Annotated in this window: 54 protein-coding genes (2 of these 54 running past the window's edge); 26 read left to right on the forward strand and 28 right to left on the reverse strand. The window is 67.8% G+C overall.

The features are described from left to right. From AC3WR5_RS26540 to AC3WR5_RS26550, 3 genes are all read left to right on the forward strand, one after another. Positions 1-731 carry the 3' portion of an amidohydrolase family protein gene (locus AC3WR5_RS26540; RefSeq protein ID WP_141290803.1) on the forward strand. 556 nt of this gene lie to the left of the window's left edge, so only the last 731 of its 1,287 coding nucleotides appear in the window; the start codon falls outside the window, past its left edge; it ends in the stop codon at positions 729-731. A gap of 15 nt (positions 732-746) precedes the next feature. Beyond that, positions 747-1,250, forward strand: a complete 504-nt coding sequence (gene thpR / locus AC3WR5_RS26545; protein WP_492488376.1) for an RNA 2',3'-cyclic phosphodiesterase — start codon at positions 747-749, stop codon at positions 1,248-1,250. Positions 1,251-1,326: 76 nt separating this feature from the next. After that, a complete protein-coding gene (locus AC3WR5_RS26550; protein WP_492488378.1) occupies positions 1,327-3,396 on the forward strand; it encodes a S9 family peptidase in 2,070 nt (689 codons plus the stop codon). Between the two features lie 58 nt (positions 3,397-3,454). Here the strand turns inward: AC3WR5_RS26550 and AC3WR5_RS26555 are convergent, their stop codons facing one another. Together AC3WR5_RS26555 and AC3WR5_RS26560 are read right to left on the reverse strand one after the other, a co-directional pair. Beyond that, positions 3,455-3,766: an antibiotic biosynthesis monooxygenase family protein gene (locus AC3WR5_RS26555; protein ID WP_492488379.1), complete on the reverse strand. Its 312-nt coding sequence runs from the start codon at positions 3,764-3,766 to the stop codon at positions 3,455-3,457. Next, positions 3,766-4,422, reverse strand: a complete 657-nt coding sequence (locus AC3WR5_RS26560; RefSeq protein WP_492488381.1) for a type 1 glutamine amidotransferase domain-containing protein — start codon at positions 4,420-4,422, stop codon at positions 3,766-3,768. Before AC3WR5_RS26560 ends, AC3WR5_RS26555 begins: the two co-directional genes overlap by 1 nt. Positions 4,423-4,574: 152 nt before the next feature. On the opposite strand from AC3WR5_RS26560, the gene AC3WR5_RS26565 reads away from it, so the two are divergent. After that, positions 4,575-5,480 carry a LysR family transcriptional regulator gene (locus AC3WR5_RS26565; protein WP_492488383.1) on the forward strand — a complete coding sequence of 302 codons (906 nt, stop codon included), beginning with the start codon at positions 4,575-4,577 and terminating at the stop codon, positions 5,478-5,480. Between the two features lie 177 nt (positions 5,481-5,657). Here the strand turns inward: AC3WR5_RS26565 and AC3WR5_RS26570 are convergent, their stop codons facing one another. The 11 genes from AC3WR5_RS26570 to AC3WR5_RS26620 all read right to left on the reverse strand — a co-directional run bounded on the left by AC3WR5_RS26570 (position 5,658) and on the right by AC3WR5_RS26620 (position 16,746). Next, entirely contained in the window at positions 5,658-7,421 is a 1,764-nt protein-coding gene (locus tag AC3WR5_RS26570; protein ID WP_492488384.1) for a hypothetical protein, read from the reverse strand. Positions 7,422-7,436: 15 nt separating this feature from the next. Beyond that, positions 7,437-8,051, reverse strand: coding sequence for a hypothetical protein (locus tag AC3WR5_RS26575; protein WP_492488386.1), 615 nt, complete (start codon positions 8,049-8,051; stop codon positions 7,437-7,439). Between the two features lie 153 nt (positions 8,052-8,204). Continuing rightward, positions 8,205-8,546 (reverse strand): L-rhamnose mutarotase, encoded by a 342-nt coding sequence (locus AC3WR5_RS26580; RefSeq protein WP_492488388.1) that lies wholly within the window; start codon positions 8,544-8,546, stop codon positions 8,205-8,207. Beyond that, complete coding sequence (locus AC3WR5_RS26585; protein ID WP_492488390.1) at positions 8,546-9,328, reverse strand: L-fucose dehydrogenase; 783 nt, start codon at positions 9,326-9,328, stop codon at positions 8,546-8,548. Before AC3WR5_RS26585 ends, AC3WR5_RS26580 begins: the two co-directional genes overlap by 1 nt. Positions 9,329-9,330: 2 nt before the next feature. After that, the gene (locus tag AC3WR5_RS26590) at positions 9,331-10,611 is read right to left on the reverse strand and encodes an L-fuconate dehydratase (protein ID WP_141287593.1); all 1,281 of its coding nucleotides are present in this window, start codon (positions 10,609-10,611) and stop codon (positions 9,331-9,333) included. A gap of 16 nt (positions 10,612-10,627) precedes the next feature. Continuing rightward, positions 10,628-11,488 carry an ureidoglycolate lyase gene (locus tag AC3WR5_RS26595; protein WP_492488392.1) on the reverse strand — a complete coding sequence of 287 codons (861 nt, stop codon included), beginning with the start codon at positions 11,486-11,488 and terminating at the stop codon, positions 10,628-10,630. Positions 11,489-11,547: 59 nt separating this feature from the next. Then, entirely contained in the window at positions 11,548-12,489 is a 942-nt protein-coding gene (locus AC3WR5_RS26600) for an ABC transporter substrate-binding protein (protein ID WP_492488394.1), read from the reverse strand. A gap of 59 nt (positions 12,490-12,548) precedes the next feature. Further along, a complete protein-coding gene (locus AC3WR5_RS26605) occupies positions 12,549-13,571 on the reverse strand; it encodes an ABC transporter permease (RefSeq protein ID WP_492488396.1) in 1,023 nt (340 codons plus the stop codon). Positions 13,572-13,594: 23 nt separating this feature from the next. Next, entirely contained in the window at positions 13,595-15,100 is a 1,506-nt protein-coding gene (locus tag AC3WR5_RS26610; protein WP_492488398.1) for a sugar ABC transporter ATP-binding protein, read from the reverse strand. Positions 15,101-15,110: 10 nt separating this feature from the next. Then, entirely contained in the window at positions 15,111-15,977 is an 867-nt protein-coding gene (locus tag AC3WR5_RS26615) for an amidohydrolase family protein (protein WP_492488400.1), read from the reverse strand. A 16-nt stretch (positions 15,978-15,993) separates the two neighbouring features. Continuing rightward, entirely contained in the window at positions 15,994-16,746 is a 753-nt protein-coding gene (locus tag AC3WR5_RS26620; protein WP_492488402.1) for an SDR family oxidoreductase, read from the reverse strand. A 198-nt stretch (positions 16,747-16,944) separates the two neighbouring features. On the opposite strand from AC3WR5_RS26620, the gene AC3WR5_RS26625 reads away from it, so the two are divergent. The 4 genes from AC3WR5_RS26625 to AC3WR5_RS26640 all read left to right on the forward strand — a co-directional run bounded on the left by AC3WR5_RS26625 (position 16,945) and on the right by AC3WR5_RS26640 (position 20,069). Beyond that, a complete protein-coding gene (locus tag AC3WR5_RS26625) occupies positions 16,945-17,733 on the forward strand; it encodes an IclR family transcriptional regulator (protein WP_141287586.1) in 789 nt (262 codons plus the stop codon). Between the two features lie 134 nt (positions 17,734-17,867). Then, positions 17,868-19,067 (forward strand): FAD-dependent oxidoreductase, encoded by a 1,200-nt coding sequence (locus AC3WR5_RS26630; protein ID WP_492488404.1) that lies wholly within the window; start codon positions 17,868-17,870, stop codon positions 19,065-19,067. A 4-nt stretch (positions 19,068-19,071) separates the two neighbouring features. Next, positions 19,072-19,575, forward strand: a complete 504-nt coding sequence (locus tag AC3WR5_RS26635) for a GNAT family N-acetyltransferase (RefSeq protein ID WP_492488406.1) — start codon at positions 19,072-19,074, stop codon at positions 19,573-19,575. Between the two features lie 122 nt (positions 19,576-19,697). Beyond that, positions 19,698-20,069, forward strand: a complete 372-nt coding sequence (locus AC3WR5_RS26640) for a 4Fe-4S dicluster domain-containing protein (protein WP_492488408.1) — start codon at positions 19,698-19,700, stop codon at positions 20,067-20,069. Positions 20,070-20,128: 59 nt separating this feature from the next. Here AC3WR5_RS26640 and AC3WR5_RS26645 read toward each other — a convergent pair whose 3' ends face one another. The 7 genes from AC3WR5_RS26645 to AC3WR5_RS26675 form a co-directional block, all read right to left on the reverse strand. After that, on the reverse strand, positions 20,129-21,295 hold the full coding sequence (locus AC3WR5_RS26645) for a BMP family ABC transporter substrate-binding protein (protein ID WP_141287665.1): 1,167 nt from the start codon (positions 21,293-21,295) through the stop codon (positions 20,129-20,131). Positions 21,296-21,342: 47 nt separating this feature from the next. After that, entirely contained in the window at positions 21,343-22,263 is a 921-nt protein-coding gene (locus AC3WR5_RS26650; protein WP_492488501.1) for an ABC transporter permease, read from the reverse strand. A gap of 85 nt (positions 22,264-22,348) precedes the next feature. Further along, positions 22,349-23,467 (reverse strand): ABC transporter permease, encoded by a 1,119-nt coding sequence (locus AC3WR5_RS26655; RefSeq protein WP_492488410.1) that lies wholly within the window; start codon positions 23,465-23,467, stop codon positions 22,349-22,351. Beyond that, the gene (locus AC3WR5_RS26660; protein WP_492488412.1) at positions 23,454-24,986 is read right to left on the reverse strand and encodes an ABC transporter ATP-binding protein; all 1,533 of its coding nucleotides are present in this window, start codon (positions 24,984-24,986) and stop codon (positions 23,454-23,456) included. Before AC3WR5_RS26660 ends, AC3WR5_RS26655 begins: the two co-directional genes overlap by 14 nt. Before the next feature lie 62 nt (positions 24,987-25,048). Next, positions 25,049-25,906 (reverse strand): outer envelope protein, encoded by an 858-nt coding sequence (locus AC3WR5_RS26665; protein WP_492488414.1) that lies wholly within the window; start codon positions 25,904-25,906, stop codon positions 25,049-25,051. 213 nt (positions 25,907-26,119) lie between these two features. Continuing rightward, positions 26,120-27,445, reverse strand: a complete 1,326-nt coding sequence (gene guaD / locus AC3WR5_RS26670) for a guanine deaminase (protein WP_492488416.1) — start codon at positions 27,443-27,445, stop codon at positions 26,120-26,122. Then, the gene (locus AC3WR5_RS26675; protein ID WP_492488417.1) at positions 27,442-28,425 is read right to left on the reverse strand and encodes a LysR family transcriptional regulator; all 984 of its coding nucleotides are present in this window, start codon (positions 28,423-28,425) and stop codon (positions 27,442-27,444) included. The genes guaD and AC3WR5_RS26675 overlap by 4 nt, the downstream gene beginning before the upstream one ends. A gap of 62 nt (positions 28,426-28,487) precedes the next feature. Here AC3WR5_RS26675 and xdhA point away from each other — a divergent pair, with 62 nt between their 5' ends. The 5 genes from xdhA (at position 28,488) to AC3WR5_RS26700 (ending at position 35,415) form a co-directional block, all read left to right on the forward strand. Next, a complete protein-coding gene (gene xdhA / locus AC3WR5_RS26680) occupies positions 28,488-29,984 on the forward strand; it encodes a xanthine dehydrogenase small subunit (RefSeq protein ID WP_492488419.1) in 1,497 nt (498 codons plus the stop codon). Positions 29,985-29,994: 10 nt separating this feature from the next. After that, positions 29,995-32,343: a xanthine dehydrogenase molybdopterin binding subunit gene (xdhB, locus tag AC3WR5_RS26685; protein ID WP_492488421.1), complete on the forward strand. Its 2,349-nt coding sequence runs from the start codon at positions 29,995-29,997 to the stop codon at positions 32,341-32,343. 2 nt (positions 32,344-32,345) lie between these two features. Beyond that, the gene (xdhC, locus tag AC3WR5_RS26690) at positions 32,346-33,158 is read left to right on the forward strand and encodes a xanthine dehydrogenase accessory protein XdhC (RefSeq protein WP_492488423.1); all 813 of its coding nucleotides are present in this window, start codon (positions 32,346-32,348) and stop codon (positions 33,156-33,158) included. A 174-nt stretch (positions 33,159-33,332) separates the two neighbouring features. Further along, entirely contained in the window at positions 33,333-34,106 is a 774-nt protein-coding gene (locus AC3WR5_RS26695; protein ID WP_141291864.1) for a sulfite exporter TauE/SafE family protein, read from the forward strand. A gap of 121 nt (positions 34,107-34,227) precedes the next feature. Next, a complete protein-coding gene (locus AC3WR5_RS26700) occupies positions 34,228-35,415 on the forward strand; it encodes an MFS transporter (RefSeq protein WP_492488425.1) in 1,188 nt (395 codons plus the stop codon). A gap of 146 nt (positions 35,416-35,561) precedes the next feature. On the opposite strand, the gene AC3WR5_RS26705 is transcribed toward AC3WR5_RS26700, so the two are convergent. Together AC3WR5_RS26705 and AC3WR5_RS26710 are read right to left on the reverse strand one after the other, a co-directional pair. After that, positions 35,562-36,185, reverse strand: a complete 624-nt coding sequence (locus AC3WR5_RS26705) for a LuxR C-terminal-related transcriptional regulator (protein WP_141289340.1) — start codon at positions 36,183-36,185, stop codon at positions 35,562-35,564. 78 nt (positions 36,186-36,263) lie between these two features. Beyond that, a complete protein-coding gene (locus AC3WR5_RS26710; RefSeq protein WP_492488428.1) occupies positions 36,264-37,190 on the reverse strand; it encodes a LysR family transcriptional regulator in 927 nt (308 codons plus the stop codon). 287 nt (positions 37,191-37,477) lie between these two features. On the opposite strand from AC3WR5_RS26710, the gene AC3WR5_RS26715 reads away from it, so the two are divergent. The 3 genes from AC3WR5_RS26715 to AC3WR5_RS26725 are packed head-to-tail and all read left to right on the forward strand — an operon-like array spanning position 37,478 to position 39,218. Then, positions 37,478-37,807, forward strand: coding sequence for an SDR family oxidoreductase (locus AC3WR5_RS26715; protein WP_492488430.1), 330 nt, complete (start codon positions 37,478-37,480; stop codon positions 37,805-37,807). Positions 37,808-37,809: 2 nt separating this feature from the next. Then, entirely contained in the window at positions 37,810-38,208 is a 399-nt protein-coding gene (locus AC3WR5_RS26720; protein ID WP_141289337.1) for a hypothetical protein, read from the forward strand. A gap of 20 nt (positions 38,209-38,228) precedes the next feature. Continuing rightward, positions 38,229-39,218 carry an alpha/beta hydrolase fold domain-containing protein gene (locus AC3WR5_RS26725; protein ID WP_492488432.1) on the forward strand — a complete coding sequence of 330 codons (990 nt, stop codon included), beginning with the start codon at positions 38,229-38,231 and terminating at the stop codon, positions 39,216-39,218. A 37-nt stretch (positions 39,219-39,255) separates the two neighbouring features. On the opposite strand, the gene AC3WR5_RS26730 is transcribed toward AC3WR5_RS26725, so the two are convergent. The 4 genes from AC3WR5_RS26730 to hyi are packed head-to-tail and all read right to left on the reverse strand — an operon-like array spanning position 39,256 to position 42,556. Beyond that, on the reverse strand, positions 39,256-39,636 hold the full coding sequence (locus AC3WR5_RS26730) for a hypothetical protein (protein WP_492488434.1): 381 nt from the start codon (positions 39,634-39,636) through the stop codon (positions 39,256-39,258). Then, a complete protein-coding gene (locus AC3WR5_RS26735) occupies positions 39,633-40,445 on the reverse strand; it encodes a hypothetical protein (protein ID WP_492488435.1) in 813 nt (270 codons plus the stop codon). The genes AC3WR5_RS26730 and AC3WR5_RS26735 overlap by 4 nt, the downstream gene beginning before the upstream one ends. Positions 40,446-40,481: 36 nt before the next feature. Beyond that, a complete protein-coding gene (locus AC3WR5_RS26740) occupies positions 40,482-41,780 on the reverse strand; it encodes a glycerate kinase type-2 family protein (RefSeq protein WP_492488437.1) in 1,299 nt (432 codons plus the stop codon). Further along, positions 41,777-42,556 (reverse strand): hydroxypyruvate isomerase, encoded by a 780-nt coding sequence (gene hyi, locus AC3WR5_RS26745; RefSeq protein WP_492488439.1) that lies wholly within the window; start codon positions 42,554-42,556, stop codon positions 41,777-41,779. Before hyi ends, AC3WR5_RS26740 begins: the two co-directional genes overlap by 4 nt. Positions 42,557-42,619: 63 nt before the next feature. Between hyi and AC3WR5_RS26750 the strand changes: the two genes are divergently transcribed. The 6 genes from AC3WR5_RS26750 to AC3WR5_RS26775 all read left to right on the forward strand — a co-directional run bounded on the left by AC3WR5_RS26750 (position 42,620) and on the right by AC3WR5_RS26775 (position 50,067). Continuing rightward, positions 42,620-44,041 carry an 8-oxoguanine deaminase gene (locus tag AC3WR5_RS26750; protein WP_492488441.1) on the forward strand — a complete coding sequence of 474 codons (1,422 nt, stop codon included), beginning with the start codon at positions 42,620-42,622 and terminating at the stop codon, positions 44,039-44,041. A gap of 69 nt (positions 44,042-44,110) precedes the next feature. Next, entirely contained in the window at positions 44,111-47,200 is a 3,090-nt protein-coding gene (locus AC3WR5_RS26755) for a PAS domain-containing protein (protein WP_492488443.1), read from the forward strand. Positions 47,201-47,247: 47 nt separating this feature from the next. Continuing rightward, a complete protein-coding gene (locus AC3WR5_RS26760) occupies positions 47,248-48,282 on the forward strand; it encodes a histone deacetylase family protein (RefSeq protein ID WP_492488445.1) in 1,035 nt (344 codons plus the stop codon). Then, a complete protein-coding gene (locus tag AC3WR5_RS26765; protein WP_492488447.1) occupies positions 48,282-48,827 on the forward strand; it encodes a DUF2867 domain-containing protein in 546 nt (181 codons plus the stop codon). Before AC3WR5_RS26760 ends, AC3WR5_RS26765 begins: the two co-directional genes overlap by 1 nt. Further along, on the forward strand, positions 48,824-49,594 hold the full coding sequence (locus tag AC3WR5_RS26770; protein WP_141288460.1) for a CPBP family intramembrane glutamic endopeptidase: 771 nt from the start codon (positions 48,824-48,826) through the stop codon (positions 49,592-49,594). The genes AC3WR5_RS26765 and AC3WR5_RS26770 overlap by 4 nt, the downstream gene beginning before the upstream one ends. Beyond that, the gene (locus AC3WR5_RS26775; RefSeq protein WP_492488449.1) at positions 49,591-50,067 is read left to right on the forward strand and encodes a GNAT family N-acetyltransferase; all 477 of its coding nucleotides are present in this window, start codon (positions 49,591-49,593) and stop codon (positions 50,065-50,067) included. The genes AC3WR5_RS26770 and AC3WR5_RS26775 overlap by 4 nt, the downstream gene beginning before the upstream one ends. Positions 50,068-50,070: 3 nt before the next feature. On the opposite strand, the gene AC3WR5_RS26780 is transcribed toward AC3WR5_RS26775, so the two are convergent. Further along, positions 50,071-51,267, reverse strand: coding sequence for a urate hydroxylase PuuD (locus AC3WR5_RS26780; protein WP_492488451.1), 1,197 nt, complete (start codon positions 51,265-51,267; stop codon positions 50,071-50,073). A 2-nt stretch (positions 51,268-51,269) separates the two neighbouring features. Continuing rightward, positions 51,270-51,635, reverse strand: a complete 366-nt coding sequence (gene uraH, locus AC3WR5_RS26785) for a hydroxyisourate hydrolase (RefSeq protein ID WP_141288457.1) — start codon at positions 51,633-51,635, stop codon at positions 51,270-51,272. A 265-nt stretch (positions 51,636-51,900) separates the two neighbouring features. On the opposite strand from uraH, the gene AC3WR5_RS26790 reads away from it, so the two are divergent. The 4 genes in view from AC3WR5_RS26790 to AC3WR5_RS26805 are tightly spaced (at most 27 nt apart) and all read left to right on the forward strand, a layout consistent with a single transcriptional unit that may run on beyond the window. Further along, positions 51,901-52,557, forward strand: coding sequence for a GntR family transcriptional regulator (locus tag AC3WR5_RS26790; RefSeq protein WP_492488503.1), 657 nt, complete (start codon positions 51,901-51,903; stop codon positions 52,555-52,557). 27 nt (positions 52,558-52,584) lie between these two features. Continuing rightward, positions 52,585-53,544, forward strand: a complete 960-nt coding sequence (gene puuE / locus AC3WR5_RS26795) for an allantoinase PuuE (RefSeq protein WP_492488453.1) — start codon at positions 52,585-52,587, stop codon at positions 53,542-53,544. 5 nt (positions 53,545-53,549) lie between these two features. Beyond that, on the forward strand, positions 53,550-55,469 hold the full coding sequence (uraD, locus tag AC3WR5_RS26800; RefSeq protein ID WP_492488455.1) for a 2-oxo-4-hydroxy-4-carboxy-5-ureidoimidazoline decarboxylase: 1,920 nt from the start codon (positions 53,550-53,552) through the stop codon (positions 55,467-55,469). After that, positions 55,466-56,073 carry the start of a M20/M25/M40 family metallo-hydrolase gene (locus AC3WR5_RS26805; protein ID WP_492488457.1) on the forward strand. It continues 646 nt past the right edge of the window, so 608 of the gene's 1,254 nt are visible here — the first part of the coding sequence; its start codon is at positions 55,466-55,468; its stop codon lies off the right edge, out of view. The genes uraD and AC3WR5_RS26805 overlap by 4 nt, the downstream gene beginning before the upstream one ends.

Genomic DNA, 56,073 nt, shown 5'->3' on the forward strand with positions numbered 1-56,073 from the left:
AGCGCACGGCCGAACAGGGCGCCTTGAGCGTGAAGCGGCTCTGCGAACTGGCCGCGGAGCTGGGCAAGCGCGTGGACATGCACTGCGACGAGAGCGACGACCCGCTGTCGCGCCACGTCGAAACCCTGGCCTTCGAGACCCACCGCCTGGGCCTGCACGGCCGCGTCACCGGCTCGCACCTGACCTCCATGCACAGCATGGACAACTACTACGTCTCCAAGCTGATCCCGCTGATGGCCGAGGCGCAGCTGGGCGTGGTCGCCAACCCGCTGATCAACATCACGCTGCAGGGCCGGCACGACAGCTACCCCAAGCGCCGCGGCATGACCCGTGTGCCCGAACTGATGGCCGCCGGCCTCACCGTCGCCTTCGGCCACGACTGCGTGATGGACCCCTGGTACAGCCTGGGCAGTGGCGACATGCTGGAGGTCGCCCACATGGGCCTGCACGTGGCGCAGATGACCAGCCAGGCGGCGATGCGCCAATGCTTCGAAGCGGTGACGACGAACCCGGCGCGCCTGCTGGGGCTGGAAGAGAGTTTCGGCCTCGCCGTCGGCCGCGAAGCCAGCTTCGTGCTGCTGCAGGCGCAAGATCCCGTCGAGGCCATCCGGCTGCGCGCGCACCGCCTGGGCGTGTGGCGCCAGGGCCGCATGCTGGCCGAGAGCCCGCCGCTGGAGACCCGGCTGCATCTCGCGGACCGCCCCGGCGGCATTGACTTCCTGAAGCGCTGACACACGCCCCCGAACATGCCCGACGCCCGCCTCTTCCTGGCCCTGGTGCCTGACGAAGACACCACCCGCGCCATCGTGGCCTGGCAGCGCCGCTGCACCTGGCCCGAAGACGCGCGCATCTACCGCCGCGACGACCTGCACATCACGCTGCTTTTCCTCGGCGCCGTGCCCCGCGCCACGGTGGGCGACCTGGTCCCGCAGCTCAACGTGCCCGCCCCGCGCCTGCAACTGGACCTGTCACTGACCCACGTCGAAACCTGGCCCCGAGCCGGCGTCGCCGTGCTGGCGCCCACCAGCGTCCCGGAAGAACTGCGGGTCCTGCACGCCGCCCTCGCCACCGCCGCAACCCAGGCCGGCTTCGCGCTGGAACCCCGCACCTACCAACCCCACGTCACGGTCGCCCGCACCCGCATGGCCGCCCCCGGCGCCCAGGTCGACGGCCCGCTGACCTGGCGCAGCGAAGGCTACGTGCTGATGGAGTCCAACCAAGGGTACCGGGTGATTCATCGGTATGGGTGAGGACGGTCGAGGATGTGGGTGCACGCAGTCCAGCCCCGACAATCGCCGGCTGACGACTGGCTTCCCTGCTTCATCGATGCGATTCGAACATTCCAAGCCGCTGCCGCGTTGGCATGCTGGCCGCGTGCTGCACATTGCAGCTGCCTCCGTGACCCTCGCCTGGGTCGCCCTTTTCTCCACCGTTGCCGCAGCGGCTGAAAGCCCGCCGATTGCGGCCAAGGTTGACCGGCAGCCGCTGACAAGTTTCGCCAGCCTGCCGCTGTTGTCGGACGTGAGGCTGTCGCCGGACGGGCAGCAAATCGCGGCGCTGATGAACACCGGCGGCAAGACGGTGCTGATCACCCGTCCGGTGACCGGCAACAAGCCGCGCGCGCTGTTGACGACCGACAACCAGGAGTTCTCGTTCAACTGGATTCACTGGGTCAACAACGAGCGGGTGCTGGCCAGCGTGCGCTTTGCCTCGCGGCGCGATTTCGTGGCCACTGTCGAGACGCGCTTGCTGTCGGTCAAGGTCGATGGCAGCGGCTCGGTGAACCTGGTGCGCAACCCGGTGCCCTCCGGCAGCATTTTGGGCAACGCGCCTTCGCAGCAAATCCAGGACCGCGTGCTCGACTGGCTGCCGCAGGACGGCCAGCACGTGCTGCTGCAGCTCAACGGGCCGGGCTCGGTCAACCCGGCGGTCTACAAGGTGGACGTGAACACCGGCGAGCGCGTGATGGTGAAGGGGCCTGAGCGGCTGGTGATGCGCTGGCTCAGCGACGCCCAGGGCCGCGTGCGGGTGGGCCTGCAGGAAGACGATGGCGTGATCGAGGTCCGTGCCTGCGACCCGGACGGCAAGCGCTGGCGCACGCTGTGGCGCAGCACTGAAATGAAGGACCGCGTCTGGCCGATGGGCTTCGGGCAGGACCCGCAGGAGCTTTACATCAAGGCCTACCACGAGGACCGGCTGGCGGTGTTCACGGTGCGCCTGGACGACGCCGCGCTGCCGCGCCAACTGCGCCTGGCCGACCCGCATGCCGACGTGGGCGGCTGGCTGCTGCGCTCGCCGCTCACCGGCGAGGTGCTGGGCCTGCGCAGCGGGGCCGACGAAGAAGCCGACGCCACCGACGAGACGCGGCCTGCGATGTGGAACGCCACCTGGCGCAACACGCTGAAGGCCATCGACAAGGGCCTGCCCGAACGGGACAACCTGCTGCTGGACATCAACCACGACGAGCAGCGCTACCTGATCTATTCCGAGGGCAATGGCCAACCAGGCGAGTACTACCTGGGCGACCGGCGCAGCGGCGAGCTGACCCTGCTGGCCGAGACCTACCCGGACCTGGACCCGGACCGCTTGGCGCACAAGGTGCCGGTGACGCTGAAGGCGCGCGACGGGCTGCCGCTGGTCGCATTTGCCACGCTGCCGCTGGGCCGCAAGCTCGGTGACGCCGGCCCGCCGCTGCCCACCGTGCTGCTGCCGCACGGCGGACCCAACAGCCACGACGACACCGGCTTCGACCCCTGGACCGCCTTCCTCGCCGACCGCGGCTACCTGGTGCTGCAGGTCAATTTCCGGGGCTCGGACGGCTACGGCTATGCGCACAAGGCCGCCGGTCTGCAACGCTGGGGCCTGGAGATGCAGGATGACCTGAGCGACACGCTGCTGTGGGCCACCGGCCAGCACCTGGCCGACCCGGCGCGCGTCTGCATCGTCGGCGCCAGCTATGGCGGCTATGCGGCGCTGATGGGCGTGGTGAAGACACCCGAGCTGTACCGCTGCGCGGTGAGCTTCGCCGGCGTGTCCGACCTGCCGGACCTGATCGCCACCGAGAGCCTGTACCACGGCGGCCTCGAAGAAGCCGAGCGCACCATTGGCAAGGCCTGGGGCGACCGCGAGCGCCTGCGCGCCACCTCGCCGGCGCGCCAGGCCGGAAGCATTCGCGTGCCGGTGCTGCTGGTGCATGGCACGGCCGACCGCGTGGTGCCGGTCGACCAGAGCCAGACCATGGCCAGCGCGCTGAAGAGCGCCGGCAAGACCTACCGCTATGTGGAGCAGGAAGGTGGCGACCACCACCTCAGCCGGGAAGCGCACAGGCTGGCGTTTTTCACCGAGCTGGAGACCTTCCTGGACCAGCAGCTGCAGCCGCAGAAGGCGCGCGACTGAGGTCGGCGAAGTGAAAGAGACAGGTGGCCGGCGCCCGGGGCCGGTGCCACCGGTCCCTTCAGGCCACGGCATGCGGCCGAAGGATCTCCACCTGCCGCCGGGTCAGCAGCGGCAGGATGCGGTCGACGACCACGGCTCGGTAGTGGGCTGACTCCCGGTGCGCCTGGAGTGACGCATCGTCACGGTAGTGCTCCAGCAGCAGCACCTCGCCGAGTTTCGCGGTCGCCTGGAAGACTTCGTAGCCCAGGCAGCCCGGCTCGGCCAGCGTGGCCTCGCGGACTTCCGCCACATGGCGCAACACCTCGTCAACAGCCTCTGGCGACATCTGCCAGCGGGCCACGATCACGATGGGGGTGACGACCGCGTTCATCACGCCACCGCCTTGCCGCTCAGCGCCTGGACGATGGCTTGGCCGACCAGCGTGCCGGAGGCCGGGTTCTGGCCGGTGATCAGGCGGCCGTCCACGGCCAGCTTGGGCTGCCACGGTTCGGCCGATTCGTAGAGGCCGCCTTCGTCGCGCAGCGCGCTTTCCAGGTCGAAGGGCACATCCGCACGGGCATAGCCGTCTTCCTCGGCGGTGGAGAACCCGGCAACCTTGCGCCCACGCACCAGCGGCGAACCGTCCGCCAGCTTCACGCCCAGCAGCGCAGACGGGCCATGGCACACGGCGGCGACGACCTTGCCGCCATCCCAGGCGCGGCGCACGGCCGCCTGCACTTCGGGGTTGCCGGTGATGTCCACCATCGGGCCCAGGCCGCCGGGGAAGAAGACCGCGTCGTAGTCCAGCACGTCCACCTCGGACAGCTTGCGGCTCCGGGCCATGCGGCGGTACGAAGCACTGGCCAGGAATTCAGTCTGCGCGGTGTCGCTGCCGTCGAAACCATCTTCCGGCGGCTTGCCGCCTTGCAGCGTGGCGTATTCGACCGCGATGCCGGCCTTGTCCAGTTCCTCGAACGGGTGAGCGATCTCGGGGAAGAAGAACCCGGTGGCGCGGTTGTTCGGGCCGATGACAGCTGTGTTTGTCACAACAAACAGAACATGCTTGACACTCATGACACTCTCCTATTTCGGTTGACACCCGGTGGCTCCCGGATGAAACGAAGATTAAGGAAAGCGGCACCTGCACGGTAGACGCGCGGAAGTTGACTGATTGTCTTATCCGATCTGACAATCAAGCCATGAGCACCCACCCATCGCCCATCCTGGACGAACTGCGCGCGATGGCCGTCTTCGCCACCGTTGTGCGCAGCGGCAGCTTCTCGGCCGGCGCCCGGGCGCTGGGGCTGACGCGGGCGGTGGTCAGCCACCATGTGGGCGCGCTGGAAGCCAAGCTGGGCGTGCCGCTGGCCCAGCGCAGCACGCGCAGCTTCAGCCTCACCCCTGCCGGCGAAGCCTTCCGCGTGCACTGCGAGCGCATGCTGGACGAAGCGCAGGACGGCATCCGCGGCATGGAGCTGCTGCGCGCCGAACCGCGCGGCGAAGTGCGCATCACCTGCTCGCACCACTTCGGCCAGCGGCGCATCTTGCCGGCCCTGCTGGCCTTCCGCCGACGCTACCCGTCCATCCGCCTGCACGTGGCGATGAACGACAGCAACATAGACCTGGTGCAGGCCGGCATCGAGCTGGCCGTGCGCGCCGGCCCGCTGGCGGACTCGGACCTGGTGGCCCGCCGCCTGGTCAAGGAGCCGACGATGCTGTGCGCCTCACCCGCCTACCTGCGCCGCCACGGCACGCCGGCCACGGTGGCCGCGCTGGCGCAGCAACGCTGGGTGGTCTATCCGCCGTCGCAACGCGCGCTCTCGGCCCGCCACGACGGAAAAACCATCGAGATCCCGGTCCAGGGCGACATCGTCACCGACAGCGCCGCCTCCCGCCTGGCCTTCGTGCTGGCCGGCGAAGGCATCGCCCGCCTGCCCGCCTACGACGCAGCCGCGCTGCTCGCCTCGGGCGAGCTGGTGCGCGTGCTGCCCGAAGTTGAAACCGCGTCGCTGGAAATCTTCCTGGTGCACAGCAAGCGCATCGGGCCGAGCGCGCGGTTGCTGCGGGACTTCCTGCTGGCGGATGCGCCGGAGGGCGAAGGCTGAGTTCGGCCTGCGAACAAAAAACTTGTCGCAATCGCCATTCCGAACAGATTTCTTGGCTCGCCGGAGGAAAAAGCGGCGACGCGCGTGTATCCGATGCAGTTTGGGCATGATGTCCGCCCAGAGTACATGTCCCCGCCAAAAACGCTGTCCGTCTGCGGAGGACGGCTTGACTGCAACCTATCTTCCGACAGGAACCAAGTACGAGGCGCCAGCCTCAGTGCGAACGATCAAGTCGCCGTCATTCGCATAGAGGTCGGAAATCCGCGATCCATCGCCATTGCAATTACTCCTCATCGAGCAAGGCCAAACTTCCCTCAGAGAAAATTGCTCCAGATCGAAGACAAAGATATTCGATCCATCATGGATGTAGAACCCTGATCGACCGATCACCCAGCCGTGCGGGCTTGGAAAAATTGCGAACGTCTTAGTCTCCCTCTTGATCGGATCGAAATACTGAAAAGGGCGACCACCATTGCCATCGGCACCACGAATAACAATGACGCGATCAGAGTTCGGTACAGGCACAATTTCAGGCGATGAACCCCCCCCTTCATTGACGGTAAAGGTCACGGCCGGCTCTGCCGCTTGCGTCGCGCCCTTGCGATAAAAGGAATGGAGAAATCCCGAGCCTTCACCCTTGTACTCCTGCTTCACCAAGAATGAATTTGTCTCAACTGAGACTTGATGTTCGTGAAGATCACCATCGTTCACGCCCTGCGTCACGGGAAACTTGTCCACACTTAAATCGAACACTTTGGCATTAAGGATAACCCAATCCTTCTTTGAAACAACAAAGTAGTTATTTCTCTTTTTATCCTCATACCTAAAAGTCGTGCGAACGTATACGTTACCCTTATCCTCAGAAATACTCAATACCGTGTCCTGCTGCATTTCATCACACGGCTGGATCTTGATATCCTCCAGTCGTTTGAATGTCGCCCTCTCATAGACTTGAACCCTCACGCCTTCATCTTTTTGATAGCAGCCCCAAATCGATTGGTAGACATACTTCGGAAAGAAGTATAGATCACCGCCATCCATCCTCTTTCCCAAGTCAAACCTCAACGATGGCAGGCGCGTGCGCCCTTGCGATACAGCGGTCGAAAATTCTCCCTGAAATCCCCTTGAACCTATATCAACGTCTTTGGGTCCCTCGAAGAATTTCTTCTTGAAAGAAGCTTCACTGACATCGCTCGCCCTTTCAGGTCCAGCATCCAACTTTGACAGCCACTTCAGCCCGTCTCCATAGCGGTGAAGAGTTTTGGTGAGCCACGACGCATAGTCAATTGCAATCGGACGCAGCTTTTCGGACACCGGTTCTTGGCCTTCAAGCAGCGCATCAATCCCGCTCTTCCTACAAAAATCACTGGCTGCATAGAAATCTCCCGTCTGATCAAGTATCTTTCTGGCCTCCACGCATGCAGACAGAACTGACTGTTCTCGCCACATACCATTTCTCAGGATCTGATCGTCTACCTTGTAGAGGCTAACGGGCCATTCATTTGATCCCCTGACATATTGACCCATGGCCAGAAGCACATCTTGTTTTAGCAGAATATTCTGCGCAAAGACAGGCAGTCGCCCCAGTTCCTTCCCACTGTCCGCTTCGAAGACAACAACCCCCTCTTGCCGGTCAGTCGTTGTATAGATTATCCTATTCCTCAAGGCCAGAGAATAGAAGTTAGCATAGCGTGGCAACACTCTTTCAACAGCGTACTTCTCCAAGTTCAACACCAGAATTTCACCACAATTCGCCGAAATCACGGCGAGATTGCGCTCTCGCAAGAATCCTGCTGGCTCGCAAGACTGTTTTAGCGGTTCCACGGGGGGCGGAAGATCAATATGACCCAGCTCATTCAAAGCTCGGTCGTAGAACAATAGTTGCTCCCCGCCATTTCGATAACCCAGTGCAACAAGCCCCTCGTCGCCGACCGATAGCAAGCGTTTGCCTGAAATCTATACCACATCCGAAACCTTCAAGCTTGGCAATTCAAACCGCGTAAAACCTAGTTTTACCTCTTCGAAATAGCCAGAGATCGACTGCAGCAGGACCAGGTGCTGATTCTCGATATAACCAGCATAGATCGGGTCACCCAACCGCAATTTTTTGACAACTTGCCCGGTCGATCTTTTGATTACCTCGACCGGGGTGGATGGCGGGTGCCCCGATCCGGACAGCACCAGATATTCTGGATTCATCGCAATGATGCCGGGGTTATTTCGCCCCTTGACCAATACATCGAAACGACGCAAGACGGGATCAAACTCCACAATGTCGTAAGTATTTCCGGTATCGTCGAAGTGCCCATACAGCAGATTACCTTCATACGTCCCCGCCGGAGATGGATAACCTTTTCCAATCGGAACCTTATCTTTGGCCAGGTCGATCTTTGTCAACGGTCCGGCTGGAGAAACCCAGCCTCCCGCCCCCTGATCCATTCGCATTTCGCCAGAAGTAGAGCAAACATCGGCACTGCCGCTCTCACTTTTACAGCCGGGAGAATCAGCAAATACCAGGGAAGCGCCAAACACCAGCGCAATGATGATTGCGCCATATGAAAATCGAAACATGATCCTCCCCGCAGGCTCTCTTGTGATCGTTGATCATATACAAGGAGCCAATTCGCTAACGGGGATTTTTGCCTCGGCGCACGCCGAGTTTCATCGCGAAGCAATCGAGCCCGGAATCGCTTGGACCTGCGGTTCAGGAAATCGGCAAGAGCGTCAACCTTGCGCCGCGAAGTCGAAAATCCGCGCTGCCGCCACCCACTTCTCACCCGCTGGCGTCCACGGCGTAGGTGCCTGGAAGCGCCACATCAGGTCTTCCCATTCGCGCAGCTTCGGGTCTTCGGCCTGGGCCTGGGCCATGCGCTCGGGGTTGTAGACCGCGTCGTCGGTTTCCATGACCATGCACAGCCGGGTGCCGAGGCGGTAAATCTCCATGGACAGCACGCCTTGCTCGTGCAGGTGCGCGGCAACCTCGGGCCAGATGCGGCGGTGGTGGGCTTCGTACTCGGCGATCAGGGCCGGGTCGTCTTTCAGGTCCAGCAGCAGGCAGTGGCGCATCACATCTTTCCCAGGGCGCGGTCCAGGTGCACGTAGCCGCCGTCCGGGTGCAGCCACTGGCCCGTCGTGTGGGACGAGCGGTCGGACAACAGGAAGACCACCATGTCGGCGATCTCCTGGTCGGTCGTCATGCGGTTGCCCAGCGGGATGCGGGCGGTGATGTTCTGCAGGGCCTCGTCGGGGTTGGGCAGGGTCTGCAGCCAGCGCTGGTAGAGCGGCGTCATGACCTCGGCCGGCAGCACGGCGTTGACGCGCACGCCGAAGGGTGCCAGTGCTGCCGCCCATTCGCGCGTCAGGCCCAGCTGCGCGGCCTTGGCGGCCACGTAGCCGCTGGTGCCGCCCTGGCCGGTGAGTGCGGTCTTGGACGAGATGTTGACGATGGACCCGCGGCGCTGCTTGATGGACTCGACGCACAAGTGCGCCATCACGTAGCAGTGCACGAGGTTGGCTTCGAGGGAGCGCATGAAGGCGGCGCGGCCAGCATCCAGGCCCACACCGTCGTTGGCGCCGGCGTTGTTGACCAGCGCGTCGATGCCGCCGAAGCGGCTCAGCGTGTCGGCCACGGCACCCGCGCAGGCGGTGTCGTCCTCCAATTCGAGCTGGAAGAACGCATGGCGTGGGCACAGCGTGTCCAGCTGCGCGGCGAACTCCGGCAACAGCGGGCTGCGGCCGAAGATCACCGGCACGGCGCCTTCGCGCGCCAGCGCCAGGCTGATGGCGCCGCCGATGCCGGCACCGCCACCGGTGACGATGACGACCTTGTCCTGCAGGTGCAAGTCCATGTTCAGCCTTTGAAGGTGTAGTGCGCCAGCGACTCGGGCTTCATCTCGATCGAATAGCCCGGCCGCGTGGGCGGCAGGTAGGCCGCGCCGCGGATCACGCAGGGGTCCACGAAATGCTCGTGCAGGTGGTCCACGAACTCGATCACCCGGCCTTCCTTGGTGCCAGCAATGCACAGGTAGTCGATCATCGACAGGTGCTGCACGTACTCGCACAGGCCCACGCCGCCGGCATGCGGGCAGACCTTCAGGCCGTGCTTGGCGGCCATCAGCATCACGGCCAGCACCTCGTTCAGGCCACCGAGCCGGCAGGCGTCGATCTGCACCACGTCGATCGCGCCGCGCATGATCAGCTGCTTGAACATGATGCGGTTCTGGCACATCTCGCCGGTGGCGACCTGCATCGAATCCTTCACCGCTTCGCGGATGCGGCGGTGGCCCTCGATGTCGTCCGGGCTGGTCGGCTCCTCGATGAACCAGGGCTTAGCAAAGGCCAGGTCCTGCAGCCAATCGATGGCCTGGTCCACCTCCCAGACCTGGTTGGCATCGATCATCAGCTTGCGGTCCGGGCCCAGCACCTCGCGGGCAATGCGCACGCGGCGGATGTCGTCGGCCCTGTCACGGCCCACCTTCAGCTTGATGTGCGAGAAGCCGGCGTCCACCGCCTCCTGCGCCAGGCGGCGCAGCTTCGCGTCGTCATAGCCCAGCCAGCCGGCCGAGGTGGTGTAGCAGGGGTAGCCGTTGGCCAGCAGCTCGGCGCGGCGCGCGGCCTTGCCTTCGCCACGCTCGCGCAACAGCGCCAGCGCTTCGTCGGGTGTGATGCAGTCGGTGATGTAGCGAAAGTCGATCAGCTTGACGATCTGCTCCGGCGTCATGTCGGACACCAGCTGCCACACCGGCTTGCCCTCGGCCTTGGCCCACAGATCCCACACAGCATTCACCACCGCGCCGGTGGCCAGGTGGATGGCACCCTTGTCCGGGCCGATCCAGCGCAGCTGGCTGTCGGACGTGACATGGCGCCAGAAGCGGCCCATGTCCTCGGCGATCCAGGCCAGGTCCAGGCCGACGACCAGGTGTTCCATCGCGCGGATCGCGGCGCAGCAGATCTCGTTGCCGCGGCCGATGGTGAAGGTCAGGCCGTGGCCTTCAAGGCCCGGCTGGTCGGTCTCCAGCACCACGTAGGCCGCGGAATAGTCCGGGTCCGGGTTCATCGCGTCGGAGCCGTCCAGGTGCTCGGACGTGGGGAAGCGCACGTCGAGCACGCGCATGGAACGAATGGTGGTCATGGCGTGTTCCGGGCGTTCAGGCCTGTACCGTGCGCTGCTGCTGCTCGCCCAGGCCCTGGATGCCCAGGCGCATGGTCTGGCCAGCCTTCAGGTAGATGGGCACCGGCTTCTGGCCCAGGCCCACGCCCGGCGGCGTGCCGGTGGAGATGATGTCGCCCGGCTGCAGGCTCATGAACTGGCTGAGGTAGCTGACCAGCTTCTTCACGCCGAACACCATGGTGCTGGTGTTGCCGTTCTGGAAGCGGCGGCCGTCGACCTCCAGCCACATCGCGAGCTGCTGTGGGTCCGGCACTTCGTCTGCAGTCACCAGCCACGGGCCGATGGGGCCGAAAGTGTCGTGGCCCTTGCCCTTGTCCCACTGGCCGCCGCCGCGCTCCAGCTGGACCTCGCGCTCGGAGACGTCGTTGACCACGCAGTAGCCGGCGACGTGCGACATGGCATCGGCCTCGTCGATGTAGCGGCCGCCCTTGCCAATCACCACGCCGAGTTCGACCTCCCAGTCGGTGCGCGAGCTGCCGCGCGGGATTTCCACGTCGTCGTTCGGGCCGACGATGGCGCTGGTCCACTTGTTGAACACCACCGGCTCGTCCGGCACCTTCGCGCCGGACTCGGCGGCGTGGTCCGCGTAGTTCAGCCCGATGCAGATGAACTTGCCGACCTTGCCGACGCAGGCGCCCAGCCGCAGGTCTTGCTGCGGCGTGCCGGGCACGAGCGGCAGCGAGGCGATGTCCAGGCTGGCCAGCTTGTCCAGCCCGGCAGGCGTGAGCACATCGCCGGCAATGTCGGCCACCACGGCGGAAAGATCCCGCACGCGCCCTTCGGCATCCAGCAGGCCCGGTTTTTCCTGGCCCAGGGGGCCGTAGCGCAGCAGTTTCATTCAGATTCCTCTTTTATCGGTGAGTGAGCGTGACGACAGCGTCGTGTGCAAGGCGAAGATCAGTCGTAGAGCACCGCGGCGATCTTCGGGTCGTTGAGGTTGGTCTTGTCGTACCAGTAGAAGCCGGTGTCGATGACCTTGGGCAGCTTCTCGCCCTTCAGCGCCTTGACCGCTGCTTCGACGGTCTTGTAGCCAATGCCGACCGGGTTCTGCGTGATCGAGCCGGCGATCAGGCCGTCGCGGATCGCGTCCTTCTGTTGCTTGCCCGAGTCGTAGCCGACGATCACGACCTTGCGCTTCATCTCGCGCACGCCGTTGGCCACGCCGATGGCCGAGCCTTCGTTGGTGCCGAAGATGCCCTTCAGGTTCGGGTAGGCCTGCAGGATGGACTTGGCGATTTCGGTGGACTTCAGGTGATCGCCGCCGCCGTACTGCACGCTGACGACCTTGATGTTCGGGTAGGTGGACTTGATGCGGTCCACGAAACCGTCGCGCCGGTCCACCCCCGTACGGCTGGTCTGGTCATGGGCCACGACGGCCACTTCGCCGGCCTTGCCGATCAGCTCGGCCAGCTTGTCGGCCGCCAGCGAGGCGGCGGCCTTGTTGTCGGTGCTGGCGGTGGTGACCGGGATGTCGCCGGCCACGCCGGAGTCGAAGGCGATGACCGGGATCTTCGCGGCCTGGGCCTTCTTCAGGAGCGGCAGCGCGGCCTGGCTGTCCAGCGCGGCAAAGCCGATGGCGGCCGGCTTCTTGGCCAGAGCAGCGGACAGCATGTCGATCTGCTTGTCCACCATCGCTTCGGACTCGGGGCCCTCGAAGCTGATCTTGACCTTGTAGTCCTTGCCGGCCTGCTCGGCGCCGCTCTTCACGGCCTGCCAGAACTGGTGCTGGAAGCCTTTCGAGATCAGCGGGATGTAGACCTCTTGCGCGCTGGCAGCACCCGCGAGCGCGAAAGTGGCGGCCACGGCCAAGGCAAGTTGCGAAACGGTTTTCTTCATCATGGTGGTGTCTCCTGTCGTTGTAGGAATCGAAGCGAACGGGAACGGAAAATAGAGGCACCTCAGCGCGCGCGGCGCCGCAGGATGTCGGTATAGACCGCGAGGATGATGATCACGCCGGTCACCACTGTCTGCCACTCCTGGGCCACGTTCATGATGCGCAGGCCGTTGGTCAGCACGCTCATGATGAAGGCGCCAATGATGGTGCCCAGGATGGTGCCGGTGCCGCCGGACAGCGAGGTGCCGCCGATGACGACCGCGGCAATCGCGTCCAGCTCGTAGCCCTGGCCCAGCGCCGGCTGCGCCGAGTTCAGCCGCGAGGCGATCAAGAGTCCAGCCACGCCGCAGATCGCGCCGCTGAGCGAATAGACGACGACCTTCCAGAAGTCGACATTCACGCCCGAAAGCCGCACCGCTTCTTCGTTGCTGCCCAGCGCGAAGGTGTAGCGGCCCAGCATGGTCTTGTTGAGGATCAGGCTGGCGACGATGGCGACGATGAACAGGATCAGCACCGCGTTGGGGATCGGCAGCGCGGGGATCAGGTCGCCGATCAGCGAGTCCTGCGAAATGGCCGAGAAGCCGGGCGTGTCGTTGAAGTAAATCGGCTTGGTGCCGGAGATCACCAGCGACAGGCCCTTGAGCAGCATCATCATGCCCAGCGTGGCGATGAAGGGCGGGATCTTCAGCTTGGCGATCAACAGGCCCGAGCCGAAGCCGCTCAAGGCGCCGAAGAACAGCGCCGCGGCCACGCCCACCGCCAGCGGCAGGCCCAGGTAGGTCAGGAACACACCGGCCATCACCGCGCAGAAGGTCATCAGCGTGCCGACCGACAGGTCGATGCCCGAGGTGATGATGACGAAGGTGCAGGCGATCGCCAGCACGCCGTTGACCGCCGTGGCCTGCAGGATGCTGACCAGGTTGTCCACCTGCAGGAAGCTGCCGGAGGCGAAGCTGAAGAAGACCATCAGCGCCAGCAGGCTGGCAAAGGCCAGCAGCTTCTGGCGCGCGGCGGGGCGCAGCCACACGCGGCGGCGCGGCACGGCGGCTTCGGCCGCCGGCAAGGGAGAAGTGGTGATGGGTGGCATGGCAGTCGGTGTTCGTTGCGCCCTCAGGCGGGGGCGGCTTCACGCCGCGTGGCCAGCTGCATGATGCTGGCCTGGGTGGCCTGCTCGGCCGAGAGTTCGCCGGTGATGCGGCCTTCGCACATCACCAGCACGCGGTGCGCCAGGCGCAGCACCTCGGGCAGTTCGGAAGAGATCACGACGATGGCCTTGCCCTGCGCCGCGAGCTGGTTCAGCAGCTTGTAGATCTCGGCCTTGGCGCCCACGTCGATGCCGCGCGTGGGCTCGTCGAAGAACAGGATGTCGCAGTCGCGCTGCAGCCACTTGGCGATGACGATCTTCTGCTGGTTGCCGCCAGACAGCAGCCGCACCGGCTGCTCGACCGAAGGCGTCTTGATGCCCAGCTGGCGCACGTGCTGCTCGGCCGTCTGGCGCAGCGCGGCCTGGTCCAACCAGCCGGCGGCCGAGGTGAACTGGCCCATGGAGGCCAGCGCGATGTTGGTCTCCACGTCCAGCCCGGTCGCCAGGCCGAAATGCTTGCGGTCCTCGGACAGGTAGCCGATGCCCAGCGCCACCGCCTGCTGCGGCGAGCGGATGGTGACCGGTTTGCCGCGCACACGGATCTCGCCCGAATCCAGCGGGTCCGCACCGAAGATGGCGCGGGCGACCTCGGTGCGGCCGGCGCCCATCAGGCCGGCAAAGCCGAGGATCTCGCCGGCGCGCAGCTCGAACGACACGTCGCGCACCGCGCGGCCGCGGTTCAGGCCGCGCACCTGGAGCAGCACTTCGTTTCGCGTGGTGTCTGGCAGGTGCTTGGTGAAGGCATCGAGCTGGCGGCCGACCATCATGCCGATGATGCTGTCCACGCTGGTCGTGGCCATGGGTGCGGTGGCGATGTACTGGCCGTCGCGCATCACCGTGACGCGGTCGGCGATCTGCTGCAGCTCGTCCATCTTGTGCGAGATGTAGACGATGCCCACGCCTTCGGCCTGCAGCTGCCGGATGATGCGGAACAGGTCGGCCACTTCCTGGTTGTTCAGCGCCGCGGTGGGCTCGTCCATGATCAGCACGCGCGAGTCGAAGGACAGCGCCTTGGCGATCTCCACCATCTGCTGGCGCGCGACCGTCAGCTCGCCCACGGGCGTGCGTGGGTCCAGCTTCAGGTTCAGGCGCTGGAACAGCTGCTCGGCCTTGGCATTCAGCGCCGCTTCGTCCAGCCAGCCGAAGCGGCCATGCGGCTCGCGGCCGATGAAGATGTTCTGCGCGGCGCTGAGGTGGTTCATCAGGTTCAGTTCCTGATGCACGATGCCGATGCCCAGCGCCTGCGCGGCGCGCGGGCTGTCGATCTCGACCGCACGGCCGTCGACCAGGATCTCGCCACCATCGCGCGGATAGACGCCCGCCAGCACCTTCATCAGCGTGGACTTGCCGGCGCCGTTTTCACCCATCAGCGCATGCACCTCGCCGGGCAGCAGCTCGAACTGGATGTCCTGCAGCGCACGCACGCCGGCAAAGGACTTCGACAGGTTGCGAATCTCGACGAGCGGGGTCATGTCAACACCTTCACAGGCCGTAGAAGCGCTGCGCATTGCGGGTCCACACGTCCGCCTGCGCTTCGGGCGACAGCTCGCCGATCAGCGCTTCGCTGACGGCCACCCATTCCGCATGCGAGCCAGCCAGCGTCAGCACCGGCCAGTCGCTGCCCCACATCAGGCGCTCCGGCCCGAACAGCGTCAGCAACTCGTGCCAGAGCGGGCGCAGCGCGGTGACGGCGTCGGCGACCGAGCCACGCTCGGTCGCCGGCAACTGGGTCAACAGGCCAGAGAACTTACAGCTGACATTCGGCAGCTGCGAGGCCTCGCCCATCAGCCGGCGCCAAGGCGCCACCCAGCCCGCGTGCCAGCCTTCGGCCAGCGGCGGCTTGGCGGCATGATCCATCACCGCAGGCAGCGCCGGCCAGTCGCGCAGGAACTGCAGCACAAACGGCAGTTGAACCGGCTGCACCAGCACGTCGAAACACAGGCCCAGCGAAACCAGCGCCTCGATGGCCTCGGGCCGCGGCGCGCGGCAGATCCAGTTCGCATCGGGCAGGTCCTGCAGCATCGGCCGCACGCCCTTGAACTTCGGGTGCAAGGCCAGGCGCGTCAGCGTCTGCACCGCGTCCGCGCGGCTCAGGTCCACCCAGCCAACCACGCCGGCGATGAAGTCATGCTGCGAGGCCAGTTCCAGCAGCCATTCGGTCTCGGCCACGCTGTCGGCCGCCTGCACCAGCACCGTCTTCTGCACGCCAGCGGCCTGCATCAGCGGCTGCAATTCCTCGGGCAGGAAGTCGCGCCGCAGCGGCGCCAGCGCCGGCTCGTCGCCTTGCAGCCAGCCGTAGTCGCCGCGAGCGGGGCGCCAGAAGTGCTGGTGCGCGTCTGTTCGATTCATACAGCAGGCACGAAGCTCAGATCGAAATGCCGCCGTCCACCATCACGGCCTGGCCGGTGACGAAGCACGACTCGTCGCTGAGCAGGTAGACCACCTGCGGCGCGATGTCTTCGACCGTGGCCAGCCGGCCCAGCGGCTGGCGGGCGATGAAGTCCTTCTCGGCCTGCACCGGGTCTGCCGCGCCGGCAATGCGGCCACGCAGCGAGGGCGTGTCCACGGTGCCAGGGCACAGTGCATTGCAGCGCAGTCCCACCTTGGCGTAGTCCGCCGCGATGGCCTTGCTCATGCCGATCACCGCGGCCTTGGTCGCGCCGTAGACAAAGCGGTTCGGCAGGCCCTTGACCGAAGACGCGATGGAGGACATGTTGATCACGCTGCCGAAGCTGCCGTCCTGCTTCATCTTCTCCAGCATGCCGGGCAGGAAGGCGCGGATCAGCCGGTAGGCGCCCTTGACGTTCAGGTCGAAGCTGAAGTCCCAGGCGGCTTCGTCGCAGTCCAGCACAGTGCCGTGGTGCACGAAGCCGGCGCAATTGAACAGGCCGTCCAGCGGCGGCAGCGAAGCGGCCAGCGCGGCGATGGCAGCGCTGTCCCGCACGTCCAGCAAACGGGTGTCGATGCCGGCACCTTCGCCGACCAGCGATTCCAGCAGCGCGCCATTGATATCGGTGGCGATCACCCGCGCGCCTTCGGCGGCGCAGGCCAGCGCGCTGGCGCGGCCGATGCCTTGCCCCGCAGCGGTGATCAGGATGGTTTTGCCTTGCAGTCTCATGGGCGCCTCAAAAGTTCATGTATGAACACTTCGTTTACTGGAGAATGACTGTAGTGATCCGATTCTGCTTGCGCCTCTGGTGCTTACCCTGAGGACCCGAAGGGCCGACTGAGCGCTGCCGTCCGGTATGGTCAGCGCAGGCCGACGCGAGCGGAGCCTCGTCCATCCTTCCTGTTGCGCCCCTTACCCGCCGCCGCCATGACCGAACCCGACAACGAGCCGACCAGCGACGCACCCAACGACCGTTACCGCGCACCGGCCCTGGACAAGGGCCTGGACATCCTCGAACTGCTGGCCGAGCAGCCGCAGGGCATGACCCGCGCCGAGATCGTCAAGGCCATGGGCCGCAGTCCCAGCGAGATCTACCGCATGCTGGAGCGGCTGGTGGTGCGCCATTACGTGACGCGCTCGCAGGAGGGGGACCGCTACGCCCTGAGCCTGAAGCTGTTCGTGCTGGGCCACCGTCACCCGCCCATCGAACGGCTGGTGACGCGCGCGCTGCCGGCCATGGATGCGTTTGCCAAGGCGGCCGAGCAGTCCTGCCACCTGGGCATCTACGACCGCGGCAACATCACCGTGGTCGCGCAGGTCAACGGGCCCAGCGCCTGGGGCTTGTCGATCCGCCTGGGCGTGCGCGTGAGCCTGGCGGACACGGGCTCCGGCCACGTGCTGCTGGCCTTCCAGCCCGAAACCCGGCGCGCTCTGATGCTGGCCGAACACGTGGCGCTGGACGGCGAGGTGCCGGTGGGCGCCACCGAACTGCAGGCCATCCTGGCGCGCGTGCGCGAGCAAGGCCACTGGCAGGGCGAGAGCCAGCAGGCGTTTGGCGTGACAGACCTGTCGATGCCCATCCTGGACTCGCACGGCCACGCGCTGGCAGTGCTGACCTGCCCGTTCATCCGCCGCATCGACCGGCACGTGGGTGCGGACCTGGACACCGTGCGCGGGCTGTTGAAACAGGCCACGCAAGGGCTGTCGCTGGCATGAAACGTGGGCACCCGGCTGCGGCGTACCGCTGCCACCCTCCGTGAGGGTGCTCAGGCCGCTTGGGAGCGGCCCGGCGCTGGCCTGAGACGTCGCGCTAGATAATCCGCGGCCTCACCTCCTCCGCGGCCCTGTCCATGACCCTGCAACGTCGCCAGTTCATCGGCGCCACCGGCGCCACGCTTGCCGGCCTGTCCACCGCTTCGCTGAGCCAGCGCGCTGGCGCACAGACGGCTGCAGCCGTCAGCCAGCCGCCGTTTGCGCCGCCGCCGCTGCTGTCGCCCATCCAGGCGCGCACCGACCGCATCGTCGACATCACCGTCTGCACCCGGCCGTTCCGTGCCGCCGGGCCGCGCATCGAAGCACAGCGCATTGGGCGGCAGACGGTGGTGCACAACTACGGCCATGGCGGCAGCGGCTGGTCGCTGTCCTGGGGCTCGGCGAAGCTGGCGGTGGACCTGGCGCTCACCACGAAGGAAAAGCACCTGGCCGTGATCGGCTGCGGCGCCATCGGGCTGACCACTGCACGCGCCGCGCAGCGCGCCGGGCTGCGCGTGACGATCCATTGCCGCGAACTGCCGCCAGAGGTGCGCTCGTCCAAGGCCACAGGCGTGTGGTCACCGGACTCGCGCATCTGCGACGAAGCCCACGCCACGCCTGCCTTCCGCCAGCAATGGGAAGCGATGGCGCGCCTGTCGCACCAGACCTACCAGCGCATGATGGGCCTGCCGGGCGACCCGGTGGAATGGCGCGAGGGCTACGTGCTGTCGGACATCCCGTTCGACCAGGAACTGCCGGACGACGAGGCGCCGCCGCGCCACCCCGAGCCCGAATACGCCGAGTTGGAAAGCGAGTTGCTGCGCGATCTGCACCCGCGCTCGGTCGCGCTCTCGCCGGACCAGCACCCGTTCCCGGTGCCCTTCGCGCGCCGCTACACGCAGATGGTGTTCAACCTGCCGGCCTACAGCCAGATGCTGCTGGGCGAGTTCATGCGCGACGGCGGCGAGGTCCAGCACCGCGAGTTCGAAAGCCCGCGCCAGTTCGCGGCCCTCAAGGAGCGCACGCTGGTCAACGCCACCGGCTACGGCGCACGCCAGCTGATGGGCGACAACTGCCTGGTGCCGGTGCGCGGCCAGATCGCCCGACTGGTGCAGCAGCCAGAGGTGCGCTACGGGCTCAACTGGCGCGGCCACAACCTGAATGTCGTCTCGCGCCGCGACGGGCTGCTGGTGCAGTCCAGCGTGGACGGTGACTTCGACAACGAAGACACCACGCCAGACCGCACCGTGGCCGAAGCTGCGGTGCAGCGGCTGGCGATGCTGTTTGCGCGAGCCTGACGCCATGCACGCCGACAAACCCCGTCTCGAAGGCATCACGCTGCGCCAGGCCAGCCTGGCCGACCTGGACCTGGTCTGTGACCTGGCGCAGGAACTGAACCTGATCCATCACCAGGCCTGGCCGGACGTGTTCGCGCCACCTGCCTCGCCTTCGCGCGACCGCCTGCACTGGCAGGACAGCATGCTGGGCGCGGACCGGGCCATCTTCCTGGTCGAAGATGCCTTCGGCCAGTCGCTGGGCTTCATCGCGCTGTCGCTGATCGAGGAACGCCACAGCCTGCTGCAGCCAATGCGCTACGGCCGCGTCAACTCCGTCTGCGTCTGCCCCGAAGCGCGCGGAATGGGCCTGGGCCGGGCCATGATGGCGCAGGCCGATGACTGGGCCCGCGAACACCGCGCCACCGACATGCGCCTGGTCGTCTGGGCCTTCAACGAACAGGCCCGCAAGCTCTACCAGGAGCTCGGCTACGAAGTGCTGTCGCACACCATGGGCAAGCGGCTGGCGTAGGTAGCCTGCGACCGCGGCGCTGCAATCTTTCGTTGCAGCGCCAGCCATCAAACGTTACACGCACGCCCAGGGCCGCTTCGAGAATTTGGCAAAGCCGCTGCGCGGCGCCACTGCCACTCGACATGCCCTCAGCTGCTTCCCAAACCTCGACCAAACGCACCAACCCTGCCAAGGTCAAACGCGCCGCCGCCCATCCTCAGCGGCCGGGCCAGGCCTGCCATGCCGCGCAGGGCGAATACGTCCCGGTCGTGAACCGCGCCAAGTGCGAGGGCAAGGGCGACTGCGTGGAGGTCTGCCCGTACGACGTCTTCGACGTGAGCACCATCGCACCGGCGGACTTCCAGGCGCTGGGTTTCATGGCCCGCCTGAAAGTGCGGGTGCACGGCATGCAGACGGCCTACACACCACGCCAGGACGCCTGCCTGGCCTGTGGGCTGTGCGTGGTGGCCTGCCCGGAGCGGGCGATCCAGCTGGTGCGAACCGCGCAGCCCTGAAAAGAAAAAGCCGCCGGCTTGCGCGGGCGGCTTTTGGGTGCAGGCGACTCGCCAGGGGCTTACTTCGCGCCCGGCACCTTGCCTTCGACGCCCTTGACGTAGACGTTCAGGCCGCCGAGGAACTTGTCGTCGCCGGCTTCGTCCTTCTTGCGCATTTCCTTGCCGGTGTTGTCCACCAGCGGGCCCTTGAAGACGTCGATGCTGCCGTCGGCCAGGCCGGCCTTGGTCTTGGCGACCAGTTCCTTCACGTCGGCCGGCACCTGGTCGCTGATCGCGACGATGTCGTTGGCGCCTTCCTTGACGCCCCACCAGGTCGCCGTGCTGCCCTTCCAGCTGCCGTCCAGCGTCTCCTGAACGGCCTTCTTGTAATACGGCGTCCAGTTGATGATGGCCGAGGCGAGGTGGGCGGTCGGTGCGAACTTGGACATGTCGCTGTCCCAGCCGAAGGCGAACTTCTTGTTCTTCTCGGCGGTCTGCAGCACGGCGGTGGAGTCGGTGTTCTGCAGCAGCACGTCGGCGCCACCGTTGATCAGCGACTGCGCGGCTTCGGTTTCCTTGGGCGGATCGAACCAGCTGTTGACCCAGACCACCTTGGTCTTGATCTTCGGGTTCACGCTCAGGGCGCCCAGGGTGTAGGCGTCGATGTTGCGGATGACTTCAGGCACGGGGATGGAGCCGACCACGCCGAGCGTGTTGGTCTTGCTCATCTTGCCGGCGATGATGCCGGCCATGTAGGCACCCATGTAGCTGCGGCTGTCGTAGCTGCGCAGGTTGGCGCTCTGCTTGAAGCCGGTGGCGTGTTCGAACTTCGCATCCGGGAAGTCGGCCGCGACCTTCAGCATCGGCTCCATGTAGCCGAAGCTGGTGCCGAAGATCAGCTTGTTGCCTTGCGTGGCCATGTCGCGGAAGACGCGTTCTGCGTCGGCCGACTCGGGCACGTTCTCGACGAAGCTGGTCTGGATCTTGTCGCCGAATTCGGCTTCGATGGCCTTGCGCGCGGTGTCGTGCGCGTAGGTCCAGCCGTGGTCGCCGGCCGGGCCGAGGTAGGCGAAGGCGATCTTCAGCGGCTCGGGCTTGGCAGGGGCCGGTGCAGCGGCCGAAGCAGGCTCGGCAGCCGCGGGCGGCGGGGTTTCTTCCTTCTTGCCGCAGCCGACCAGGGCCGCGGCAGCGGCAATGGTCGTCCAGCTGGTCAGCTGGAGCAGCGAACGCTTGGTCATCAGGGTCATGGGCGCTTCTCTCTTGAAGTGGATTGCCAGGGAAGAAAAGTGTCCGGTCAGGAACCGGGGAAAAACGGTTTGCCGAGCGAGGCGGGCATGTTGGCGCGGACCCAGTTGGCGTTGCTCGAGATCAGCACCAGCACAACCACGGTCGACAGGTAGGGCAGCATGCCGAGGAACTGCACGGGGATGTGCACGCCGTTGCCTTGCAGGTAGAACTGCAGCATGGTCACGCCGCCGAACAGGTAGGCACCCAGCAACACCCGTGCCGGGCGCCAGGTGGCGAAGGTGGTGAGCGCCAGCGCGATCCAGCCCTTGCCGGCGATCATGCCTTCGACCCACAGCGGCGTGTAGATCACCGAGATGTAGGAACCGGCCAGGCCGCACATCGCACCGCCAACGACCACCGCCGCCAGCCGGATGCGACGCACCGGGTAGCCCAGCGCATGCGCCGATTCGGGCGACTCGCCGACCGCGCGCAGCACCAGGCCGGCGCGCGTGCGGTAGAGGAACCAGGCCAGCAGCGCCGTCAGCACGATGGCGATGTAGACCATCGGGTGCTGGCGGAACAGCGCCGGGCCGATGAACGGCAGATCCCCCAGCAGCGGCACGTGGAACTGGGCCTGCTCGCCGAGCTTTTCCTGCACGTAGCGGATGCCCAGGAAGGCCGAAAAGCCGCCGCCGAACAGGCTCAGCGCGAGGCCGGTCGCCACCTGGTTGGTGTTGAGCCAGATCACCAGCAGGCCGAACAGCGAGGCCAGCACCGCGCCGGACAGCATGCCGGCGCCAAAGCCCAGCCAGCTGCTGCCGGTGTGCACCGTGGTGGCGAAGCCGGCGATGGCGGCCACCAGCATCAGGCCCTCGGCGCCGAGGTTGATCACGCCGGCACGTTCGTTGATCAACAACCCGATGCCGGCGATGGCCAGCGCGGTGCCCGCGTTCAGCGTGGCGGCCAGGAGGAGTGCGAGGCCGTCCATTTCAGTGCCGCCCGGCCGCCCGAAGGCACTGAACACCCCCTCGGGGGGCCACGAACGCATGTGAGTGTGGGGGCATCAACATCTCTCAGGCTTCCTTGGTGACTGCAGCGGCACCGCGCGGTGCGGGTGTCGGATGCGGCGCGTGATGCGAGCGCAGGCGATAGAAGATCAGCGTGTCGCAGGCCAGCAGCGAGAACAGCAGCAGGCCCTGGAACACCCCCGTCAGCGCCTTGGGCAGGCCCAGGCGCGACTGCGCCAGTTCGCCGCCGATGTAGAACATGCTCATCAGGATGCCCGAGAAGATGATGCCCACCGGGTGCAGCCGGCCCACATACGCGACGATGATGGCCGCGAAGCCGTAGCCCGCTGGCACGTAGGGCGTGAGCTGGCCCAGCGGGCCGGCAGCCTCCAGCGCACCGGCCAGGCCCGCCATGCCGCCCGAGATCAGCAGCGCCAGCCACAGTGCCCCGCGCGACGAGAAGCCCGCGTATTTCGCAGCCGCCGGCGCCAGGCCACCGACCTGCAGCGCAAACCCGCGGTAGGTGCGGAACAGGAAGACCCAGAAGCCGGCAACGGCGACCAGCGCGACGACCACACCGATGTTGGCGCGCAGGCCAGTGATCAGGCGCGGGATCTTGGTCTGCGCCAGGAAGGTGATGGTCTGCGGAAAGTTGTGGCCTTCCGGGTCCTGCCAGGGGCCGTTGACCAGCCAGCCCAGCAGCAGGTCGGCCACGTAGACCAGCATCAGGCTCACGAGGATCTCGTTGGCGCTGAAGCGGTCCCGCAGCAGCGCGACGATGGCGGCCCAGAACATGCCGGCCAGCACGCCGGCCGCCAGGATGGGCACGACGTAGAAGTGGCCCATCCATTCGGTGCCGGCACCCGCCTGCATGGCGACCCAGCCGCCGCCCAGCGCGCCGAAGATGTACTGGCCCTCGGCACCGATGTTCCAGACGTTGGAGCGGTAGCAGACCGACAGGCCCAGCGCGATCAGGATCAGCGGCGTGGCCTTGACCGACAGTTCGGCCACGCCGTACAGGTTCTTCACCGGCTCGACGAAGAACATCTGCAGCCCGCGCAGCGGGTCCTTGCCCAGCAGCACGAACAGGCCCACGCCGATCACCACTGTGATGGCCAGCGCCAGCAACGGGCTGGCAAACGACATCAGCCTGGACGGCTGCGGCCTGGCTTCAAGCTTCAGCATGGCCGGTCTCCTTGGCTTGCGCGTCTGCCGGGGTCCACAGCCCGCTCATCCATTCGCCGATCTGCTCGATCGTTGCCTGTGCGGTAGGCACCGAGGGCGACACCCGGCCCTGGGCGATCACGATCAGCCGGTCGCTGATCTCGAACAATTCGTCCAGCTCCTCGCTGACGATCAGCAGCGCGCAGCCGGCGTCGCGCAGCTTCATCAGCTCGCCGCGGATCAGTGCTGCGGCGCCCACGTCCACGCCCCAGGTCGGCTGGCTGACGATGAGCAGCCTGGGGCCCGCGTCGATCTCGCGGCCAACGATGAATTTCTGCAGGTTGCCGCCCGACAGGCTCTTGGCCGCAGCCCCCGGGCCACCGGCCTTGACGTTGAAGCGGGCAATCACGTGCTCGGCCAGCTGCCGCACCTTGTCGGTCGCGATCCAGCCGCTCTTGGACACTGCTTCGGTGCGAGTGAGCAGCGTGTTCTGCGCCAGGCTCAGCGTGGGCACCGCGCCGCGGCCCAGGCGTTCCTCGGGCACGAAGTGCAGGCCTTCGTGGCGGCGCTTGCGCGGCGAATGCGCCGCGATGTCCTTGCCGAACAGCGTGATGCTGCCGGCCGGCGCGCGCATGTCTTCACCCGACAGCGCGGCCATCAACTCCTGCTGGCCGTTGCCCGAGACACCGGCCACGCCGACGATCTCGCCGGCCTTCACGTCGAAGGCAATGTCCTTCAGCGTGGTGCCGAAGGGGTCGCGCTGGGCCAGCGACAGGCCCTTGACCGCCATCACCACCGCGCCGGCAGCCCGCGTCTCGTGGCGCAGCTGCGGCGGCTCGGCGCCGATCATCAGGCGCGACAGGCTGGCATTGGTCTCCTGCGTCGGGTCCACCTCGCCGGTGACCTTGCCGCCGCGCAGCACGGTGCAGTGGTGGCACAGCGCGCGGATCTCGTCGAGCTTGTGGCTGATGTAGAGGATGCTGGTGCCGTTGGCACTCAGCTGGCGCAGCGTGACAAACAGCTTCTCGACCGCCTGCGGCGTGAGCACCGAAGTGGGCTCGTCGAGGATCAGCAACTGCGGATTGGTCAGCAGCGCGCGCACGATCTCCACGCGCTGGCGCTCGCCGACCGAGAGCGAATGCACCGGCCGCAGCGGGTCCACGTCCAGCCCGTAGGTGCGCGCGACCTGGCCGATGCGCTCGGTAACCTCGGGCAGCGCCATCGCTTTGTCCAGCCCCAGCCAGACGTTCTCGGCGGCAGTGAGCGTGTCGAACAGCGAGAAGTGCTGGTAGACCATGCTGATGCCCAGGGCGCGGGCCTGGGCGGGGCTGGCGACCTGCACCTCGCGGCCGTTCCATTGCATCTGGCCGGCGTCGGGCTGGGTGGCGCCGTAGATGATCTTCATCAGCGTGGACTTGCCCGCGCCGTTTTCACCCAGCACCGCATGGATCTGGCCGGGCGCCACCTTCAGATGGATGCCGTCGTTCGCCCGCACCGCGGGGTACTGCTTGGTGATGCCGGTGAGTTCGAGTCGAAGCATGATGAAGATGCCTGAGCCAGAAACGGGCCAGGAGCCGAAGACCGGCCCCGGCCCGCGGGCGATCAGAAATGGTATTCCGCGCGGATCATCGGTGTCTTGGCAAAGGCGCCGTCACCGGCAGCGCCCTTGTACGAGTTGCCGAACTTGTTCTTCCAGTACTGGTACTCGAAGCCGACCTTGAACTTGCCCGGTGCGCCCATCAGCGTGCCGGCGTCGTACATGATCTGCGCATCGATGTTGGTCTCAGGCGCAGTTTCGCCGCCAAATTCATTCTTGCCCTTGCCGGCGATGAAATTTGCGAAACCTTCGAAGGTCAGCGGAACGCCCTTGATCAGCGGAATGCTCCACGCGGCCGTCAGCATCGGGTGGGCATCGTAGCTGTAGCGCGACACGCCGCTGCGGGTGAATTCGTTGTACGGCGCGTTGCTTTCCCAGAGTTCGAGCAGGCTCACGTTCAGGAAGCCCGGCACGTCGAACATCATCGTCGGGCCCGCCACCAGCATGCGCTTCCTGGAGTTGTAGCCGGCGTCGTCCTTGACGTTGACATCGAAGCCCGCCGTCAGCCCCAGGTTGCGGATCACGCCCCAGGACAGCTTGCTGCCGCTGACCTTGGACAGGTCCAGCGTGTGGCGGTAGACGATGTAGACCTCGGTCGCGCCATTGCTGGAGCCGGGGCTGGACGGGTCGGATTTGTCGGAGACCAGGAAGTCGGCGTTGAAGAAGTTGGTGCCGTAGCTGTAACCGCTGACGTGGCTCAGGTCGATGATGCTTTTGTGGATGGTGTTCTCGCCAAAGGGCTCGGCGAACTTGCTGCCGTAGCGGTAGCCAATCGAGGTGTCACTCCAGTCGGCGGCCTGGGCGCCAACGGTGGCCAGCGCCAGCAGCGCAGCAAGGGCCAGGCGGGAAGTAGAGAACTGCATGGTGGGTTCCTGTCTTGTCAGTGAGAGGGAAGGTGAAAACGGGGGTCCAAACGGGCGGGGACTGTGGCCGCTGGCCCCCGGATCGCAGAGGCCGCGTCAGTCACCAAGCCCGTCGAAGGGCAATGAGTATGCGCAGGTGTATACAAACGCAAGGACCATGCCGCTCTGGTTGCCGCACTGCTCCTCGTTTTGCGGTGCCTCAAACGCCGCGCGTCAACCCCGCTGCCAGCAGGGCTGCCCAGCGACATAGGCTGCCACCAGGTTGCGGTCGTCGGCCTGGGTCATCCAGGCAAACACCCGCGCGTGCAGGCTTTGCGCCGGCAGAGGCACCACTTCGCCGCGCGCCACCGCATCGCGGTGCACCGCAACCGGGCCCACCGCCCAATCCCAGATCGCCAGGTCCGCCATGCACCCCGGCTCGAAGCTGCCGATCTCCTCTTCCAGCCCCAGCGCCAGCGCCGCGCCGCGGGTGGCCGCATGCAGCGCCGCCCAGGCGGTGAGCCGCGTGCCGCGCAAGGCCTGCACCTTGTAGCCCTCGGCCAGCGTGCGCAGCATGGACAAACTGGTGCCGCCGCCCACGTCGCTTGCCATCGAGACGCCATGCCCGATGTCCACCGCCGCCTGCCAGTCGAACAGCCCGCTGCCGAGGAACAGGTTGCTGCTCGGGCAGAAGGCAATGTGGGCACCGGTGTCGCGCAGCAGCGCGCGGTCGGCGTCGTCCAGCCAGATGCCATGCGCCAGCACGGCGCGCGGCGTCAGCAGGCCGACCTGGTGATAGACATCCAGGTAGCTGCGCGCCTCGGGAAACAGCTCGGCCACCCAGCGCACCTCTTCGGTGTTCTCGGCCACGTGGGTCTGCATGTAGAGGCTGGGGTCGGCCCGCATCAGCTCGCCGGCCATCGCCAGTTGCTCGGGTGTGCTGGTGATCGCGAAGCGCACCGTCAGCGCATAGCTGTTGCGGCCCTGGCCGTGCCAGCGCTGGATCAGCGTTTCGCAGTCGCGTCGGGCACCCTCCACATCGTCGCTGAGGCCTGCGGGCGCGTGGCGGTCCATCAGCACCTTGCCGCTGATGATGCGCATCTGCCGGGCGCTCGCGGCCTCGAACAGCGCGTCCACCGAGACCGGATGCACGGTGGGGAAGACCACCGCCGCCGTCGTGCCGTTGGCCAGCAAGGCGTCGAGGAACAGCTCGGCGCCGGCACGCGCGACCTGCGGGTCTGCGAAGCGCTGCTCGGCCGGGAAGGTGTAGGTCTTGAGCCAGTCCAGCAGCGTGGCGCCGTAGCTGGCGATCACGTCCAGCTGCGGGCAGTGCACGTGGGTGTCGATGAAGCCCGGCAGGATCAGCCGGCCGGTGTGCAGCTCGCGCTGCCAGCTGTCGTCCGGTGCCTCGGGCTGCGCGCCGACGATGCGGCCGTCCTCGATCAGCAACCAGTGGTCCGGCCGGAAACGCAGCTCGGCACAGGCCTCTTCGCCCAGCAAGGGCGCGCCGGTGAAGTCCAGCAGGTCGCCTTGCAGCGCCAGTCTTTTGCGGGCACTCATGCGCGGCTCCTTGAGGGGTTGTCTTCGTCGGCCAGTGCACGGGCGGTGTCGCGCACCTGCTCGCGCAGCCAGCGTTGCGCCGCAGACGCATGCGTGCGGTCGTGCCAGAGTTGGTAATAGGCCATGGCCGGGAAGGCCACCGGGCAGCGAACGATGCGCAGGGGGAGTTGAGTCAGGTATCGCTCGCAGAACTGGCGGCCGGTGGTCAGCACCAAGCGGCTCGCGGCCACCATGGCCGGCGCCAAGCTGAAGTGCGCGCAGCGCACCGTGACGCGGCGCGACAGGCCTTGCAGCGCGAGGAAGTCGTCGATCACGCCGCGCGCGCCGGGGTGCAGCGGCGTCGGCGCGATGTGGTCGCTGTCCAGGTAGCGCGCGGCCGTCCAGCTGCGCGGGCTCTTGGCGGCGGGGTGGTCCGCGGCGACCAGGCAGACCACCTCGTCGGACATCAGGCGGCCCAGGTGCAATTCTTCCGGCGGCTGCAGCCAGTTGCCCACCACCAGGTCCACCTCGCCCGAGGCCAGCTTGCGGCGGTAGTCCGAATCGGCAGACAGCGGGTGCAGGGCGACCTGCAGCCGTGGCGCAAGCTGCTGCAGCGTGCCGATGAGGCGCGGCAGGAACAGCGGGTCCAGGTAGTCGGACGCGGCGAGGTTGACCAGGCCGTCTGCCGTGGCCGGATCGAAGCCGCGGCCGACACGGGCCGATCCGAACAAGGTGTCAGCCTCCTTCAGCAGCCGCTCGGCCGGGCCGACCAGCGCCAGCGCCGCTTCGGTGGGCACCAGCCCGGTGCCGGCGCGCACCAGCAAGGCGTCGCCCGTCAGCGCTCGCAGGCGCTTGAGCTGGGCGCTGACCTGGGGCTGGGTGCTGCCCAGGCGCAGGGCGGCGCGCGAAACGCTGCGATCGGTGATCACGGTGTGCAGGACCTTCACGAGATGGAGGTCGATGTTGGCGAAATCCGGCGGCCGCGTCATACGGCACAACATATGCAACTCATGGGCCAGATCGTATTCAAACTGCGCCGCAGCGGCGTAAGGTCTTGCGCCAGATGACTGCCGAAACTTCAAACTCCGCCCCTCTGCGCTTTGTCTTCCGCGGCCAGCCGGTCAGCGTCACCGGCGCGCCCGCCACGCGCAGCGTGTTGCAGTGGCTGCGCGAGGACGCACAGGCCTGCGGCACCAAGGAAGGCTGCGCCGAGGGCGACTGCGGCGCGTGCACGGTGCTGGTCGCCGAGCTGGCCGAGAGCGTGCCGGCCAGCAGCCGCGCCATCCTCAGCGAAGGCCTGGCGATCCGCCCGGTCAACGCCTGCATACGCTTCCTGCCCACGCTGCACGGCAAGGCGCTGCTGACGGTGGAAGACCTGGCGCAGCCGGACGGCACGCTGCACCCGGCGCAACAGGCCATGCTGGACCACCACGGCTCGCAATGCGGCTTCTGCACACCCGGCTTCGTGATGACGCTCTCGGCCGAGCATGAGCGCCAGGCCTGCACCAGCGGGCCGTGCCCCGGCCGCGCCGAGCTGGCCGATGCACTCTCTGGCAATCTGTGCCGCTGCACCGGCTACCGGCCCATCCTGGACGCCGCGCAAGCGATGCTGCAACAGCCCGCGCCGCGCCTGCCGCTGGCCGGTTTGCGCGAGCAGTTGCTGGCCTTGCAGGCGACACCCGCCGCACCCCACAGCCCCCGCACGCTCGCCGAGCTGGCCACGCTGCGCGCCGACAAGCCCGCCGCACGGCTGGTCGCTGGCGCGACCGACGTCGGCCTGTGGGTCACCAAGCAGATGCGCGACCTGGGCGAGCTGATCTTCCTGGGCGACGTGGCCGAATTGCGCCGCATTGACGAAGAAGCGGAAGGCCTGCGCATCGGCGCGGCCGTCACGCTGGAAGACGGCTGGGCCGCGCTGTGTGCACGCTGGCCCGCGCTTTCAGAAATGTTCCGCCGCTTCGCCGGCCCGCCGGTGCGCCATGCCGGCACGCTGGTGGGCAACCTGGCCAACGGCTCGCCGATTGGCGATGCACCGCCGGTGCTGATCGCCCTTGGCGCCACGCTGCGGCTGCGCCGGGGCGAGGCCACACGCGAGCTGCCGCTGCAGGCCTTCTACCTGGATTACATGAAGAACCAGCTGCAGCCGGGCGAGTTCGTCGAGTCCGTGCACGTGCCGTTCGCGACGCTGCAACCGGGCTGGCAGGTGCAGGCGCACAAGCTGTCCAAGCGTTTCGACTGCGACATCTCGGCCGTCAGCGCGGGTTTTGCCTTGCGGCTGGACGGCGACAGTGTGGCCGAGGCACGGCTGGCCTTCGGCGGCATGGCGGCCACGGTGCGCCGCGCTGCGGCGATCGAAGCGGCCATCGTCGGCCAGCCCTGGACCGAAGCCACGCTGCGCGCCGCGCAGGCCGCGCTCGCCGCCGACTTCACCCCGCTGAGCGACCTGCGCGCCAGCGCCGACTACCGCCGCCTCGGCGCTGCCGGGCTGCTGGAGCGGCTGTGGCTGAGCACCCGCCCAGCCGACCCGGTGGCAGTCGACCAACTGCGCGTCTGGGCCTGAGGAGCGCCACATGCATTTGAAAGACCTCTCGGCTGCAGCCCTCCCCGTGGTCGGCACTTCGTTGCCGCACGAATCCGCCGCGCTGCACGTGCAGGGCCGCGCCGCGTATGTGGACGACATCGCCGAAGCCGCCGGCACGCTGCACGCGGCGCTGGGCCTGTCGCCCGTGGCCCATGGCCGGCTGCTGGGCATGGACCTCGCGGCGCTGCGCGCGATGCCCGGCGTGGTCGCGGTCTACAGCGCGGCCGACATTCCGGGCCAGAACAACGTCGGCCCCATCGTGCACGACGATCCGATCCTAGCCAGTGGCGAATTGCACTACCTCGGCCAGCCGGTGTTCGCCGTCATCGCCCGCAGCCGCGACGAGGCGCGCCGCGCCGCAGCCCGCGCCAAGGACGTGCTGCAGATCGAACCGCTGCCGGCCCAGCTGGACCTGCGCGCCGCGCATGCCACTGGCCAGTACGTGGTGCCACCCATGCACCTCACGCGCAGCACGCACCCCGGCGGCGTGGCCGGTGCGATGGCGGCGGCGCCGCACCAGCTCTCCGGCCAGTTCAGCCTCGGCGGGCAGGAACAGTTCTACCTCGAAGGCCAGATCAGCTACGCGCTGCCACAGGACGATGGCGGGCTGAAGATTCATTGTTCGACCCAGCACCCCAGCGAGATGCAGGCGATGGTCGCGCATGCGCTGCAACTGGACGCCAATCAGGTGCTGGTCGAATGCCGGCGCATGGGCGGCGGCTTTGGCGGCAAGGAGTCGCAGTCGGCGCTGTTCGCCTGCGTGGCGGCGCTTGCCGCCAAGAAGCTCAACAAGCCGGTCAAGCTGCGCGTGGACCGCGACGACGATTTCCTGATCACCGGCCGCCGCCACGGCTTCGAGTTCGACTGGCAGGCCGGCTTCGACGACAGCGGCCGGCTGCTGGCGGTGGACGTCACGATGCTGGGCCAGGCCGGGCACTCGGCCGACCTGTCGCCCCCTGTGCTGACGCGCGCGATCTGCCACCTGGACAACGCCTACTGGCTGCCGGACGTGGCCATCCACGGCTTCCTGCCGCGCACCAACACGCAGAGCAACACGGCATTCCGCGGCTTCGGCGGGCCGCAGGGCGCGCTGGTGATCGAAGTCATCATCGACCAGATCGCCCGCCAGCTGGGCCTGGATCCGCTGGCGGTGCGGCAGGTCAACTGGTACGGCCTGCCGGGCAGCGGGCGCGACGTGACGCCTTACCTGCAACCGGTGGTCGACAACATCATCGCGCCGCTGACCGACGAGCTGGCCGCCAGCAGCGACTACCTCGCGCGCCGCGCCGAGGTCGCCGCGTTCAACGCCACCAGCCCGTGGCTGAAAAAAGGCCTGGCGCTGACCCCGGTGAAGTTCGGCATTTCGTTCAACGTCAACCACTTCAACCAGGCAGGCGCGCTGGTGCACATCTACCGGGACGGCTCAGTGCTGGTGAACCACGGCGGCACCGAAATGGGCCAGGGCCTGAACACCAAGGTGGCGCAGGTCGTCGCCCACGAACTGGGCCTGCCGCTGGCCCGCGTGCGCGCCAGCGCCACCGACACCAGCAAGATCGCCAACACCTCGGCCACCGCTGCCTCCACCGGTGCCGACCTGAACGGCAAGGCCGCGCTGGACGCCGCGCAGAAGCTGAAGAAACGGCTGGCGGAAGTGGCCGCGTCGCACTGGCAGGTGGCGCCCGACCAGGTGCGCTTCGAGGGCAACGCGGTGCTGGGGCCAGACGGCCAGCACGAGGCCTTTGCCGCCATCGTCGAGCAGGCCTACGTGGCCCGCGTGCAGCTCTGGGCCGACGGCTTCTACGCCACGCCCGGCCTGCACTGGAACCGCGACACGCTGACCGGCCGGCCGTTCTATTACTTCGCCTATGGCGCGGCCGTCAGCGAAGTGCTGCTGGACCGGCTGACCGGCGAATGGCGGCTGCTGCGCGCCGACCTGCTGCACGACGTGGGCCGCTCGCTGAACCCGGCCCTGGACATCGGCCAGGTCGAAGGCGGCTTTGTGCAAGGCATGGGCTGGCTGACCAGCGAGGAGCTGGTGTGGCACCCGCAAAGCGGCAAGCTGCTGACACACGCGCCGTCCACCTACAAGATCCCCACCGCCAACGACCTGCCGCACGCGCCAGGTGCCTTTACGACACGGCTGTACAAGGGCGACAACGTCGAGGACAGCATCCACCGCAGCAAGGCTGTGGGCGAGCCGCCGCTGCTGCTGAGCTTCTCGGTCTTCCTCGCGCTGCGCGACGCGGCCGCCGCCTGCGGCGCGCCGGGCTGCCAGCCCGCACTCAGCGCGCCGGCCACGCCCGAAGCACTGCTGCGCGCGGTGCAAAGCGTGAGCTGAGCATGGGCCGGTTGGCGTTACGGGAACTGGCCCAGCGCTGGCAGCAGCAGGGCCGCTCGGCGATTTGGGTGGAGATCACCCGCGTCAAAGGCTCGGTGCCGCGCGAGGACGGCACCCGCATGCTGGTTTCTGCCACCGAAGTGGCTGGCACGATTGGCGGCGGGCACCTGGAATGGCAGGCCATCGCCCGTGCCCAGGCCGCGCTGAAGGAAGCCGGCGGCCGGCCGCTGGCGGCCTGGGACTGGCCGGTCACGCTGGGCCCGTCACTGGGCCAGTGCTGCGGCGGCGCGCTGACGCTGCGCTTTTTCCCGTTGGACAGTGACAGCCTCACCGGCTGGGCTGCCGAGCCGCCGCGCTTTCACCTGCAGTTGCACGGCGCCGGCCACGTCAGCCGCGCCATCGTCAAGCTGCTGGCCGACCTGCCTTGCGAAGCGCTGTGGGTGGACGAGCGCGAAGACGGTTTTCCGGCCATGCCGCTGCCCGCCCACCTGCGCTGCTGCGCCAGCGCTCAACCCGAGGAAGAAGTGGCCGATGCAGCGGCCGGCGCCTTTTTCCTGGTGATGACCCACAGCCACGCGCTGGACTTCCGCATCTGCGAGGCGGTGCTGCGCCGCGGCGATTTCGGCTTCCTGGGCCTGATCGGCTCGGCCAGCAAGAAGGCCGGCTTCCTGCGGCGCTGGCGCGAGCGGGGCCTGTCCGATGCCCAACTGGACCGCCTGGTCAGCCCGGTCGGCATGCCCGGCATCGAAGGCAAGGCGCCGGAAATCATCGCGGTCGCGGTCGTGGCGCAACTGCTGCAGTTGGCCTCGGCTTGAGGCGAGTCGGCCCTCATTGCCAATTCGGTCACTAAATCTTTTAGGGGGGTCTTTACTTGGAACCCGCATTTGCAGATGCCGAATGCGAGAATGACTTCAGTCGGCCGAGTTGCCTTGTTGCCTCGGCCCCGAATCGACCGAAGGTTTCGAGGTACTGCGATGCAAATCGATGGCATGAATTCCATCGCCGGGCTGCTGGTTGGCACCATCGTCGGCATCACCGGCGTCGGTGGCGGCGCCCTTATGACCCCCATCCTGGTGCTGTTCTTCGGCATCGCGCCGCAGACCGCCGTCGGCACCGACCTGCTGTACGCATCCATCACCAAGATGTTCGGCACCGCCGTGCACCACAACCACGGCACGGTGGACTGGGAAATCGTCAAGCGCCTAGCCTGGGGCAGCCTGCCCGCTGCGGCGCTGACGCTCGCCTGGATGACCTTCAGCGGCGGCCATCAGGTCAAGAACGGTTTCATCATCCAGGCGGTCGGCATTGCGCTGATCATCACCGCGCTGGGCATGCTGTTCAAGGAGAAGCTGCACGCGATTGGCAAGAACTTCCGCGTCGGTGACTCGGAAAAGTTCAAGAACGTGCAGCCTGTGCTGACCGTGGTCGCCGGCATCGTGCTGGGCGTGCTGGTCACGCTGACCTCCATCGGCGCCGGCGCGCTGGGCACCGTGATGCTGGTCTACCTGTACCCGCTGCGCCTGAGCTCGAACAAGCTGGTCGGCACCGACCTGGCCCACGCGATTCCGCTGGCGCTGATCGCCGGCCTGGGCCACCTGAGCCTGGGCAATGTCAACTACGACCTGCTGGTCAGCCTGCTGCTGGGCTCCATCCCCGGCGTGCTGATCGGCTCGCTGATCAGCACCCGCGCGCCGCTGACGCTGATCCGCTACGCCATCGCCATCGTGCTGGGCCTGGTCGCCGTGAAGATGCTGTCGGTCTGAGCGCCGCTCAATGCCACCAAAGGGACCTTCGGGTCCCTTTTTTCATGGCCGCGGCAGACAGGCTACCCGTGCTGGCAAGATCGCGGCCCCAACCCGCCTCCCCCATTGCCTTGACCACGCCTTGACCACGCCCTTGCCCTCGCCTGCCGTCTCGCCTGCCCAGCTGCGCCGCGGCCTGATCGCCATCTTCGCGTCGACCTTTTGCGAGCTCAGCGGGCTTTTCATGTTCTTCCCGCTGCTGCTGTTCACCGCCAAGGGCATGGGACTGAACGACGCACTGGTCGGCCTGCTGGCGGCCACCAACTGGCTGGGCCTGGCGGTGGCCACGCCGTTTGCCGGCGGCTGGGTGGCACGGCTGGGCATGCGCGGTGCGCTGCTGCTCAGCGGCGCGGTGCCGCTGGGCACCTTGACCTTGACGGTGCTGACGCCCTGGCCGGTCGGCTGGGCGCTGCTGGGCGTGGTCGGCGGCGCGGCGGGCTCGCTGCGCTGGATCGTCGCCGAAGCCACGGTTGCCGAGCTGGCGCCGGCTGCGCGGCGCGGCCGCATCGTCGGGCTGTACGAAACCATGGTGGGCTGCACCTTCGTGCTCGGCCCCAGCCTGTTGGCCTTCATCGGCACCGAGGGCGCCGCGGCACAGCTTGCGCGCTGGACGGCGGTGGCGCTTTCTGCGCTGGGCCTGCTGCTGAGCTTCGCGGTGCCGGCGCTGACCAGCCACCACCGCGAAGACGCACCGCCACCGGGCTGGCGCGGCATCGCCGCCGCAATGCGCCAGCGGCCGGTGCTGATGCTGGCCGGCGCGGTCGGCGGCTTTTTCGAAGCCGGCACCTCGGGCCTGCTGCCGCTGTACGGCCTGTCGGCGGGCTTTGGCGCCGGGATGGCCGCGCTGCTGGTCTCGGCCAGTGGCGCCGGCAGCGCGCTGGTGATGGTGCCGGTGGGCGAACTGGCGGACCGCTGGTCGCTGCGCGGCGTGCTGCTGGGCTGCGCCGCCATCACGTTGGGCGCCTGCCTGCTGCTGCCGCTGGCACCGCACTGGCCGCCGCTGGCCTATGTCATCGCGTTTGTGTGGGGCGGCGCTGGCGGCGCGCTGTACACGCTGGCGATGGTCGACATCGGCCACCGCGAGCAAGGCGTGGCGCTGGTCAACACCACCGCGGTGCTGGTGCTCAGCTACACGCTGGGCGGCATGGCGGCCCCGACGCTCGGTGGCTTGGCACTGAGCCTGGCGCCGGGCTGGGGCATGCCGCTGCTGATGATCGCGGTGGCCGGCACCGGGCTCGGTGGCTTGCTGAAGACGCGCGCTCGCGCTTGAACGGCCTTACGCACTGGGCGCGCTCCGCGCTCGCCCGCCGGTCCCGCGGGACCGCGCACGCAAGACCGCCGCATGGGCAGCACCCGGCCAGGAGTGGAAATTCATCGGGTCCGCCTGGCAGCAGGTCCTCGCGGCTGCGTCCCGCATCAACCCACGGTCGACATGATCGCCAAAGGCCGGCCCTCGTTGTCGCTGAAGAAACCCATCCACTCCTCGCTGCCGTTCTCGTGGCGATGAATCATGTGCGGCGCATGCGTGAATTGCACGCCGCGCGCGCCCAGGGCCGCCTGCGCTGCGCGGATGTCATCGACGCGAAAGTACAGGATCGACTCCGAAACAGTGCCTTCGCCCTCCGACAGGAACAGCCGCACGCCGCCACAGTCGAAAAATGCCAGGTTGCCGAACGAGTACAGGTGCGCCAAGCCGAGCACGTCACCGTACCAAGCACGGGCGGCAGCGATGTCCTTGACCGTGCGGGCGATCTGGCCCAGAGCGCCCAGATGGATGTCGGCTTGCATGAAGGTCTCCTTGGCGTGCAGCAGGGTGTCGCGTCGAATGCCGTCCCAGCGTCGAAGTTCGGTTCGGCTGGCCAGACCAAGTTTGTGCAGCGCGTTGGCCACGTGGTACTTCACGGCGTCGAGGGTGACGCCCTGGCGCGCGGCGATCTCGCGGTTCCGCAGACCGTGCCGCACCGCCTCAACCACGCGCCACTCGCCGGGAGTCAGTACATCTGGGTGCGCTGGGCGACCGCGCTCGCGTGGGCTGGGCATGCACGCAGCTTAGCGCTTGCAAGAATGAATTTCCCTACCCGAGGCAACACCCAAAAAACGATCCTGCTCACTGCAGAGCTATGGCGGTGCCATCGGGTCGTCTTGCCAGGACTTGCCCGGCGCCGAAGCACGCTTGAGGTGCTCGACAAAGGCCCTGACCGTGGGAGACAGCTCTCGTCTGCTCGGAAAGACGGCATTCACCGCCAACGGAGGCGGCGTCCATTCGGGAAACAGATGAACGAGGCGCCCGGCCTGGATATCGGGTGCGCACAAGTACCCCGACAGGCAACCCAGGCCGACGCCACGCAGCACTTGCCTGTGAATCAAGAGCGGATCGTTGATGCTCAGGCGCGGGTTGAGTTCGAACCTCTTCTCCTCGCCGCAGGGGCTTGTGAACATCCAGGGGCGCGGCCTCCCGCCGATGCCTGGCATCTCGACGGCGTCGTGCGACTGGATCTCGTCCAGGGTGCGCGGCGAGCCGCAGCGCGCGAGATAGGCAGGAGCGGCGCAAAGGTAGCGGCGAATCGTCCCCAGCCGGACCGCCACCAGTTGCGAGTCGGTCATCGGCCCGATGCGCACCGTCACGTCCACGTTCTCGGCAATCAGGTCCACCGATCGACTGCTCAACTCCAGTGCCACCTTGACATCGGGGTAGCGCGCCAGGAACTCGGGCAGCAGGTCTGACACGGCGTTGTAGCCGAAGCCTATTCCGACACTGATCCGCAGCAGGCCGCGCGGGTTGTCGCTCATGCCGCTGATCACGTCGACCGTTTCATGGATGCGCGCGAGCAGGTTCCCGCATCGCTCGTGCATCGCAAGGCCTGCGTCAGTCAGCTGCACGTCATGCGTGGTCCGCTGGACAAGGCGGATTCCCAAGGCCGCCTCCAGGCGAGCCACACAGCGACTCACGCTCGACTTGGGCATGTTCAGCACGCGTCCGGCCGCGGAGAAGCTGCGCAGCGTTGCGACTTTCTCGAACACGCGCAAATCATTCAAGTCCAGCATGTCGAAGGATTCCTCTTGAGCGCCCCAGACCTGTCGCTCCGTGCCAGCTCCCCCGAGGGGGTCAAGAAAAACTTGGGGCGGCCCTGCGTTTTCCTGAGAGGTGACAGCGAGCGCGGTTTGAAACCCGTGAATTCGTGGTGAGCTTCGGCAGCACGCAAGCCGACTGTCACACCAGGGGAACACCGTGTTCCCGCGGCATGGGCGTGCAGTCCTACAGCCCGAACGGGCGGATCAAGTTTCAATGAGTTTGTCACACCGCCTCATGGCGCTTTCCAACGAAGGAACGCATGAAACAACCAAGCTCCACCATCCTGGCAGTCGGTGCCGCGGGCAAGTTTGCCGGCCTCGTGCTTCCTGCGCTTGCCCAACGTGGCGCCAAGGTCCGCGGGCTCATCAGACGAGCTTCCGACGCGGACGCCGTGCGCGCCCACGGCGCCACGGACGTGGCCGTCGGCGATCTGGGCAACCGTGCCAGCGTTGAGGCTGTCCTCGAGGGCGTCGATTCGGTCTTCTACATCGCGCCAGCCGCCCCGCCCGACGAAGCGAATGTCGGCAAGCACAAGTTCCTCGACATGTTCTTGGCCAGGTCAGGAACCCGATCAATCGGCAGGAGATGAAGATGAACAAATCTCAAGAGACGAAAGTCCTGTTCGTGGGCCAGCAACCGGAGACGGTCGACTTCTCGGACCCGGCATTGCCGCCCGGTTTCGACGCCGCCAAGATCCATGCCGGCATCGCTCTCGGCATGCAGCAGATGACAGATCGGGGCTGGCATGCAGATCTCTGTCTCGTGCGCCCCGACGACTCCGCGTCAACAGTGCTTGAGCAGCAACTCTCCACCGTTCTCTACGACTGCGTCGTGATCGGCGGAGGCCTTCGCATTCCCCCCAAGAGCCTGCTGCTGTTCGAACGGCTTGTGAACACCGTGCACAAGACGGCACCCCAGGCAGCCATCGCCTTCAACACCTCCCCGCCAGACACCGCCGATGCTGCGGCGCGTTGGCTCAACCTCGACTGAGTGAACGGGGGCGTCGCATCATGGCAACCATCCGTCACCCTCTGCACCCGCTCGACCGCGCAGTCATGATCGCAATGCGCGAGATGGTCGCGTCGATGAAGGGAAGCGTCACCGGCCCGGAGGCGAGAAAGCCCTTCGATGAATGGATGGAGAAGACTCCCGCATCCCCCGGCGTGACTTACGAACAGGCCTCGGTAGGCGGTGTCGCAGGCGTTTGGTGCCGCCCGGAAGGCGCAGTTGATCCCGCTGCGGCGATCCTCTATTTTCACGGTGGCGCCTACATCGCCGGATCGGCGCTCGCCTATCGGCACTTCGTCGGGCAGATCGCCGCGCGAACCCAGATCGCCGCGTTCGTGCCGGCGTACGGGCTGGCACCGGAGCGGCCGTTTCCGGCAGCCGTTGACGATGCCCAGGCCGCCTATGCGGGCCTGGTCGCGCGGGGAGTCACCAGCATCACGCTGGCGGGGGACTCGGCCGGTGGCGGGTTGGCGCTGGCGCTGCTGTCGCTGACGGTTGCGAGGGCGAAAGATGGCGCGAGCCCGCGTCCTCTGTGCGCGGTGACGATGTCACCCTGGACCGATCTGGCGCTGACCGGTGACAGCATGGCAAGCCGCGCCGAAGCCGACCCGCTCACGACCCGGCAGGCGCTTGCCACCACGGCGCAGTTGTACCTCGGCAAGCATGACCCGCGCGACGCGCGAGCCTCGCCCCTGTATGCCGATCTCGCCCAGCTGCCGCCCATCCTCATCCATGTCGGGGAAGACGAAGTCCTGCTCGACGATTCCACGCGCTACGGCGATCGGGTCGAGAACAGCGGCGGGGTCTGCCAGGTGAACGTCTGGGAAAGCATGGTGCATGTGTTCCCTTCCAACGTTTCCACGCTGCATGCGGCAAAGGCTGCACTGGACGACATAGGCGACTTTTTGCGGCGGTGCTTCACGGGCAAAACTGAATCCGATGGGGCGTCGAATGAAGGGCTTCACCCTTGGCGCGCCAGGACGCCGGCCTGAGTGGCCAACAGGACTTGTTGGGCGTCGCCGCAGCGCATCACCGGCCCGCATGCCCGGGCCCGGCCCCCTGCCTCACCCGCAGCTTCGCCACCACGCCCGGCGGCTCGAACAGCAGCACCAGTTCCGTGGCAGCACCCGTGGACCGGTCTGCGCCGGGCCAGCGGTAGACCCACACCTCGTCGCCGCTGTCGAACCGGACGACGATGGCCGGACCAAGTGCGGTGGCGACTTCGGGCTGGGTGCTCTTGCCGACGGTGATCAGGGCGGCGGCGGCCTGCGGCGAGAGGGCTTGGCCGGCTGGCGTGTGCGCAATGCCCGGGCCCTGCGGCGAGGGGCCGGGCAGGCCGACGCCGGCACAGCCCGCGCACAGGCTGGCCGCGAGGCAAAGCGCACGAAGGCGAAGCCGCGGCCGGGTCATGGCCGATCATCCATGTACTCGAATTCAACCCGCGTGTCGTCCGGCCAGCTGTGGTCGCCCAGCGGCAGGAAGTAAGTGCGATCCACCAGCACTTCGCAGTCGCAATAGGGCAGGTCCTGTTTCAAGCCGGGGTCGTCACTGGCGCCGGCATAGAGCTGGTCAATGGGCAGCACCTCGCGGCGCTCGCCGGCCACCAGCGTCACGCCAAACAGGGGCCGCTCGGCAAAGAACAGGTACTTCGCGTCCTTGCGTTCGCAGTAGCGCCGGCTGTCGGCGAACAGGTCGGCGATCATGGCAAACGGGTTGCTGTTGGACACCAGGTCCGCCTCCAGCCCGACCAGGCATTCCAGCCGCAGGTCGCCCAGGCGGCGGGTGCCGGGCGGCAGGCCGGGGCTGCGGATGTCGGTGCGCCAGGTCATGCTGAGCCGGCGGCGGTTCGGCGAGACGACCGCGTCCTCGTCCATCGCCAGGCGGTTGCGTTCCAGCAAAAACGTGTGGTCCGGCGCGACAGGCACCTTGTAGTCGAACGACGAGCCGATCACTTCGAGCACGATGTGATCCATGTCGGTGCCGGGCTTGCGCGGCAGCAGCTTGAAGCGCAGCACGGCCTGCGGCGCCAGGCTGGCCTTGGCCTGCTCGAAAAAGTCCACGCCATGCACCATCTTGCGGAAGGACTTTTCGACCGATTGCCGCGCCGCGCCGGTCACCGTGACCTGCTGCACCTCAGCCGCTGGCGGCGGCTGCGCACACACGGCAGCGGTGGCCGCGGCGAGCAGCATGGGCAGGGTTGCGCGCATCAGGCGGGACATGGTCCGGCTCTGACCCGCGGCTTCGCCGAAAGTTGCTCAACGGACCAACAAGGCGCGGAAGTCGTTGACGTTGGTGTAGGTCGGCCCGGTGACGACCAGGTCGCCCAGCGCCTCGAAAAAGCCGAAGCTGTCGTGGCGGTCCAGGTGCTCGGCGGCGGACAGGCCCAACGTTGCCGCGCGTGCCAGGGTGTCTGGCGTGACCAGGGCGCCGGCATTGCTTTCCACGCCGTCGATGCCATCGGTGTCCGCCGCCAGCGCCCAGACCTCGGGCTCGGCCCGCAGCGCCAGCGCGCAGCCCAGCAGGAATTCGCCGGCCCGGCCGCCGCGGCCCAGCGGGCGCGGCGTGTCGGCGCGCACCGTCACGGTGGTTTCGCCCCCCGAGAGGATCACGCACGGCTTGGCAAACGGCATGCCGTGGCGCGCCACGGCGCGGGCCAGCGCCGCATGCACCTGGCCCACGGTGTGCGACTCGCCTTCAATCTCGTCGGACAGCACATGCGCCGCGAAACCGAGCCGGCGCGCCTCGGCGGCAGCCGCGTCCAGGCTCATCTGCGGCGTGGCGATCAAACGCACCTCGTGCCGCGCAAACAGCGGGTCGCCGGGCTTGGGCGTTTCCCAGGCGCCGCTTTCCAGCGCGGCCTGGGCCACGGCGGGCAGCGCGATGCGGTGGCGGCGCAGCACGGCCAGCGCGTCGGCGCAGGTGCTGGGGTCAGGCACGGTGGGGCCGCTGGCAATCACCGCCGGGTCGTCGCCCGGCACGTCGGAGATCAGCAGCGACAGCAGCGGTGCGCCGCCGCAGGCCTGCGCCAGCCGCCCGCCCTTGATGGCCGAAAGGTGCTTGCGCACGCAGTTCATCTCGTCGATGGCCGCGCCGCTGTGCAGCAAGGCCTTGTTGACGGCCTGCTTGTCACCCAGCGTCAGCCCGGGCGCCGGCAGGCTCAGCAAGGCCGAGCCGCCGCCAGAGATCAGGCACAGCACCAGGTCGTCCGGCCCGGGCTGGAAGGCCTGCACCAGCGCCAGCATGCGGGCCGAGGCCGCCAGGCCCGCCGCGTCCGGCACCGGGTGCGCGGCTTCAACAACCTCGATGCGGCGCTGCGCCGGCCCGCCCGGCGGCACGTGGTCGTAGCGTGTGATGACCAGGCCGCTCAGCGGCGCGTCAGCCGGCCACAGCGCCTCGACCGCCGCAGCCATCGAACCACCGGCCTTGCCGGCGCCCAGCACCAGCGTGCGGCCCTTGGGTGGCGGTGGCAGGTGCTCGGCCAGGACCTGGGCGGGCAAGGCGGCCGACACGGCGGTGCCGTACAGCCGGCGCAACAGTTCGGTGGGATGCGTCATGCTTGAAAGCGCGCCAGCCAACCCAGGCCGGCCTCGGTGCCGGCCAGCGGCAGGTATTCGGCGCCGACAAAGCCGGTGTAGCCGATGCGGTCCAGGTGATCGAACAGGAACCCGAAGTTCAACTCGCCGGTGCCGGGCTCGTGGCGGCCGGGGTTGTCTGCAAACTGCACATGGCCGATGTGCGGCAGCTGGCGCAGCAGCGTGCCAGCCAGCTCGCCCTGCATGCGCTGCAGGTGGTAGAGGTCGAACTGGATCTTCACGTTGGGCCGCGCGGCTTCTTCGATCAGCGCCTGCGCGTCATGGCTGCCGTGCAGCCAGAAGCCGGGCAGGTCGAAGGTGTTGAGCGGCTCGATCAGCAGCGTCCTGCGGTGTTCGGCCAATGCGTCTGCTGCGAAGCGCAGGTTGTCCAGGAAGGTGGCGCGCACCTGGGCGGCCGGCACGCCGGGGGGCGTGAGGCCGGCCAGCAGGTTCAGCTGCGGCACGTCCAGCGCCTTGGCGTAGGCCAGCGCGCGCGGCACGCCGGCGCGGAATTCGGCCACGCGCGTCGGGTCGCAGGCGATGCCGCGATCGCCCGCCGCCCAGTCACCGGCTGGCAGGTTGTGCAGCACCATCTGCAGGCCGGCAGCGTCCATCTCGGCGCGCAATGCGTCGGCCGGGAAGTCGTACGGGAACTGGCACTCGACGAAGCGGAAGCCTGCCGCGGCGGCGCGCGCAAAACGCTGCGGCAGCGGCACCTCCGTGAACAGCATCGAAAGATTGGCGGCGAAACGAGGCATACCTGACCTGGATGGGCACGCGCTGTGCAACGATGGCGGGCCTTCACGATACCAGCGCGCGCCATGAACTCTGCCGCTCCCCGCCGCACCCTGCTGATCCGCAACGCCGAGCTGATCGCCACGCTGGACGACCAGCGCCGCGAACTGCGCCACGCCAGCCTGCTGGTACAGGACCGGCAGATCATCGCGCTGGGCAGCGACGAGGACCTGCGGCCCTGGCTGCCGGCGGATGGCGTGGACGAGGAGATCGACGCGAGCGGCCACATCGTCATCCCCGGCCTGGTGAACACCCACCACCACATGTACCAGAGCCTGACGCGGGCCATCCCCGCGGCGCAGGACGCCGAGCTGTTCGGCTGGCTGCGCACGCTCTACCCGCTCTGGGCCGGGCTGACTCCGGAGATGGTGCAGGTCTCGACCCAGGTGGCGATGGCCGAGCTGCTGCTCTCGGGCTGCACCACCAGCTCGGACCACCTGTACCTCTACCCGAACGGCGTGAAGCTGGACCACAGCATCGAGGCCGCGGCCGAGATCGGCATGCGCTTCCACGCGGCGCGCGGCAGCATGAGCGTGGGCGAAAGCGCCGGCGGGCTGCCGCCGGACAGCCTGGTCGAAGACGAAGCCGCGATCCTGGCCGACACCCAGCGCCTGATCGAGACGCACCACGACGCCGAGCCGCTGGCGATGCTGCGCGTGGTGGCCGCGCCCTGCTCGCCGTTTTCGGTCAGCCGCGATCTGATGCGCGAATCGGCCCGGCTGGCGCGGGCGCTGGGCACGCGCATGCACACCCACCTGGCCGAGAACGACCACGACGTGGCCTACAGCCTGGCCAAGTTCGGCATGACGCCGGCGCAGTACGCCGAAAGCCTGGGCTGGATCGGCGACGACGTGTGGCATGCCCACTGCGTCAAGCTGGACGACGCCGGCATTGCCCGCTTTGCCGCCACCGGCACCGGCGTGGCGCATTGCCCGTGCAGCAACATGCGGCTGGCTTCGGGCATTGCGCCGGTGCGGCGCATGCTGAACGCCGGCGTGCCGGTCGGCCTGGGCGTGGACGGCAGCGCCAGCAACGACGGCGCGCACCTGCTGGGCGAAGCGCGACAGGCGCTGCTGCTGGCCCGCGTAGGGCGATCTTTGGGACCCTACGGTTGCGATCACGGGCCCGCCGAGATGACCGCGCGCAACGTGCTGGAGATCGCCACCCGCGGCGGTGCGCGAGTCCTGGGGCGCGACGACATCGGCCACCTCTCGCCCGGCATGGCGGCCGACTTCGCGCTGTTCGACCTGCGCACGCTGGGCCTGGCCGGCGGCGCGGTGCATGACCCCTTGGGGGCGCTGATGATGTGCGCGCCGGCCAGTGCCGCCTACACGGTGGTGAACGGCAGGGTCGTCGTGCGCGAGGGGCAGCTGTGCACGCTGGACCTGGGTCCGCTGTTGGCCCGCCACAACCGCCTGGCCCAGCAATTGGCATACGCGGCTGGGTAAGGGTGATATTTTCAGAATGGCAACAACGCTGCGCTATGCTGCCCAGCCAGAAAGCCTCTGCATGCCTGCGTGAAACGATCCTCCGTGACCCTGGCCCTCGCGCCGGCAATGGCGCTCGCCTTCAGCCTGCCCGCGCGGGCCGCTGGCGTGCTGGCCGGCGCGGCGTGGCAGCGCGACCTGGGCATGCTGCTGTCGCTGGCGGCGCTGGCCGGCGGCGCGGCGCTGATCTGGGCGGTTGCGATGCGCCGCATGGTCGAGCGCCGCACGCGTGAGCTGCAGGACCAGCGGCAAAGCCTGCACACCCTTGTCAGCACCCTGCCCGACCTGGTCTTCGTCAAGGACCTGAAGGGCGTCTACCGCGCCTGCAACCCGGCGTTCGAGCGTGTCTTCGGCAAGCCCGAGGCCGGCATCATCGGCCACACCGACCATGCGCTGACCACACCCGAGCAGGCGGACGCGCAGCGCCAGCACGACCTGGACGCGCTGGCTGCCAACAGGCCACTGATGTCCGAGGACTGGCTGACGCTGGCCGCCGACGGCAGCAAGGCCTTGTTCGAGACCATCAAGGCACCGATGCGCGACGCCAGCGGCCGGGTCATCGGCGTGCTCGGCATTGCCCGCGACGTCACCCAGCACCGCCATGCGGAACAGCGCCTGCGCCGGCTGAACCAGCTCTACCGCGTGCTGGGCCGGGTGCAGGACGCCGCGCATGTCAAGGGTGACCCGAGCAGCCTGTACGCGGCGATCTGCCAGGCGGTGGTCGAGGAAGGTGGCATGAGCCTGGCCTGGATCGGCAGCACCGACGACCGGCGCGAGACGCTGCGCCCGGTGCAACGCGCCGGCGACACCTTGCAGCCGCTGCCTCCGCTGCGCATCGGCAACCTGCAGCGGCCCGGCTGGACCGGCGACGAACCCGGTCGTGGCGGCAGCAGTGCCACCGCCGCGCTTCGCGCATGGCGCGAGGGCAGCACCGCGCTGGTGCTGGAAAGCCCGGCCCAGCCCGCACTGCCAGGCATGGCCGCGGTGCCGGCCGGCGGCGCCTGGCTGGCGATGCCGCTGAAGGTCGACACGGAGGTGCGCGCCGTGCTCTGCATGCGCGCCGAGCAGGCCGAGCGTTTCGACGCCGAAGAGGTTGGCGTGCTGGAGCGGCTGGCGATGCAGGTCAGCCTGCGGCTGACGGCCGACGAAGCCGAAGCGGCGCGGCAGAAGGTCGTCAGCGCGTTGCGCGACAGCGAGGCTCGCTTCTCGCTGATGTTCCAGACCAGCCCGGTGGGCATGCTGCTGAAGTCTTCGCCCGGCGGACGGGTGGCCGATGTCAACCAGGCCTGGCTGGACCTCTGCGGCTACCAGCGCAGCGAGGTCATCGGCCCCGGTGCGCCCCCGCTGGCACTGTGGGTGGACACGGCCCAGCATGCCGCGGCGATGGCCGAGTTGCAGGAGACCGGCCGCGTCAGCGGGCGCGAGATGCGCTTGCGCAAGCGCAGCGGCGAGCAGGTCGACATTGCCTACTCGGCCACGCGAACGCCACTGGGCGGGCAGGACCACCTGCTGGCCTCGTTCGTCGACATCACGCTGCAGAAGCACGCCACCCGCCGCGCCGAAGAAGAGGCCGACCAGCTCGAGCACGAGGTGGCACGCCGCACCGCCGAGCTGAACAGCCTGTTCGAGGCCTTGCCAGACCTCTACTTCCGGCTCTCGCCCGCAGGCGTGGTGCTGGACTACCGCGCCGGCAACACCGTCACGCTGCTCCGCGACCCTGCCCAATTCCTGGGCCGGCCGGTGCGCGAGGTGCTGCCGGGCGACGCGGCCGACAAGCTGATGGCGGCGCTGGCCCAGGTGGGCGCAAGCCAGCAGCCGGTATCGATCGAATACGCACTGGCCATGCCGGCCGGCGAGCAGACCTACGAAGCCCGCATCGTGCCGACCGAGCCGGGCGGCGACCTGGTGGCCGTGGTGCGCAATGTCTCCGAGCGCCATGCGCTGGAGACCGAACGCGAGGCCGCGCGCGAAGAGGCCGAGCGGCAGGCCCGCCACCGCAGCGAATTCCTGGCCAACATGAGCCACGAGATCCGCACGCCGCTGAACGCCATCCTCGGCTTTGCCCAGCTGGGTTTCGAGCAGACCCAGGGCCGGGTGACCCAAACCGGCTACAACCGCATCCTGTCGGCCGGCAAGCTGCTGCTGGCCATCGTCAACGACGTGCTGGACTACTCGAAGATCGAGGCCGGGCGCATGGATGTCGAATCCATTCCGGCCAGCCCGCGCCAGCTGATAGACGCGACCGCCGACATGGTGCGCGACACCGCCCAGCAAAAAGGCCTGGCGCTGAGGGTGCACCTGGCGCCCGAGCTGCCGCTGGCCTGCATGACAGACCCGACGCGGCTGCAGCAGATCCTGGCCAACCTGCTGGCCAATGCCGTCAAGTTCACCCACCGCGGTGGCATCGACCTGCTGGCCGACCGCGACGGCAATGGCGATGGCGAGTGGCTGCGCATCCGCGTGCAGGACAGCGGCATCGGCATGAATGCCGGCCAGCGCGAGGCGCTGTTCGCACCCTTCCGCCAGGCCGACGCTTCCACGACGCGGCGCTACGGTGGCACCGGCCTGGGCCTGGCCATCAGCCGCCAACTGGCCGAGCTGATGGGCGGCGAGATCACGGTGCATTCCACGCTGGGCGTGGGCAGCGAATTCACGCTGCGGCTGCCGCTGCGCGCGGTGCCGGCGCGCTGGCAGCAGTTGTCGCTGGCGGAGGACGACATGCCACGCAGCGGCCCGCAGCTCGAAGGCCTGCGGCTGCTGGTCGCCGAAGACAACCCGGTCAACCAGATCGTCATCAAGCAGGCGCTGAGCAGTGCCGGCGCACGCGTCACGCTGGCCGCCGACGGCCGCGAGGCGGTGAACCTCGTGACCGACTCGCCGGACGGCTTCGATGCCGTGCTGATGGACATCCAGATGCCCGAGATGGATGGCTACGAAGCCACGCGCCGCATCCGCCTGCTGGCCCCGCAGTTGCCCGTCATCGGCCAGACCGCGCACGCGCTGCAGGAAGAACGCGACCAGTGCCTGGCCTGCGGCATGGTGGCCCACGTGGCCAAGCCCATCGACCTGGCGCGCCTGATCGCCACGCTGCGCGCCGTGATGCGCCACCCGGTGGCCTGAGCAGCAGGCCCTGAAACGCCGCCACCCAGATCACCGTAAAGTGCCGCATGCACATCTTCTACAGCGATCAGCACCGCGCGCACGCGGGATCCCACGAGTTCTACCGCGGCGAGCTGGTGCCTTGTTTCGAGAAGCCGGAACGCGCCGACCATGTGCTGGCCGCCGTGCAGGCGCGCGGCATCGGCCCGGTGCTGCCGCCCAAGCCTTTCCCGCTGGACCCGATCGCCCGCGTGCACAGCGCGCGCTACCTGCGTTTCCTCGAAACCGCCTGGGCCGAATGGACAGCGCTGGGCAATGCCGGCGACATCCTGCCTTCGGTCTGGCCGATCCGCGGTTTTCGCAGCGACGTGGAGCCGCTCAACTTCATGGCCCGGCTCGGTCTGTATTCCTTCGACAGCGGCACGCCCTTCACCGCCGGCACCTGGGCCGCAGCGCGCACCGGCGCCGACATCGCGCTGACCGCCCAGGCCCACATCGCCGCCGGCCACCGCGCCGCCTTCGCGCTCAGCCGCCCGCCCGGCCACCATGCCGGCGCCGATTTCCTCGGCGGCTACTGCTTCCTGAACAACGCCGCGATTGCCGCGCAGGCCTGGCGGGACCAGGGCGCAGAGCGCGTGGCCATCCTGGACGTGGACTACCACCACGGCAACGGCACGCAGTCCATCTTCTACGACCGTGCCGATGTGCTGTTCCAGAGCATTCACGGCGACCCGCTGACCGAATACCCGTTCTACCTCGGCCATGCCGACGAGACCGGCAGCGGCGCTGGCCTGGGCATCAACCAGAACTACCCGCTTCCCGCGGGCGCGACCAACGAGGCCTGGTTTGCCGCACTGGCCACCGCCTGCGAACGCATTGCCGCCTACCGCCCGGCCGCGCTGGTGATCTCGCTCGGCGTGGACACTTTCGCCGACGACCCGATCTCGAAATTCCAGCTGCGCACGCCCGAGTTCCACCGCCTCGGCCGCACACTCGCGGCCCTGCAACTGCCCACGCTGTTCATCCTCGAAGGCGGCTACGCGGTGGCCGAGATCGGCGACAACGTGGCCGAGGTGCTGCAGGCCTTTGAACTGGCACCTTGATGGGCAACCTTTCCACCACCGTGTCACCGGTACCGGTTCCGACCGACTCGCGCATTGGCAGCTTCTACGCCAACCCTTACCTGGCCGACGCGTTCGCCGTCGCGCTGCCGGCCAACGTGGTGCGCGACCCTGAGCTACTTGCGCGCTTTGTCTTCGGCCATCAGCCAGGCTGGATCAACCAGCTGATGGGCGTGCGGGACGCGATGGTGTCCGTATTCGGCCTGAAGACCGCGAAGGCGCTGAGCACTGCCGGCCCCTCGCCTGCCACGAACCGCGTGGGCCTGTTCAAGATCTACGAGCGCCACGCCAGCGAGATCATCCTGGGCGAAAACGACAAGCACCTGGACTTTCGTGCCTCGGTGATGTGCCGCCCGGCCGCAGCCGGCGAGCCCGGGCCGACGCTGGTGATGAGCACCGTGGTGTGTTGCCACAACCGCCTGGGCCGCAGCTACATCGGCCTGATCCGGCCCTTCCACCGCCTGGTGGTGCAGGCCAGCCTGCGGCGGGCGGCCCAGGTCGGCTTTCCGACCGAGGCCACCGGATGAATCTGCAGGCATCTGCAACAACGACCGCTCTGTCGCTGCGCGCCCCTTGGCGCGCCCTGGGCGCCGAACTGTGGCGCTCGTCCCTGGTGCTGGCCGCCTTGTTCATCGGCCTTCGAGCGGCCGGCACGCTGGGCGAGCATCCGGTGCGCTGGCTGCTGCCGCTGGGCTTCGTCGCAATGACCGCGCTGCCGTGGCTGCTGCTGACCGCACCGGGACGACGCGCCATCGGGCTGCAGGCACCGCGCCGACGTGGCTTCATGCTCATTGGCATCGCAGCAGGTGCGCTGGCCGCCACGCTGTGCTTTGCGCTGGGCATCGCGCTGTTCGGCCATGGCACCGGGCACTGGTTCACCAGCGTTGCCAACAGCTACCGGCGCACGCTGGACACCAGCGGCATGGGCTTGCTGCAACTGCACCTGATCTTCACCGTGCCCGCGGTGCTGTTCAGCCCCGTTGGCGAAGAGCTGTTTTTCCGCGGCTTGCTGCAGCGCGCGCTGGAGCAACGCTTCTCGCCCACCCGCAGCACGCTGATCGAAGCCGGGCTGTTCGGCCTGGTGCACTTGTGCCACCACGGCCTGGTGCTCAGCGCCAACGGCCTGCAACTGCAGCCGGCCTCGGCCACGTTGTGGGTGCTGCTGATGTTCGCCACCGCGCTGCTGTTCGCCTGGCTGCGCCGCGCCAGCGATTCGCTGCTGCCGGCCATCGCCTCCCACGCCGCGTTCAATGTGACGATGAACGCGTTCATCTTTGCCGTGCTGTGGACATGAGCGCGGCCCACATCCGGCCGCTTGACCTGCAGCAGCCCACGCTTGTCCAAGCGCTGCACCGCATCTGGTGCGCCGCCTATGCGCAGGAAGCCGCGCTGCTGGGCCTGGCGCCGGCCCAGTTTCCACCACTGCAAACCACAGTGGCCGCCCTGCAGGCCCGCAGCTGGCAGTTCTTCGGCGCGATGCAAGGCAACACGCTGGCCGCCGCAGCCGCACTGGGCGAGGAGGAAGACGGCGCATTGCGGCTGAACGCGCTGGTCGTCTCGCCAGCTTTCCAGCGCCGCGGCCTGGGCCGGCAGTTGGTGGAAGAAGCCCTGCGGCGCACCGCACCCGGGCGCCTGTTGCGCGTGGGCACGGGCGCTGCCAACGCGCCAGCGCTGGCGCTCTACGAAGGCATGGGCTTCGCGCTGGAAGCCCGGTTCAGCGTGGGCTCGCCGCCGGTGGAAGTCGTGCGGCTGACGCGACAGGGTTGACCGTCACGGCATGCCGGCCTGCACCCAGCGGCCCAGCAACGCGCGTTCGTCCTCGGTGATCTGCGTCGCGTTGTTCAGCGGCATCAGCTTGAGCACCACCGCCTGCTGGTAGAGCTGCTGGCCGTGCTGGCGGATCAGCGCCTCGCTGTCCAGCGCCACGCCCTTGTTCTGCAGGTTGGCGTTGTGGCACATCACGCAGCGCTGCTGGATGACCGCCTGCACCTGCGCGAAGCTCACCGGCGGCTGGGCCACAGCCGCAGGGCGCGGCGGCGGCGCCAGCACAATGGCCAGGCCCACCAGCACGCCGCAGCCGGCCGCGAAGAACGGCCACGGCGGCGTGACGCCCTTGACCTTGGCCTTGTGGCGCGCCACGAAGAAGTGGCGGATCAAGGCGCCGGCCAGCATCAGCAGCACCAGCACCAGCCAGTTGAACCTGGCCTGGTAGAGCCAGCCGTAGTGGTTGCTGAGCATGGCCACCAGGACAGGCAGCGTGAAGTAGGTGTTGTGCACGCTGCGCTGCTTGGCGCGCTGGCCGTGCACCGGGTCCACCGGCAGGCCGGCCTTCATCTGCGCGATGACCTTGCGCTGGCCCGGAATGATCCAGTGCGCGACGTTGGCGCTCATCGCGGTGGCCATCATCGCGCCCACCAGCAGGAAGGCTGCGCGGCCGGCGAACAACTGGCAGGCGGCCCAGGCGGCGAAGACCACGACCACGGTCACCGCCACGCCCAGCAGCTTGTCACCGCTGGGCTTGCGGCCCACGGTGCGGCACAGCCCGTCGTAGATCACCCAGAAGCCGGCCAGGAAACCCAGCGCCGCGGCAATGGCGCCAGCCGGCGACCAGTGGTGCACGCTCTGGTCGATCAGGAAGGTGCCGGCATTGAACAGGTACAGCGCGGTGAACAGCCCGAAGCCGGTCAGCCAGGTGCTGTAGCTTTCCCAGTAGAACCAGTGCAGGTTCTCCGGCAGCGCCTTGGGCGCGACCATGTATTTCTGCGGGTGGTAGAAGCCGCCGCCATGCACGGCCCACAGCTCGCCGTCCACGCCCTTGGCCTTCAGCTCAGGGTCGGTCGGCGGCGTGAGGCTGTTGTCCAGGAAGACGAAGTAGAACGACGAGCCGATCCAGGCGATGGCGACGATGACATGGGCCCAGCGCAGCAGCAGGTTGGCCCAGTCCAGCAGGTAGGTGGGATCGAACAAGATCAACTGCCCCGGTAGGTGGAATAGGCCCAGGGACTGGCGAGCAAGGGGACGTGATAGTGCGCGGCGGTGTCGGCCAGGCCAAAGTCCAGCGGCACCTGGTCCAGGAACGGCGGCTCGGGCAGCTCGGCACCTTTGGCACGGAAGTAGGCCGCCACGTCGAACACCAGCCGATAGCGGCCGGGCTGGAAGCTGTCGCCCTGCAGCAGCGGCGCATCGGCGCGGCCATCGGCGTTCAGCTGCAGCGTGGCCAATCGGACGGGTGGCTCGGCGCTGCCTTCCGCCGCCAGCCGGTACAGCGCAACCGCCATGCCGGCCGCGGGGCAGCCGTTCATCGTGTCAAGCACGTGGGTGGTGAGTCGTCCCATGATGTTCCTGCGCGCCCTGCAGCGGTTGTTTCAAAGGGTCAGCCGGCCGTGAGTGCGTGGAGAAAATTGTATACACTGCAGCATACACAAGACAAGCCTGCGACCCACCTAGACTCTCGGCCTTCGTTCCACCCCCATCATCGCGCCCATGGCCACCCGACGCAGCACCGCCAGCCCCGACAGCTCTGTTCGCAAGCCGCGTGCCCGCACGACGGCCGCCGAGGTGCCCGAGGTGCAACTGCCGGCCGCGGACGACAGCGCGCAGATGACGCAGACCCAGCGCATCGTCGACGCGGTCACCGCCGCCATCGTCGAGCGCCGGCTGATGCCCGGCACCAAGCTGGCCGAGCAGCAGATCGCCGACATCTTCCAGGTCTCGCGCACCCTCGTGCGCCAGGCGCTGAACCAGCTCTCGCGCGACCGCCTGGTGGTGCTGGCGCCCGCCCGCGGCGCCTTCGTGCGCGAGCCCAGCGTCGAAGAAGCGCACCAGGTCTTCGAGGTGCGGCTGATGTTGGAGTCGGCCATGCTGCGCCGGCTCTGCGAAACCATCACCGAGGCCCAAGTCGCGACGCTGCGCCGCCACCTGGCCGATGAGCAGGCCGCGGTGGCCCGCACCGACGTGCCCGGCCGCACCCGGCTGCTGGCCGATTTCCACACCGTGCTGGCCGGCATGCTGGGCAACGAAGTGCTGGCCGAGCTGCTGGGCGACCTGCTGTCGCGCTCCTCGCTGATCTCGCTGATGTACCAGAGTTCGCACTCGGCCGAGCATTCGCAGGCCGAGCACGTGGCCATCGTCGACGCACTGGCCAGGCGGGACGCCGACGCTGCCGTCGCGCTGATGGCCGAGCACCTGGGCAACGTCGAGCGCAACCTGCGGCTGAACCCGCGCGTGAGCGACCTGGCCAGCGCCTTGCAACCCTAGCCCTCCAACCCTAGAGAGCTTTCTTCCATGCGCTACCCCCGCGACCTGCACGGCCACGGCCGCAACCCGCCTCACCCCCAATGGCCCGGCCAGGCCCGGGTGGCGCTGCAGTTCGTGCTGAACTACGAGGAAGGCGGCGAAAACTCGGTGCTGCATGGCGACGCCGGCAGCGAGCAGTTCCTCTCGGAGATGTTCAACCCGCCGAGCTTCCCGGCACGACATTTGTCGATGGAAGGCATCTACGAATACGGCTCGCGCGTGGGCGTTTGGCGGCTGCTGCGCGAGTTCGAGAAACGCGGCCTGCCGCTGACCATCTTCGGCGTGACGATGGCGCTGGAGCGCTGTCCCGAAGTCACTGCTGCGTTTGTCGAGCTGGGCCACGAGATCGCCTGCCACGGCCTGCGCTGGATCCACTACCAGAACACGCCCGAGGCCGAAGAGCGCGCCCACATGGCGCTGGCGCTGGACAGCCTGCGGCTGCTCACCGGCGGCGACCCGCATGGCAACAGCCTGCACGGCAAGGGCTGGTACACCGGCCGCGACAGCCCCAACACCCGCCGCCTGGTGGCCGACCACGGCGGCCTGGAATACGACAGCGACTACTACGGCGACGACCTGCCCTTCTGGCTGCAGGTGCGCAAGACCGACGGCACGCTGGCGCCGCAACTGGTCGTGCCCTACACGCTGGACTGCAACGACATGCGCTTCGCGCTGCCGCAGGGCTTCAGCCACGGCGATGAATTCTTCCAGTACCTGCGCGACAGCTTCGACGTGCTGTACGCTGAAGGCGAGGACCGGCCGGCGATGATGAGCATCGGCATGCACTGCCGGCTGCTGGGCCGCCCGGGCCGCATGCGCGCGCTGCAGCGTTTCCTCGACCATGTGCAGGCCCACGAGCGCGTATGGGTCACGCGGCGCATCGACATCGCCCGGCATTGGAAGGCCACGCACCCTTTCGACGCCGCCACCGCCTTTGTCTGGGAGTGAAGCTGATGGCATCCCCCGAACCCGCACGGCTGTTGGAACCTTCAAGGCTGTCGCTCGCCGACCTGAACGACGCCACGCCAGCGCAGTTCACCGCGCTGCTGGACGGTGTCTACGAACATTCGCCGTGGATCGCCGAGCGCGCCGCGGCGGCGCGCCCATTCGCCACGCTGGCGCAGCTGAAGCTGGCGCTGGTGCAGGCGGTGCGCGAAGCCACGGCCGATGAGCAACTGGGCCTGATCCGCGCCCACCCGGAGCTGGCCGGCAAGGCCATGGTGGCCAGGACGCTGACCAGCGAATCCACTGGCGAGCAGCAAAGCGCCGGGCTCACGCACTGCACGCCGGAAGAGTTCGCCCACCTGCAGGCGCTGAACGCCGCCTACAACGCGCGCTTCGGCTTTCCCTTCCTGCTCGCGGTGCGCGGCCCGCGTGGCACCGGCCTGGGCCGCGCGGCCATCATCGCGGCCTTCGAGCGCCGGCTGAAGCACCACCCGGACATCGAACGCGCCGAGAGCCTGCGCCAGATCCACCGCATTGCCGAGCTGCGCCTGGCCGACAAGTTCGCCCAGCAGCCCACGCAAGGAGAACGGGTGTGGGACTGGGCCGAAGCCCTGGCGGTGCACAGCGACCCCGGCTTTGCCGAGCAAGGCCAGCTGACCGTCACCTACCTCACCGCCGCCCACCAGGCTTGCGCCCGCCAGCTGAAAAAATGGATGCGCGAAGCCGGCTTCGACGAGGTGAAGCTGGACGCGGTGGGCAATGTCATTGGCCTGTACCACGGCCAGGACGCGCAGGGCGAAGACCCGACCGCGCCGCGGCTGTTGACCGGCTCGCACTACGACACGGTGCGCAATGCCGGCAAGTACGACGGCCGGATCGGCATCCTGGTGCCGATGGCGGTGGTGTCGCAGTTGCAGCAGCGCGGCCAGCGCCTGCCATTCGGCATCGAGGTGGTCGGTTTTGCCGAGGAAGAGGGCCAGCGTTACCCGGCCACCTTCCTGGGCTCAGGCGCGCTGGTCGGCCAGTTCGACCACGACTGGCTGGACCAGGCCGACACCGACGGCGTGACCATGCGCGACGCGATGCGCGCCGCTGGCCTGCCCGGCCGCATGGACGCGATCGAATCGCTGCAGCGCGACCCGGCGCAATACCTCGGCTTTGTCGAGGTGCACATCGAGCAGGGCCCGGTGCTCAATGAACTGGACCTACCGCTGGGCGTGGTCAGCTCGATCAACGGCAGCCGGCGCTTCCTCGGCGAGATCACCGGCGTGGCCAGCCATGCCGGCACCACGCCGATGGACCGCCGGCGCGACGCCGCCTGCGCATTCGCCGAACTGGCGTTGTACGTGGAGCGGCGCGCGGCAGAACAGCCCTGCCTGGTTGCCACCGTGGGGCAACTTGAGGTGCCTCAAGGTTCGATCAACGTGGTGCCCGGCCGCTGCAAGTTCAGCCTGGACGTGCGCGCCACGACCGACGAAGTGCGAGACGCCTGCGTGGCCGACATCCGCGCCGAGCTGGCAGGCATCACCGAACGCCGCGGCGTGAGCTTCACGCTGGACGGCATCCTCGAAGCGCCGGCCGCGCCGAGCGCCCCCGCCTGGCAGGCACGCTGGGAACGGGCGGTTGCCTCGCTTGGCCTGCCGGTGCACACCATGCCCAGCGGCGCCGGCCACGACGCGATGAAGCTGCACGAAGCCATGCCGCAAGCCATGCTCTTTGTGCGCGGCGAAAACGCCGGCATCAGCCACAACCCGCTGGAAAGCAGCACCGCGCACGACATGGACCTGGCGGTGCAGGCCTTTGCCAAGCTGCTGCAGGATTTGGCGAACGAGAGCCCCCAGGACTGGGCGGCGCCCAGCCCGCCCCCCAAGGGGGATGAGGAAACTTGGGGCGGCCCGGCGTTTCCTCAGAACAAGAGCACACCATGAACCCCGCCTTCGCTTCGCTGGACCAGTGGATCAGCGCCCATTTCGACGACGAAACCCGCTTCCTGCAAGCACTGGTGCAGGTGCCGACCGACACGCCGCCTGGGAACAATGCGCCGCACGCCGAGCGCACCGCCGAGCTGCTGGCCGGCATGGGCCTGCAGGCCGAGGCGCATGCGGTGCCGGCCGACGAGGTGGCCGCGCAAGGCATGCAGTCCATCACCAACCTGATCGTGCGGCACCGCTTCGGCCCCGGCGGGCCGACGATTGCGCTGAACGCGCACGGCGACGTGGTGCCGCCCGGCGAAGGCTGGACGCACGGGCCGTACAGCGGTGAAGTGGTGGACGATGGCGAAGGCGGCAGGCTCTATGGCCGCGCCTCGGCCGTCAGCAAGAGCGACTTCGCCACCTACACCTTCGCGCTGCGCGCACTGGCCGCGCTGCCCGAGGGCCAGCGGCCCACGCAAGGCGCGGTCGAGCTGCACTTCACCTACGACGAGGAATTCGGCGGCGAACTTGGGCCCGGCTGGCTGCTGCGCCAAGGGCTGACCAAGCCCGACCTGCTGATCGCTGCCGGTTTCAGCTACCAGGTCGTCACCGCGCACAA

Source organism: Ideonella sp. FW305-24 (genome assembly GCF_058788035.1).

Coding starts and splice junctions, on each gene's coding strand:
- thpR (WP_492488376.1), top strand. CDS start 747: ATGCCCGACGCCCGCCTCTTCCTGGCCCTGGTGCCTGACGAAGACACC.
- AC3WR5_RS26550 (WP_492488378.1), top strand. CDS start 1,327: ATGCGATTCGAACATTCCAAGCCGCTGCCGCGTTGGCATGCTGGCCGC.
- AC3WR5_RS26555 (WP_492488379.1), bottom strand. CDS start 3,766: ATGAACGCGGTCGTCACCCCCATCGTGATCGTGGCCCGCTGGCAGATG.
- AC3WR5_RS26565 (WP_492488383.1), top strand. CDS start 4,575: ATGAGCACCCACCCATCGCCCATCCTGGACGAACTGCGCGCGATGGCC.
- AC3WR5_RS26575 (WP_492488386.1), bottom strand. CDS start 8,051: ATGTTTCGATTTTCATATGGCGCAATCATCATTGCGCTGGTGTTTGGC.
- AC3WR5_RS26580 (WP_492488388.1), bottom strand. CDS start 8,546: ATGCGCCACTGCCTGCTGCTGGACCTGAAAGACGACCCGGCCCTGATC.
- AC3WR5_RS26585 (WP_492488390.1), bottom strand. CDS start 9,328: ATGGACTTGCACCTGCAGGACAAGGTCGTCATCGTCACCGGTGGCGGT.
- AC3WR5_RS26590 (WP_141287593.1), bottom strand. CDS start 10,611: ATGACCACCATTCGTTCCATGCGCGTGCTCGACGTGCGCTTCCCCACG.
- AC3WR5_RS26595 (WP_492488392.1), bottom strand. CDS start 11,488: ATGAAACTGCTGCGCTACGGCCCCCTGGGCCAGGAAAAACCGGGCCTG.
- AC3WR5_RS26600 (WP_492488394.1), bottom strand. CDS start 12,489: ATGATGAAGAAAACCGTTTCGCAACTTGCCTTGGCCGTGGCCGCCACT.
- AC3WR5_RS26605 (WP_492488396.1), bottom strand. CDS start 13,571: ATGCCACCCATCACCACTTCTCCCTTGCCGGCGGCCGAAGCCGCCGTG.
- AC3WR5_RS26610 (WP_492488398.1), bottom strand. CDS start 15,100: ATGACCCCGCTCGTCGAGATTCGCAACCTGTCGAAGTCCTTTGCCGGC.
- AC3WR5_RS26615 (WP_492488400.1), bottom strand. CDS start 15,977: ATGAATCGAACAGACGCGCACCAGCACTTCTGGCGCCCCGCTCGCGGC.
- AC3WR5_RS26620 (WP_492488402.1), bottom strand. CDS start 16,746: ATGAGACTGCAAGGCAAAACCATCCTGATCACCGCTGCGGGGCAAGGC.
- AC3WR5_RS26625 (WP_141287586.1), top strand. CDS start 16,945: ATGACCGAACCCGACAACGAGCCGACCAGCGACGCACCCAACGACCGT.
- AC3WR5_RS26630 (WP_492488404.1), top strand. CDS start 17,868: ATGACCCTGCAACGTCGCCAGTTCATCGGCGCCACCGGCGCCACGCTT.
- AC3WR5_RS26635 (WP_492488406.1), top strand. CDS start 19,072: ATGCACGCCGACAAACCCCGTCTCGAAGGCATCACGCTGCGCCAGGCC.
- AC3WR5_RS26640 (WP_492488408.1), top strand. CDS start 19,698: ATGCCCTCAGCTGCTTCCCAAACCTCGACCAAACGCACCAACCCTGCC.
- AC3WR5_RS26645 (WP_141287665.1), bottom strand. CDS start 21,295: ATGACCCTGATGACCAAGCGTTCGCTGCTCCAGCTGACCAGCTGGACG.
- AC3WR5_RS26650 (WP_492488501.1), bottom strand. CDS start 22,263: ATGGACGGCCTCGCACTCCTCCTGGCCGCCACGCTGAACGCGGGCACC.
- AC3WR5_RS26655 (WP_492488410.1), bottom strand. CDS start 23,467: ATGCTGAAGCTTGAAGCCAGGCCGCAGCCGTCCAGGCTGATGTCGTTT.
- AC3WR5_RS26660 (WP_492488412.1), bottom strand. CDS start 24,986: ATGCTTCGACTCGAACTCACCGGCATCACCAAGCAGTACCCCGCGGTG.
- AC3WR5_RS26665 (WP_492488414.1), bottom strand. CDS start 25,906: ATGCAGTTCTCTACTTCCCGCCTGGCCCTTGCTGCGCTGCTGGCGCTG.
- guaD (WP_492488416.1), bottom strand. CDS start 27,445: ATGAGTGCCCGCAAAAGACTGGCGCTGCAAGGCGACCTGCTGGACTTC.
- AC3WR5_RS26675 (WP_492488417.1), bottom strand. CDS start 28,425: ATGTTGTGCCGTATGACGCGGCCGCCGGATTTCGCCAACATCGACCTC.
- xdhA (WP_492488419.1), top strand. CDS start 28,488: ATGACTGCCGAAACTTCAAACTCCGCCCCTCTGCGCTTTGTCTTCCGC.
- xdhB (WP_492488421.1), top strand. CDS start 29,995: ATGCATTTGAAAGACCTCTCGGCTGCAGCCCTCCCCGTGGTCGGCACT.
- xdhC (WP_492488423.1), top strand. CDS start 32,346: ATGGGCCGGTTGGCGTTACGGGAACTGGCCCAGCGCTGGCAGCAGCAG.
- AC3WR5_RS26695 (WP_141291864.1), top strand. CDS start 33,333: ATGAATTCCATCGCCGGGCTGCTGGTTGGCACCATCGTCGGCATCACC.
- AC3WR5_RS26705 (WP_141289340.1), bottom strand. CDS start 36,185: ATGCCCAGCCCACGCGAGCGCGGTCGCCCAGCGCACCCAGATGTACTG.
- AC3WR5_RS26710 (WP_492488428.1), bottom strand. CDS start 37,190: ATGCTGGACTTGAATGATTTGCGCGTGTTCGAGAAAGTCGCAACGCTG.
- AC3WR5_RS26715 (WP_492488430.1), top strand. CDS start 37,478: ATGAAACAACCAAGCTCCACCATCCTGGCAGTCGGTGCCGCGGGCAAG.
- AC3WR5_RS26720 (WP_141289337.1), top strand. CDS start 37,810: ATGAACAAATCTCAAGAGACGAAAGTCCTGTTCGTGGGCCAGCAACCG.
- AC3WR5_RS26725 (WP_492488432.1), top strand. CDS start 38,229: ATGGCAACCATCCGTCACCCTCTGCACCCGCTCGACCGCGCAGTCATG.
- AC3WR5_RS26730 (WP_492488434.1), bottom strand. CDS start 39,636: ATGACCCGGCCGCGGCTTCGCCTTCGTGCGCTTTGCCTCGCGGCCAGC.
- AC3WR5_RS26735 (WP_492488435.1), bottom strand. CDS start 40,445: ATGTCCCGCCTGATGCGCGCAACCCTGCCCATGCTGCTCGCCGCGGCC.
- AC3WR5_RS26740 (WP_492488437.1), bottom strand. CDS start 41,780: ATGACGCATCCCACCGAACTGTTGCGCCGGCTGTACGGCACCGCCGTG.
- hyi (WP_492488439.1), bottom strand. CDS start 42,556: ATGCCTCGTTTCGCCGCCAATCTTTCGATGCTGTTCACGGAGGTGCCG.
- AC3WR5_RS26750 (WP_492488441.1), top strand. CDS start 42,620: ATGAACTCTGCCGCTCCCCGCCGCACCCTGCTGATCCGCAACGCCGAG.
- AC3WR5_RS26760 (WP_492488445.1), top strand. CDS start 47,248: ATGCACATCTTCTACAGCGATCAGCACCGCGCGCACGCGGGATCCCAC.
- AC3WR5_RS26765 (WP_492488447.1), top strand. CDS start 48,282: ATGGGCAACCTTTCCACCACCGTGTCACCGGTACCGGTTCCGACCGAC.
- AC3WR5_RS26770 (WP_141288460.1), top strand. CDS start 48,824: ATGAATCTGCAGGCATCTGCAACAACGACCGCTCTGTCGCTGCGCGCC.
- AC3WR5_RS26775 (WP_492488449.1), top strand. CDS start 49,591: ATGAGCGCGGCCCACATCCGGCCGCTTGACCTGCAGCAGCCCACGCTT.
- uraH (WP_141288457.1), bottom strand. CDS start 51,635: ATGGGACGACTCACCACCCACGTGCTTGACACGATGAACGGCTGCCCC.
- AC3WR5_RS26790 (WP_492488503.1), top strand. CDS start 51,901: ATGACGCAGACCCAGCGCATCGTCGACGCGGTCACCGCCGCCATCGTC.
- puuE (WP_492488453.1), top strand. CDS start 52,585: ATGCGCTACCCCCGCGACCTGCACGGCCACGGCCGCAACCCGCCTCAC.
- uraD (WP_492488455.1), top strand. CDS start 53,550: ATGGCATCCCCCGAACCCGCACGGCTGTTGGAACCTTCAAGGCTGTCG.